At 65.0% G+C, this 55,577-nt stretch carries 55 protein-coding genes and 1 pseudogene (2 of these 56 cut by a window edge); 11 read left to right on the top strand and 45 right to left on the bottom strand.

Annotation, left to right across the window (positions count from 1 at the left end; translation table 11 throughout):
- The 6 genes from F812_RS26095 to F812_RS0113145 form a co-directional block, all read right to left on the bottom strand.
- Nucleotides 1-367 carry the 5' portion of a RelA/SpoT domain-containing protein gene (locus tag F812_RS26095; protein ID WP_083929186.1) on the bottom strand. 902 nt of this gene lie to the left of the window's left edge, so only the first 367 of its 1,269 coding nucleotides appear in the window; it begins with the start codon at nt 365-367; the stop codon falls past the left edge of the window.
- 10 nt (nt 368-377) lie between these two features.
- Entirely contained in the window at nt 378-2,333 is a 1,956-nt protein-coding gene (thrS, locus tag F812_RS0113165) for a threonine--tRNA ligase (RefSeq protein WP_020086452.1), read from the bottom strand.
- A gap of 166 nt (nt 2,334-2,499) precedes the next feature.
- Nucleotides 2,500-2,820 (bottom strand): hypothetical protein, encoded by a 321-nt coding sequence (locus tag F812_RS0113160; protein WP_020086451.1) that lies wholly within the window; start codon nt 2,818-2,820, stop codon nt 2,500-2,502.
- Between the two features lie 108 nt (nt 2,821-2,928).
- Nucleotides 2,929-4,299, bottom strand: a complete 1,371-nt coding sequence (locus F812_RS25535) for a tetratricopeptide repeat protein (RefSeq protein WP_020086450.1) — start codon at nt 4,297-4,299, stop codon at nt 2,929-2,931.
- A 105-nt stretch (nt 4,300-4,404) separates the two neighbouring features.
- Nucleotides 4,405-4,713 carry a membrane protein insertion efficiency factor YidD gene (gene yidD / locus F812_RS23835; RefSeq protein ID WP_020086449.1) on the bottom strand — a complete coding sequence of 103 codons (309 nt, stop codon included), beginning with the start codon at nt 4,711-4,713 and terminating at the stop codon, nt 4,405-4,407.
- Nucleotides 4,714-4,719: 6 nt separating this feature from the next.
- The gene (locus F812_RS0113145; protein WP_020086448.1) at nt 4,720-5,208 is read right to left on the bottom strand and encodes an iron-sulfur cluster assembly scaffold protein; all 489 of its coding nucleotides are present in this window, start codon (nt 5,206-5,208) and stop codon (nt 4,720-4,722) included.
- A 159-nt stretch (nt 5,209-5,367) separates the two neighbouring features.
- Here F812_RS0113145 and hisI point away from each other — a divergent pair, with 159 nt between their 5' ends.
- Both hisI and F812_RS0113135 read left to right on the top strand, forming a co-directional pair.
- The gene (hisI, locus tag F812_RS0113140) at nt 5,368-5,793 is read left to right on the top strand and encodes a phosphoribosyl-AMP cyclohydrolase (RefSeq protein WP_020086447.1); all 426 of its coding nucleotides are present in this window, start codon (nt 5,368-5,370) and stop codon (nt 5,791-5,793) included.
- Nucleotides 5,794-6,055: 262 nt separating this feature from the next.
- On the top strand, nt 6,056-7,024 hold the full coding sequence (locus tag F812_RS0113135) for a patatin-like phospholipase family protein (protein WP_020086446.1): 969 nt from the start codon (nt 6,056-6,058) through the stop codon (nt 7,022-7,024).
- Between the two features lie 109 nt (nt 7,025-7,133).
- Here F812_RS0113135 and F812_RS0113130 read toward each other — a convergent pair whose 3' ends face one another.
- Nucleotides 7,134-7,565, bottom strand: coding sequence for a CBS domain-containing protein (locus F812_RS0113130; protein WP_020086445.1), 432 nt, complete (start codon nt 7,563-7,565; stop codon nt 7,134-7,136).
- A 183-nt stretch (nt 7,566-7,748) separates the two neighbouring features.
- On the bottom strand, nt 7,749-8,492 hold the full coding sequence (locus F812_RS0113125; protein ID WP_020086444.1) for a rhomboid family intramembrane serine protease: 744 nt from the start codon (nt 8,490-8,492) through the stop codon (nt 7,749-7,751).
- Between the two features lie 248 nt (nt 8,493-8,740).
- On the opposite strand from F812_RS0113125, the gene F812_RS23830 reads away from it, so the two are divergent.
- The 3 genes from F812_RS23830 to F812_RS0113110 all read left to right on the top strand — a co-directional run bounded on the left by F812_RS23830 (nt 8,741) and on the right by F812_RS0113110 (nt 11,131).
- Nucleotides 8,741-9,424, top strand: coding sequence for a PAS domain-containing protein (locus F812_RS23830; RefSeq protein WP_198011194.1), 684 nt, complete (start codon nt 8,741-8,743; stop codon nt 9,422-9,424).
- Nucleotides 9,425-9,718: 294 nt separating this feature from the next.
- Nucleotides 9,719-10,348 (top strand): PilZ domain-containing protein, encoded by a 630-nt coding sequence (locus F812_RS0113115; RefSeq protein ID WP_020086442.1) that lies wholly within the window; start codon nt 9,719-9,721, stop codon nt 10,346-10,348.
- A 138-nt stretch (nt 10,349-10,486) separates the two neighbouring features.
- Nucleotides 10,487-11,131, top strand: a complete 645-nt coding sequence (locus F812_RS0113110) for a transglutaminase-like cysteine peptidase (protein WP_156827404.1) — start codon at nt 10,487-10,489, stop codon at nt 11,129-11,131.
- A gap of 180 nt (nt 11,132-11,311) precedes the next feature.
- Here the strand turns inward: F812_RS0113110 and F812_RS0113105 are convergent, their stop codons facing one another.
- The 3 genes from F812_RS0113105 to cysE are packed head-to-tail and all read right to left on the bottom strand — an operon-like array spanning nt 11,312 to nt 12,958.
- Complete coding sequence (locus F812_RS0113105; RefSeq protein WP_020086440.1) at nt 11,312-11,839, bottom strand: gamma carbonic anhydrase family protein; 528 nt, start codon at nt 11,837-11,839, stop codon at nt 11,312-11,314.
- Nucleotides 11,840-11,842: 3 nt separating this feature from the next.
- Complete coding sequence (locus F812_RS0113100) at nt 11,843-12,058, bottom strand: DUF3126 family protein (protein ID WP_020086439.1); 216 nt, start codon at nt 12,056-12,058, stop codon at nt 11,843-11,845.
- An 18-nt stretch (nt 12,059-12,076) separates the two neighbouring features.
- On the bottom strand, nt 12,077-12,958 hold the full coding sequence (cysE, locus tag F812_RS0113095; RefSeq protein ID WP_020086438.1) for a serine O-acetyltransferase: 882 nt from the start codon (nt 12,956-12,958) through the stop codon (nt 12,077-12,079).
- Between the two features lie 387 nt (nt 12,959-13,345).
- Here cysE and F812_RS0113090 point away from each other — a divergent pair, with 387 nt between their 5' ends.
- Nucleotides 13,346-14,146, top strand: coding sequence for an enoyl-CoA hydratase (locus F812_RS0113090; RefSeq protein ID WP_020086437.1), 801 nt, complete (start codon nt 13,346-13,348; stop codon nt 14,144-14,146).
- A 568-nt stretch (nt 14,147-14,714) separates the two neighbouring features.
- On the opposite strand, the gene F812_RS0113080 is transcribed toward F812_RS0113090, so the two are convergent.
- From F812_RS0113080 to F812_RS0113055, 6 genes and pseudogenes are all read right to left on the bottom strand, one after another.
- Nucleotides 14,715-15,062 carry a hypothetical protein gene (locus F812_RS0113080; RefSeq protein ID WP_020086436.1) on the bottom strand — a complete coding sequence of 116 codons (348 nt, stop codon included), beginning with the start codon at nt 15,060-15,062 and terminating at the stop codon, nt 14,715-14,717.
- Between the two features lie 225 nt (nt 15,063-15,287).
- Nucleotides 15,288-15,647 (bottom strand): hypothetical protein, encoded by a 360-nt coding sequence (locus F812_RS0113075; protein WP_020086435.1) that lies wholly within the window; start codon nt 15,645-15,647, stop codon nt 15,288-15,290.
- Nucleotides 15,648-15,700: 53 nt separating this feature from the next.
- A complete protein-coding gene (metH, locus tag F812_RS0113070; protein WP_425337465.1) occupies nt 15,701-18,433 on the bottom strand; it encodes a methionine synthase in 2,733 nt (910 codons plus the stop codon).
- Nucleotides 18,434-18,484: 51 nt separating this feature from the next.
- A pseudogene (locus tag F812_RS0113065) lies at nt 18,485-19,554 on the bottom strand (homocysteine S-methyltransferase family protein); the annotation flags it as partial.
- A gap of 45 nt (nt 19,555-19,599) precedes the next feature.
- Nucleotides 19,600-20,529 (bottom strand): methylenetetrahydrofolate reductase [NAD(P)H], encoded by a 930-nt coding sequence (metF, locus tag F812_RS0113060; protein ID WP_020086432.1) that lies wholly within the window; start codon nt 20,527-20,529, stop codon nt 19,600-19,602.
- Nucleotides 20,526-21,539: an ArsR/SmtB family transcription factor gene (locus F812_RS0113055; protein ID WP_040498435.1), complete on the bottom strand. Its 1,014-nt coding sequence runs from the start codon at nt 21,537-21,539 to the stop codon at nt 20,526-20,528. Before F812_RS0113055 ends, metF begins: the two co-directional genes overlap by 4 nt.
- Nucleotides 21,540-21,854: 315 nt before the next feature.
- Here F812_RS0113055 and F812_RS0113050 point away from each other — a divergent pair, with 315 nt between their 5' ends.
- From F812_RS0113050 to F812_RS27130, 4 genes are all read left to right on the top strand, one after another.
- The gene (locus F812_RS0113050; protein ID WP_020086430.1) at nt 21,855-22,397 is read left to right on the top strand and encodes a hypothetical protein; all 543 of its coding nucleotides are present in this window, start codon (nt 21,855-21,857) and stop codon (nt 22,395-22,397) included.
- Nucleotides 22,398-22,511: 114 nt separating this feature from the next.
- On the top strand, nt 22,512-23,111 hold the full coding sequence (locus F812_RS0113045) for an ABC transporter substrate-binding protein (RefSeq protein WP_020086429.1): 600 nt from the start codon (nt 22,512-22,514) through the stop codon (nt 23,109-23,111).
- A 165-nt stretch (nt 23,112-23,276) separates the two neighbouring features.
- Nucleotides 23,277-25,934, top strand: a complete 2,658-nt coding sequence (gene pepN / locus F812_RS0113040; protein WP_020086428.1) for an aminopeptidase N — start codon at nt 23,277-23,279, stop codon at nt 25,932-25,934.
- Nucleotides 25,935-26,159: 225 nt separating this feature from the next.
- Nucleotides 26,160-27,233, top strand: a complete 1,074-nt coding sequence (locus tag F812_RS27130) for a sensor histidine kinase (RefSeq protein WP_020086427.1) — start codon at nt 26,160-26,162, stop codon at nt 27,231-27,233.
- 89 nt (nt 27,234-27,322) lie between these two features.
- Here F812_RS27130 and F812_RS0113030 read toward each other — a convergent pair whose 3' ends face one another.
- From F812_RS0113030 to F812_RS0113000, 7 genes are all read right to left on the bottom strand, one after another.
- On the bottom strand, nt 27,323-27,868 hold the full coding sequence (locus F812_RS0113030; RefSeq protein ID WP_020086426.1) for a periplasmic heavy metal sensor: 546 nt from the start codon (nt 27,866-27,868) through the stop codon (nt 27,323-27,325).
- Nucleotides 27,865-28,377, bottom strand: a complete 513-nt coding sequence (locus tag F812_RS25525) for a hypothetical protein (RefSeq protein ID WP_020086425.1) — start codon at nt 28,375-28,377, stop codon at nt 27,865-27,867. Before F812_RS25525 ends, F812_RS0113030 begins: the two co-directional genes overlap by 4 nt.
- 24 nt (nt 28,378-28,401) lie before the next feature.
- Entirely contained in the window at nt 28,402-29,007 is a 606-nt protein-coding gene (locus F812_RS0113020) for a sigma-70 family RNA polymerase sigma factor (RefSeq protein ID WP_020086424.1), read from the bottom strand.
- Between the two features lie 131 nt (nt 29,008-29,138).
- Entirely contained in the window at nt 29,139-32,087 is a 2,949-nt protein-coding gene (locus F812_RS0113015) for a bifunctional [glutamine synthetase] adenylyltransferase/[glutamine synthetase]-adenylyl-L-tyrosine phosphorylase (RefSeq protein ID WP_020086423.1), read from the bottom strand.
- A gap of 35 nt (nt 32,088-32,122) precedes the next feature.
- The gene (locus F812_RS0113010) at nt 32,123-33,565 is read right to left on the bottom strand and encodes a sensor histidine kinase (protein WP_020086422.1); all 1,443 of its coding nucleotides are present in this window, start codon (nt 33,563-33,565) and stop codon (nt 32,123-32,125) included.
- Nucleotides 33,549-34,229 (bottom strand): response regulator transcription factor, encoded by a 681-nt coding sequence (locus tag F812_RS0113005; RefSeq protein WP_020086421.1) that lies wholly within the window; start codon nt 34,227-34,229, stop codon nt 33,549-33,551. The genes F812_RS0113010 and F812_RS0113005 overlap by 17 nt, the downstream gene beginning before the upstream one ends.
- Before the next feature lie 125 nt (nt 34,230-34,354).
- Nucleotides 34,355-35,881 carry a Do family serine endopeptidase gene (locus F812_RS0113000; RefSeq protein WP_020086420.1) on the bottom strand — a complete coding sequence of 509 codons (1,527 nt, stop codon included), beginning with the start codon at nt 35,879-35,881 and terminating at the stop codon, nt 34,355-34,357.
- A 301-nt stretch (nt 35,882-36,182) separates the two neighbouring features.
- Here F812_RS0113000 and F812_RS25520 point away from each other — a divergent pair, with 301 nt between their 5' ends.
- Nucleotides 36,183-37,283: a peptidoglycan-binding protein gene (locus F812_RS25520; RefSeq protein ID WP_198011193.1), complete on the top strand. Its 1,101-nt coding sequence runs from the start codon at nt 36,183-36,185 to the stop codon at nt 37,281-37,283.
- Here the strand turns inward: F812_RS25520 and F812_RS0112990 are convergent.
- The 21 genes from F812_RS0112990 to F812_RS0112890 all read right to left on the bottom strand — a co-directional run.
- Nucleotides 37,280-37,810, bottom strand: coding sequence for a cytochrome c-type biogenesis protein (locus F812_RS0112990; protein WP_020086418.1), 531 nt, complete (start codon nt 37,808-37,810; stop codon nt 37,280-37,282). The genes F812_RS25520 and F812_RS0112990 overlap by 4 nt on opposite strands.
- Nucleotides 37,811-37,818: 8 nt before the next feature.
- Nucleotides 37,819-39,804 carry a heme lyase CcmF/NrfE family subunit gene (locus tag F812_RS0112985; RefSeq protein ID WP_020086417.1) on the bottom strand — a complete coding sequence of 662 codons (1,986 nt, stop codon included), beginning with the start codon at nt 39,802-39,804 and terminating at the stop codon, nt 37,819-37,821.
- Between the two features lie 33 nt (nt 39,805-39,837).
- Complete coding sequence (gene ccmE / locus F812_RS0112980; protein ID WP_026868107.1) at nt 39,838-40,308, bottom strand: cytochrome c maturation protein CcmE; 471 nt, start codon at nt 40,306-40,308, stop codon at nt 39,838-39,840.
- Nucleotides 40,305-41,516 (bottom strand): c-type cytochrome biogenesis protein CcmI, encoded by a 1,212-nt coding sequence (ccmI, locus tag F812_RS0112975; RefSeq protein WP_020086415.1) that lies wholly within the window; start codon nt 41,514-41,516, stop codon nt 40,305-40,307. Before ccmI ends, ccmE begins: the two co-directional genes overlap by 4 nt.
- A 255-nt stretch (nt 41,517-41,771) precedes the next feature.
- Nucleotides 41,772-42,242 (bottom strand): glycine zipper 2TM domain-containing protein, encoded by a 471-nt coding sequence (locus tag F812_RS0112970; RefSeq protein WP_026868106.1) that lies wholly within the window; start codon nt 42,240-42,242, stop codon nt 41,772-41,774.
- Nucleotides 42,243-42,414: 172 nt separating this feature from the next.
- Nucleotides 42,415-43,788, bottom strand: a complete 1,374-nt coding sequence (locus F812_RS0112965) for an ATP-binding protein (RefSeq protein WP_020086413.1) — start codon at nt 43,786-43,788, stop codon at nt 42,415-42,417.
- Nucleotides 43,778-44,452 (bottom strand): response regulator transcription factor, encoded by a 675-nt coding sequence (locus F812_RS0112960; RefSeq protein ID WP_020086412.1) that lies wholly within the window; start codon nt 44,450-44,452, stop codon nt 43,778-43,780. Before F812_RS0112960 ends, F812_RS0112965 begins: the two co-directional genes overlap by 11 nt.
- A 113-nt stretch (nt 44,453-44,565) precedes the next feature.
- Nucleotides 44,566-45,903: a TIGR02594 family protein gene (locus tag F812_RS0112955; protein ID WP_020086411.1), complete on the bottom strand. Its 1,338-nt coding sequence runs from the start codon at nt 45,901-45,903 to the stop codon at nt 44,566-44,568.
- A gap of 19 nt (nt 45,904-45,922) precedes the next feature.
- Nucleotides 45,923-49,879 carry a baseplate multidomain protein megatron gene (locus F812_RS0112950; protein ID WP_020086410.1) on the bottom strand — a complete coding sequence of 1,319 codons (3,957 nt, stop codon included), beginning with the start codon at nt 49,877-49,879 and terminating at the stop codon, nt 45,923-45,925.
- Entirely contained in the window at nt 49,879-50,337 is a 459-nt protein-coding gene (locus tag F812_RS0112945; protein ID WP_020086409.1) for an NlpC/P60 family protein, read from the bottom strand. The genes F812_RS0112950 and F812_RS0112945 overlap by 1 nt, the downstream gene beginning before the upstream one ends.
- A 9-nt stretch (nt 50,338-50,346) precedes the next feature.
- Complete coding sequence (locus tag F812_RS0112940) at nt 50,347-51,219, bottom strand: DUF2163 domain-containing protein (RefSeq protein WP_020086408.1); 873 nt, start codon at nt 51,217-51,219, stop codon at nt 50,347-50,349.
- Nucleotides 51,216-51,848, bottom strand: coding sequence for a DUF2460 domain-containing protein (locus tag F812_RS0112935; protein ID WP_020086407.1), 633 nt, complete (start codon nt 51,846-51,848; stop codon nt 51,216-51,218). The genes F812_RS0112940 and F812_RS0112935 overlap by 4 nt, the downstream gene beginning before the upstream one ends.
- Nucleotides 51,849-51,942: 94 nt before the next feature.
- Nucleotides 51,943-52,533: a phage tail tape measure protein gene (locus F812_RS0112930; protein WP_020086406.1), complete on the bottom strand. Its 591-nt coding sequence runs from the start codon at nt 52,531-52,533 to the stop codon at nt 51,943-51,945.
- A 13-nt stretch (nt 52,534-52,546) separates the two neighbouring features.
- Nucleotides 52,547-52,714 carry a phage tail assembly chaperone gene (locus F812_RS26090; RefSeq protein WP_020086405.1) on the bottom strand — a complete coding sequence of 56 codons (168 nt, stop codon included), beginning with the start codon at nt 52,712-52,714 and terminating at the stop codon, nt 52,547-52,549.
- A complete protein-coding gene (locus F812_RS0112920) occupies nt 52,714-53,085 on the bottom strand; it encodes a gene transfer agent family protein (RefSeq protein ID WP_020086404.1) in 372 nt (123 codons plus the stop codon). Before F812_RS0112920 ends, F812_RS26090 begins: the two co-directional genes overlap by 1 nt.
- 15 nt (nt 53,086-53,100) lie before the next feature.
- Nucleotides 53,101-53,514: a phage major tail protein, TP901-1 family gene (locus tag F812_RS0112915; RefSeq protein WP_020086403.1), complete on the bottom strand. Its 414-nt coding sequence runs from the start codon at nt 53,512-53,514 to the stop codon at nt 53,101-53,103.
- Nucleotides 53,515-53,576: 62 nt separating this feature from the next.
- Nucleotides 53,577-53,987 carry a DUF3168 domain-containing protein gene (locus tag F812_RS0112910; RefSeq protein ID WP_020086402.1) on the bottom strand — a complete coding sequence of 137 codons (411 nt, stop codon included), beginning with the start codon at nt 53,985-53,987 and terminating at the stop codon, nt 53,577-53,579.
- A 3-nt stretch (nt 53,988-53,990) separates the two neighbouring features.
- Complete coding sequence (locus F812_RS0112905) at nt 53,991-54,170, bottom strand: hypothetical protein (RefSeq protein WP_020086401.1); 180 nt, start codon at nt 54,168-54,170, stop codon at nt 53,991-53,993.
- The gene (locus tag F812_RS0112900) at nt 54,167-54,493 is read right to left on the bottom strand and encodes a phage head closure protein (protein ID WP_020086400.1); all 327 of its coding nucleotides are present in this window, start codon (nt 54,491-54,493) and stop codon (nt 54,167-54,169) included. The genes F812_RS0112905 and F812_RS0112900 overlap by 4 nt, the downstream gene beginning before the upstream one ends.
- Entirely contained in the window at nt 54,490-55,065 is a 576-nt protein-coding gene (locus F812_RS0112895) for a head-tail connector protein (RefSeq protein WP_020086399.1), read from the bottom strand. Before F812_RS0112895 ends, F812_RS0112900 begins: the two co-directional genes overlap by 4 nt.
- A 281-nt stretch (nt 55,066-55,346) precedes the next feature.
- Nucleotides 55,347-55,577, bottom strand: the final stretch of a protein-coding gene (locus tag F812_RS0112890) for a phage major capsid protein (RefSeq protein WP_020086398.1). Its footprint extends 1,029 nt past the window's final position; 231 of the gene's 1,260 nt are visible here — the last part of the coding sequence; its start codon lies off the right edge, out of view — the gene reads right to left on this strand; the stop codon is at nt 55,347-55,349.

Below are 55,577 nucleotides of genomic sequence, written 5' to 3'. Positions count from 1 at the left end.
TCAAATACTCAGTTTCTGCAATCTTCTTTTCTATGAAGTCTTTTAATTCATCTACCTGCCGATTTGATCGCACAATTATACGGCAACCACCAATATCTTGAAGCTGGGTAAGGCGAGCACTCAAGCGCCGAAGCTTTCTTAATATCTGGGGCTTTCTCTTGAGGCGTTGAGCGATGTAGTAATGCTCTCCATTGTTCGTCAGCCAAAACTGGATTTGACTAGTTAGCTCCGTTAGTTTTGGTAGAAATGTTTTTCTGTAAGTATCGAATACATCTTCCAACTCTAAATATTCTTCGGTCAGCGGATCGGGCGGGGTTGAGAGCAGCCGCCCCGCCTTGTCTATTCGAGCTTTTGACGGACCGCCCATACGCTTACACCTACCGCAAATCGGGCGGGGTCGCTTCCGTTGCGAGAGACGCAATAGCTTCGTCCAAGCTCACCACCGTCTGGTCCTGTGAGCCCAGGCGGCGGATGGAGACTTTCTTCTCCTCCGCCTCGCGCTTGCCGACGACGAGGATCACCGGAACCTTGGCGAGCGAGTGCTCGCGGACCTTGTAGTTGATCTTCTCGTTCCTGAGATCGCTTTCGACGCGCAAGCCCGCGGCCTTCAGCTTCTCGACCACCTCCAGCGCATAGTCGTTCGCATCCGAGACGATCGGCGCGACGACGATCTGGAGGGGAGCGAGCCACAGCGGGAAGTGCCCGGCGAAGTTCTCGATCAGGATGCCCGTGAAGCGCTCCAGCGAGCCGAACATCGCGCGGTGGATCATCACCGGCGTCTTCTTCTCGGAATGCTCGTCGATGTAGAACGCGCCGAGACGGCCCGCGAGGTTGAAGTCCACCTGCGTGGTGCCGCACTGCCAGTCGCGGCCGATGGCGTCCTTCAGCACGTATTCGAGCTTCGGTCCGTAGAACGCGCCCTCGCCCGGCTGCAGCGCCGTCTTCACGCGTCCGTTCGAGCGCTTCGTCACCTCGTCGAGCACATCCTGCAGCGCCTTCTCGGCCTTGTCCCACAGCTCATCCGCGCCGACACGCTTTTCAGGCCGCGTCGAGAGCTTGATGAAGATGTCCTCGAAGCCGAAGTCGTTATAGATCGAGAGCATCAGATCGTTGATCTTGAGGCACTCCTCCATGATCTGATCTTCGGTGATGAAGATATGCGCGTCGTCCTGCGTGAAGTGGCGCACGCGCAGCATGCCGTGCAGCGCGCCTGACGGCTCGTAGCGGTGCACCTTGCCGAACTCGGCGATCTTCAGGGGCAGGTCGCGATAGCTCTTGAGCCCGTGCTTGTAGATCTGCACGTGGCCCGGGCAGTTCATGGGCTTGCAGCAGAACACGCGCTCGTCCGGCAGCACCGTCGTGAACATGTTCTCGCCGTAGTTCTCCCAGTGGCCGGAAAGCTCCCAGAAGTGCTTCTCCATCATGTCGGGAGAGTTCACCTCCTGATAGCCCTCGCGGTCGAGGCGGCGGCGCATGTATCCGATCAGCGTTTGGAACAGCGTCCAGCCCTTCGGGTGCCAGAAGACGGAGCCCGGCGCCTCTTCCTGGAAATGGAAGAGATCCATCTCGCGGCCAAGCTTTCTGTGATCGCGCTTCTCGGCTTCCTCGAGGCGATGCAGATAGTCCTTGAGCTCGTCCTCCGTCGCGAAGGCCGTGCCGTAGATGCGCTGAAGCTGCGGGTTGTTGCTGTCGCCGCGCCAATAGGCGCCCGCGAACTTCATGAGCTTGAAGGCCTTGCCGATCTGGCCCGTGGACGTCATGTGCGGGCCACGGCAGAGATCGAGCCATTTGCCCTGCTTGTAGATCTTGAGATCCTCGCCGGCCGGAATGGCGTCCACCAGCTCGATCTTGAACACCTCGCCCTTGTCGCGGAAGAACTGCTTGGCCTTCTCGCGGCTCCAGAACTCCTTCGTAAAGGGCGCGTTCTTCGCGATGATCTCCGCCATCTTCTTTTCGATCTTCGGAATGTCTTCCGGCTCGAAAGGCTGCTGCTTGGCGAAATCGTAGAAGAAGCCGTTCTCGATGACGGGGCCGATCGTCACCTGCGTGCCGGGCCACAGCGCCTGGACCGCTTCGGCCATCACGTGCGCGGTGTCGTGCCGGATCAGCTCCAGGGCTTCCGGGTCCGTGCGCGAGACGAACTTGATCGTCGCGTCCGATTTGATGGGATCGGCAAGATCCGAGAGCACTCCGTCGAGGCTCATCGCGACCGTGCGCTTTGCGAGAGAGGGCGAGATCGACTTGGCGACCTCGAGCCCCGTGATGCCGGCGGCGACCTTGCGGGACGCGCCATCGGGAAACGTCAGCGTAATCTCAGGCTTAGAGTCTTGCATCGATCAGCTCCTCTCACTCGCGGCATACCGATCCGCGTAAGATTATGGAGCCGCTTCAATCGTCGGAAACGGGCGGGAAGTCAAGATGGGCAGTAGGCAGTAGGCAGTAGGCAGTAGGCAGTAGGCAGTAGGCAGTAGGCAGTAGGGCTAAGCGGGTTGCGCTGCCTCAGAAATCGAAAAAGCTGAAGATCGCTGCGAAAAACGCGGCGATGGCGGCGAAAATCCCGAGCACAATGTTCGCAATCGTCTCGAAGATGGCTTCGAACGTGTCGGAGACGGAGGCGCCGGCCAGGATGATCAGGGTGCCGCCCGTGCCGACCAGGGCGGCCGTCACGGCGCTGAAGACGGTGTACCAGAGGATGCCCGTCAACAGCAGGCCGATGAGGATTGTTGCGGCGACGCGGCGGAGGAGACCGCTGCTTTTGGCGGGCGGCTCGGCGGATGCCGGTGCGGGATCGGGCGCGGGGCCAGAGTTGGGCGCGATCATTCGAGATCTCCATCATCCGTGCCGACGGACGGACTTTTGACGCTCGCATTCTACGGGCCTTGCGCGGCGCGCGCTGTTCCGGATGGGACAGTGCCCGCGCGAGAGCCGTCAGTTCACGCCTAGCTTGGCGAGGCCAGCCTTGCTTTCGGCGTTACCGGGATCGATGGCGAGGGCGGCGCGGAAGTCGCTAATCGCGGCCTCGCGGTTGCCGAGAGCGGCGTGAATATGGGCGCGCGTGTCCCACACGTAGGCCTGCTTGGAGAGCAGGCGCACGGCGGCATCGGCATCGGAGAGCGCCTTGTCGGAGCGCCCTGTGCGATAGTAGGTCCAGGCGCGGTTGTTGAAGGCTTCGCCGTTCGAAGTGTCGAGGCGAATGGCTTCCGAGTAGTCGGAGATCGCCTTGTCCCAATTGCCTTTGTCGTAGTGGACCGTTCCGCGCAGGCTGTAGGCGGCGGGCGTCGGTTTCAGCGTAATCGCCGCGGACAACGCTTCGAGCGCCTTGTCGAGCTCCCGGCGCTCGCGGAGCGCCTTGCCGTTGAAGACGTGGAGCTCGGCGAGCTCCTCGCCTTTCGCGAGGCCGCTGTCGATCACGGTCTTGCAGGCCACGACGGCGGCGTCGGCGCTTCCTTCGCGGCAGGCTTTCCACGCCTGCGGCAGCATCCGCTTCGCGGTCAACACATCGGCGGGGTCCGGTGCGTGCGCGGGCAGTAGCTCGAGGCTCCCGCCCGAGGGCTTTTGCGGCTTCGCCTCCGGCTGTGTCGCGGCGCCTGCGGGTGGCGCGGGCGTGAGCACCGTGACCTCTTGCGTGCCCTTCGGCTTCGGCGCACCCGTGTTTCCACCCAGGAGCGTCAGCCCCGTCACGACACCCAGCGCGACAAGGAGCGCACCACCCGCGAGCACCATGGGCTTGCGAGCTTTCGCTGCCTTGCCCACCGGCGGGCGGGCGGGTGGCTCCGGCCGCTCGCTGGCGACGCGATAGGTGGACGGCGTCTCCGCCTCGATCGCCTCGCCCTCGACACTGATGTCCTGAAACTTGAGCTTGAGCTTGCTCGCCACCGCCTCGCGCACCGAGCGGGAGATGCAGACGCCGCCCGGAATGGCGAGCGAGACGAGATGGGCTGCACCCGACAGCGTCTCGGGCGAGACTTCCGGCGTGCCGTCCACGCGGCCACTCACCTCGCCGATGGTAATCGCGATGCGATACTCCAGACGTTCGGCGAGCGAGAGGGCTTTGTTACGGGCGCGTAGCGTCTCCTGAGCCTCTACGGCTGCGCGCACGGCTTCAACTGCGCTCTGAAACTCGACGAGGAGCGCTTCGCCGACCGCGGGAAGCACTTGCCCGCCGCCACGCGTCGCGATCTCCTCGATCACGGCGCGGTGGTCTTCGAGGCGCTTCAACGCAACCCCTTCGTCCGCGGCAAGAGCGCGGCTCATGCCGGCCACGTCGGCCATCAGGACGGCTGCGATCTTGCGCTTCACCGCTTATCTGCTCCCTGGCGGGCCATTTGGCGGCCCGCGCGAAATCCATGGCTCCGGTCCTACCACGGGGGGACGCGGCGTCCGAACCCCGGGTTTTCATTACAGCTAAGATTTCGGAGTTAAATTTTGACCGCAGCAGGTGCGGCTCCAGCGTCCGTAGCGCCAGGGGGCAAAGGGGTGGGACACGGCGCGGATATCAGGCGGAGGATCATATCCGGCGCTGCCCCAGGGGTGGCAGCGCGACAGGCGCGAGAGGGTCAGCCAGAAGCCGCGCCACGGGCCGTTCGTCTCGATGGCATCGAGCGCGTATTCGGAGCAGGTGGGCAGGTGGCGGCACTCGAGGCCCATCAGCGGCTTCAGCGTCCAGCGGTAGACGTGAACCGGCGCCTTCAGGATGGCCTTACCCCAGCTCATCGGACCTCAGCCCCGCCCTGCGGGCGCCTCCGGAGCGGCGGCCTCCAAACTCACGTCACCGCGCCCGGCCTTGGCCTGGTCGAGCGCGCGCTCGACCGCCTCGAACACGAGCAGGGTGGACGCGTGCCGATGGGGGTAGTCCTTCACAGGGGCCAGCAGCCCGAGGTCCGCCCAGCGCCCGCCGGGGCGCGGCCCGCCCTCCTTCAGCATCCGGCGCATGGTGGCGGCGACGGCGCGAAACTCGTCGGCCGGCGTGCCTACAATCTCGCGGCCGACAATGGCGGCGGAAGCCTGTCCCAGCAGACACGCCTTCACAGTCTGGCCGAAATCCGTGATCCGGTCTCCGTCGAGCTTCAGCTCGACCTCGATGGTGGAGCCGCACAACTTGGAATGGGCACGCGCCGAGGCATCGGGGCTGGCGATATGCTCGGTGCGCGGGATCTCCGCAGCCAGCTCGAATATCCTCTGGTTGTAGATGTCATCGAGATCCGCCATGGGTGCGTTCTGCTTCTCCAAGTGGTGGCTGGGCGTGAGCTTGGCGGCAGATGCTCCGCTTCCGCTTTCGACCGGGCGCAATCACTTCTATATAGGGCCTCTGGCACGGGCATTCGAGTTGCATCGGCGCGACACCCCGTCCCGAGCTTTGGGCCATCCATGACCGATACCTCATCTCCCTCCTTTGCCGCACGCGGATCCACGGCGGATATCGAGCAAGGCTCGGTTTTCCAGCCGAAGTTCGACAAGGACGGCCTGATCGCGGCCATCGTGACGGACGCAGCCTCGGGCGCGGTGCTGATGTTCGCGTGGATGAACGCGGAAGCTCTCAAGCTTTCGCTCGAGACCGGGATTGCCCATTTCTGGAGCCGCTCTCGCCAGCGCCTGTGGCGGAAGGGCGAGGAAAGCGGGAATACGCTCGCCATACAGGAAGCCCGGGTCGATTGCGACCAGGATGCCGTCTGGCTCAAGGTCTCGGTCGGCGGAGAGGGCGTGACCTGCCACACGGGGGCCCGCTCCTGCTTCTACCGCACGCTTTCGGCTACCCCCGGGGCGCCGGCCAAGCTCACACGGTCGAACGTCTAGCCCCTTCCCTCTCCGGCCCCAATTCCGCCCGTTCCTGAACGGGTGCGAAACCAATTTGCGCGCTCCCGCGTTGAATTCGAGCTGCACCGCAGCAACGAATTCTCAAATCGGATCACATCGTTGGTAGGGGGGCTTTAATCGGAATCTGCTAGCCTCCAATTAAGGGTTGAGGGGATCCGGCTTCGCTACGCGACGGGTCTCATGGGACGTCGCACCGGCCACAATCTCAAGAACCGAGAGGGCCGGAGGAGTGGAGACCGCCATGGCAACCGCCGGCGCAGGCAAACTCAAGATCGGTCTTGCTCTCGGAGGAGGCGCGGCGAGAGGTTGGGCGCATATCGGGGTTCTCCGGGCGCTGCGCAAAGCCGGTATCGTTCCCGACATCATAGCAGGCACGTCCATCGGAGCCGTCGTCGGCGCGTGTGACGTGACCGGCCATCTCGACGAACTCGAAAATTTCGCGCGCGAACTGACGACGCGCAGGCGCGTTCTCGGCTATCTCGATTTCAATCTTTCCGGCACTGGCCTCATCACGGGCCATCGGCTTGGCGAGCGCCTTCACAAGCATCTCGGCGACATCAAGATCGAGGATCTTCCGCGCCGCTTCACAGCCGTCGCGACAGAGATCGGCACTGGCCACGAGGTCTGGCTTTCCCGCGGCACTCTGGTCGATGCCGTGCGAGCTTCCTACGCGCTTCCCGGCGTGTTCCGCCCGGTGAAGGTGGACGGGCGCTGGCTGTTCGACGGCGCGCTCGTCAATCCCATTCCGGTCTCGGTGTGCCGTGCGCTCGGCGCGCGCTATGTGATCGCGGTGAACCTCAACATCGACATCTCGAACCGGGGCACCATCTCGAACGTCAATCAAATGCCTGGCACGGATCTCGAAATGGAAGAGACGCCACCCGTGACCGGCAGCAACGGCATCGCAGTGCGCCGCCTTCTGCAACGGCAGATCCTCGGCAAGGGCGATGACGTCCCCGGCATCTCGACTGTCATGGTCGATGCCTTCAACATCGTGCAGGATCGCATCGCGCGCTCGCGTCTTGCCGGCGATCCGCCGGACGCCATGATCAGCCCGCGGCTGCACGGCATCGGCCTGTTCGATTTCCATCGCGCGGACGAGCTCATCGCACGCGGCGAAGCGGCTGCCAAGCGCGAGGTCGACGATCTTTCGCGCGAGCTCGACACGCGCCACATCCCGCATGGGCAAGCTCAATTGCCGATGTCGTAGACTTTCCGAGGCGCGCAGGAATTCGAGACCAAAAAAAGAAAACGGCGCGCCATCCAAAGCGCGCCGCTTCTTTTTTGCCGAGCAGCTTCGAAAGCCGCCGACGTCTCGTTCAACCCGTCGCGAGATAGTTGCGCATGGCCGAAACTTCCATTTCGACTTCCGCAACATGGAATTTCACGACATCGCCGATCGAGACGATGCCAACGAGGGCTTCATCCTCGATCACGGGGAGATGGCGGAAACGGCCCTTGGTCATGATCTCCATGAGCTCGTCGAGCTCACTGGTCTCCTGACAGCAGATCACGTTGCGCGTCATGACCTCCGAAACCATCAGGCTCAGGGCCGGCGCGCCGCGCTCGGAAATGGCACGGATGATATCGCGTTCGGAAATGATGCCGGCGACGTGTCCATTCTCGCCGACAACAACAATTGCGCCGATCTTTTTCGGACCGAGCTTCTTCGCGACGTCGAGCAGCGTCGCGTTCGGCCTTACGGTCGAGACCGCTCTTCCTTTCAACTTCAGTATCGATGCGACGTTCATGAACGTATCCTCCCGCTCGCCGTCGAATGATGCCGCGCTCTTACGAAAGCTCCTCCGCCTCCGCACCCGCCCGTAACCAGCTCGATCCTTAGCGAGCGTCTTTTATCCTCGGGTCTATTGGCCGAGTCTGGAAACAAACCCGGCAATCAAGAGTGATCCAAACTCTCTCAGCACGCAAGAGTTTCAATCATCATTTGGTTGCCGTTGATCTTCGGCCCGGGAGACATCGTCGAAAAGACCATAAGTAAAAAGCCCTAGTAGGTAGCCGCCGAGATGGGCTTCCCAAGCAATTTCCGCCGAATTTTGTGCGCCGCCGAAGCCGATTATCGTGAGCACGCTTATGAGCACCAGAATTGCGCTGGTGACCAGGATGCGCCGATCACGCAAAGCTTCGGCGAGCGACATGAGAGGGATTGAGCGCGGTGCCTCACGCAAACGGCGAAAGCCTCCGGAATCAATGGCAGGAAAGAGAAACCTCAAAGTGCCGCCCATGAGGCCGGATATGGCGCCGGACGCGCCGATCATCGGCTGAACGAGCTCGCTGTTGGCGAGATAGAACGCAAACGCGCCCGCGAGACCACACACCGTAAAGAACAGCAGAAAGCGCACCGTACCGGTACGTTCGGCTATTGCACCGCCGAAGGCCAGCAGCCACGCGGAATTGAGCGCGAGGTGAACCCAGTCGCCGTGCATTAACATGTGCGTAAACGGCGAGGTGAATACGGCCAGCTCGCCGCCGGGCAGCTCGGGCGCGAGCGGACCGTAGCGTGCGGGAATGAAAGCGGCCGCGAGCACGACCCACAAATCGTCATCGGCCGACAAGAAGCTGCGCCCCACGTGCACCAGCACGAGTACGGCCAGAACGGCGACCACGACCTTCGGAACATTGAAGACCGGCTCTTGCTGGGACGGCACCGTTGGGATCACGCGAGGCTCCTCGGTTGGGCGGGCGGCGATATTCGAACATCTTTCATTTTAACGATACGCCGATCTCCAATCCTCAGCCGAACCAGAACGCCGCACGTCCTTCCGTGCATATGGCACGAAAGCTGCTCTTGTCGACTGCAAGGCTCGTTTCGACACCCTTCCCTTCACTCCGAGCCCCACCCCCCTCTCGAGAGCAACCGCTCTTGAAACCGGCGCAGCAGAGCCCTGCCGCGCCGCAGGAGAATTGCGTGCTGAGCAGTATCGATATGAAACATCCGGCCACCCAAGCCCTCTATGCCTACTGGAACGAGGTGAGACGCGATCGCCGGGCTCCCCGGCGGCTGGAAATCCAGCCGGCGCGGATCGGGGATTTCCTGCTCGATACCTTCATCCTGGAACGGGCCGAGCGGAACGTCTTCCGTTTCCGGCTGGCTGGAACACGGGTGGCGTCCCGCTTCGGCATGGATGTCAGATCCCGCGATTTCCTGTCCTGCTGGACCGAGGGCGATCGCTCGCTGCTCGAGCACCACCTCTCCGAGATTACGGACCTCGGCCGCGTCGGGCTGTTCACCGGTGAGCTCGGCGCTCCGTCCGGCCAGGATTTCCGGGCGGCGGAAGCACCGATGTTCGAGTTGCTCGTGCTTCCGCTGGTCCATACGGGCCAGTCGATCGATCGGCTGCTGTGCATGCTCGTTCCCTTGGAGGAGCCGGCGGCGTCCTTCCGGTCCTCCCCACTCAGCATGCGGCTGCTGGCCGGGGAGAGCATCTGGCCGTCCGCCGAGCACAGGGACGCATTCGCTTACGCCGACCGTCAGCTTCCTCTGCACCCCCACGTCCGCACGGCGCGCATCGTGCGCCAAGGCCGCCGGCAATTCCGGGTCTACGAAGGCGGGCGCGACGAGGCGGCCGACGCAATGGCAAAGCGCCCCTAAAAGGCCGGCGGATCAGGGATCGCCTGGGCCGTCCGGAACGCGCCCTTCGTGCCGCCCAGGCCGTGTGACATCCAAAATTCTCAAATCTGAAACTTTGGCGCGCCCACCCGCGTTCACATCGGGCGTTCCTATTGTGCCTACCCGTGGCACTCCCCGCCGTGCGGGTTTGGATCATCAGTTAGTCGTTCATTAAGTGTGTTGTTCCAATATGGGACTCCATTGGCCGCAAGCGGTTGTAATGCCCGCTTCGGGGTCGCGGAGGTCGTTTCTCTCGTTTCTGCTTGGAACTCGTCCATGTCGCCCAGTTCAGCCAGCACAGTCAGAGCCTCGATCCGGTTCGATACGCGGATCGTTCCCGATCGCCGCCGCCACAAGCGCTATGCGCTCGCGCTGCTCGGGCGTTTCATGCGGGCGAACAAGCAGGAGTTTCCTTGCAGGCTCAACGATATCTCGGTGGGTGGCGCCGCCATCATGGCGCCCGTCGAGGTTGAGATCGGCGAACGCATCGTCGTCTACTTCGACGAAATCGGCGGTCTGGAAGGCGTTGTTGTGCGCACTTTCGAAGGCGGTTTTGCAATCGCCCTCAAAGCCACCCAGCACAAACGCGAAAAGCTCGCAGCGCAGATCACCTGGCTCGTCAACAAGGACGAGCTCGGCGGAACCTTCGGCCGCCGGCACAAACGCTTCGAAGTGGTCAACAAAACGTCAACGCTCCGACTGTCGGACGGCCAGTCGGTGGACTGCCGCGTGCTCGACGTTTCGCTGTCCGGCGCCTCGATCCAGACGGATGCGCGTCCGCCGATCGGCGACGAAGTCATCTTCGGAAAATTGCGCTGCAGGGTGATGCGCTATCACGACCGCGGGATCGGCGTGCAGTTCCTCGACATCCCAGATCCCGAGGCTTTGCGGCGATATTTCGGCTGAGCGAGGGCCCGAACGGTGTCCCCCGCGGAACTACACTTTAGCTCAAATTTTGCTCGATTTCTGACGGCGTACTTCAGAGGACCACGACCTTTCTCGATTACTGTGGTCGGCGTGAGAGGGATAGTAGGGGTAGTGAGTATGAAGCGTTTGGTTGTTTGCATAGCAGGTGCCCTCACGGGGATCTTGGGATCGGCGAGCGCCATGGCGGAGCACTCGATCTCCCGGACCGTCAGCACGGCCTCTCCCTTCATGAGGGTGTACGGGCCTTCCCAGCCTCCTTATGGATTTGTCCGCTTCTGCGACAGCAATCCTCAAGCTTGCGCTCCGCAGCGCATCGAGGATGTGCGCTTCCAACCGACGCCCGAGCGCTTGAGCGAGCTCGACGAGGTGAACCGCTGGGCGAACCACGTCATCGCGCCGGCGACGGATCAGGAGATCTACGGCGTCAGCGAATTCTGGACCTACCCGACCGATCGCGGCGATTGCGAGGACTATGCGCTGCTCAAGCAGAAGATCCTGCTCGATCGCGGCTGGCCCAAGAGCTCTCTTCTGCTCACCGTCGTGCGCGACGAGAAGGGCGAGGGTCATGCCGTTCTCACCGCGCGCACCGCGCAGGGTGACTTCGTGCTCGACAACAAGGTCGACGACGTCCGCCTGTGGAACGCGTCAGGCTACTACTTCATCATGCGCCAGTCGTATCTCGATCCGCGCGTATGGGTGTCGCTCGATGCGAACGACCGCGCCGCTCCCGAGGCAATCGCCGGTGTGCGTGAAGGCAACTAGCCGAGCGCACACTCGACCACCACGTTTCACTACCCCACTGCCTGTTTGACTTCCGAGCCCGGGTATCCCTGCCCTGCCCCCAACCGGGCTCACCTTGAGCCGGACGCGATCCCCCCTCGTGTCCGGCTCGAATTTTTTTGAAGGGGCTCTCGCTCTCCCGCTCGGCCGGAAAGCGCATCGCTACATCGGGCGGAAACCGGCGGCGTAGCGCTTCCAGTTCTTGACGTAACGCCCCGCCGCCCCGCCGAAGCGGGCGACATCCTCGTCCGTCAACTGGCGCACGATCTTTCCAGGAGAGCCCAGCACCATGGAGCGGGGCGGGATCACCTTGCCCTCGGCAATCAGCGTGTTGGCGCCGATCAGGCACTCCTCGCCGATCTTGGCGCCGTTGAGAATGATCGAGCCGATGCCGATCAGGCTTCCGCGACCGATGGTGCAGCCGTGCAGCATCACCATGTGGCCGATGGTGCAGTCCTCTCCGATCTCCAGCGGATAGCCGGGGTCGGTGTGCAGCACGCATCCGTCCTGCACGTTGGAGCGTGCGCCCACGCGGATCAGCTCGTTGTCGCCGCGCAGGACCGCGCCGAACCAGACGCTTGCGTCCGTCTCGATCGCGACCTTTCCTAGAACGATGGCGTTGGGGGCCACCCAATAGCTGCCGTCGGCGGGCGTCGTGACACGCGCGCCATCGAGCTCATAAAGGGCCATGTCTCAAGCTTCCTCGAGATCCATCTCGAGGATGGCCATCTGGAACTGGTAGGAGACCTCACCGTCCTCCTCCTCGCGGAACAGCACGGCGATGAAGTCGTCGCCGACGTAGACCTCGGCGGAATCGTCCTTCTTGGGACGCGCGCGCACCGTGAGATTCTTGGTGCCGAACGTCTTCTTCAGATAGGCCTCGAGGCGGCCCAGCTCATCCTTCTTCACTTCCTGCTCCTTTGTTCGTCAAAGCATGGCGTAGTCGTCTGGCCCCATCAGCGAATCCACGGGGACGAAAGTCTGATCCATCGTGCGGCCAGGCTCGGCGGTGCCTGCGGGGCCGACGACCCGCGCGGGCACGCCCGCGACGGTGACGTGCGGGGGCACATCCGCCAGCACCACGCTGCCGGCCGCGATGCGCGAGCAGTTGCCCACGTGAATGTTGCCCAGCACCTTGGCACCCGCGCCGATCAGCACGCACGAGCCAATCTTGGGATGGCGATCTCCGGTCTGCTTTCCGCTGCCGCCGAGCGTCACGGCGTGGAGCAGCGAGCAGTCGTCGCCCACGGTCGCCGTTTCGCCGATCACGACGCCGGTCGCATGATCGAACATCAGTCCCTTGCCGAGACGGGCAGCGGGGTGAATGTCGACCGCGAACATGCGGGACGACTGGCTTTGCATGTAGAGCGCGAAATCGCGCCGGCCCTGGCGCCACAGCTCATGAGCGAAGCGGTAGGTCACGAGCGCATGGAAGCCTTTGAAATAGAGGAAGGGCTCAAGATAGCGTGTGCAAGCGGGATCGCGATCGAAGACGGCGGCAAGGTCGGCGCGAAATGCCTGACCGAGCGCTGGCTGTGAGGCGAGCACGTCGCGGAAGATCTGAACGATGAGGGGCGCGTCCACGTCGGCATGTCCGAGGCGCTGCGCAATCCGATGGCAGATCGCCTCCTCCAGGTTGTCGTGGCTGGCGACGGTCGCATAGATGAAGCCGGTGAGAGCGGGCTCTGCAGCCATGGCCGCCTCGGCCTCGCTGCGCAGTGAGGCCCAGATCGGGTCTTCGGCCGCGCGGTTGGGGGCCGTGCGCCGTTCGGTCTTGCCGGCAAGGGAAGAGTGCTTGGCGCCGCTCATGTCCGTTGTTCCTCAGCCCGCGGGCCTACGATGAGAGTTACGGATCCCGCCTCGGAGAGATCGCCAACCGGCTGATCCGTATCGCAGAGTACGCCTCGCACCTCATTATAGATCGGCGAGGTGGATCCGTAAGATAGATCGTGTCTGCTCGAAATCCTGGCTAGGGCGTATCGGCGCCGGCCCGGCCCGTCAATCTAAACCTCGGGCCAACGCGGCCTCCGGCCGCACCGCCCCCAGAGCGTGCCCGGGCCGCCCAGGTTGCAGGAGCCCGCGATGCCAGAGTTCCAGGCAGGCAGGGCGGCACGCCGCGTTGCGCTGGCCCGCCGCACGATCGCAAGATAGAAAGCGGCGCTCGGCTTTCCGCGGGCACCGAAGAGGACCTAACGCATGACAGAGACGCCCGCCTCCCCGCCCGACCTCACGCTCGAGATCGACGGACCGATCGCCTGGATCGTGGCGAACAACCCGGACCGGATGAACGCCTACACGGCCGACATGTGGGCGAAAATTCCCGTCCACGTGAGGGCGGCCGAGGCATCTCCGGATGTGCGCGTCATCATCCTGCGGGGCAGCGGCACGCGCGCGTTCTGCGCGGGAGCAGACATCTCGGAGTTCGAAAGCGCGCGGACCGGCGATCGTGCGGCCGAGTACGATCGGCTGAACCACGAGGCGTTCTCGGCGCTGCTCTCGGCGCACAAGCCCATCATCGCGATGATCCATGGCTTCTGCCTCGGCGGCGGGCTCGGCATCGCGGCGTGCGCCGATCTGAGGCTTGCCGATCACAAGGCGCAGTTCGCCATCCCCGCCGCCAAGCTTGGGCTCGGCTACAATCCCCGCTGGGTACCGCCCCTGCTCGCGCTGGCGCCCGCGGCGTTCATCAAGGAAATGCTGTTCACGGGACGGCGGTTTTCGGCGGCGGAAGCCGAGCGCATCGGCCTCGTCAACCGGCTGGTCGAGACCGACACGCTCGAAATTTCCGTGCGCTCCCTCGCGAGCGAGATCGCGAGCAACGCGCCGCTCACGGTGCGCGCGGCCAAGCTCACGATCGACGAACTGGTGCGCCATCCCGAGAACCCCGACACCCGCGAGCTCGACGCCGCCGTGCAAGCGTGCTTCGAAAGTGCGGACTATGTGGAGGGCCGGCGCGCATTCCTGGAGAAGCGCAAACCCGCATTCGCCGGCCGCTGATCTCTCGCGCGCCCTATTCCCGCGCTCGTAAAAAACTTTCTTCCGCGCTGCCGCTCGCAACGCAGCACGGCGGAACGCGCCCGTAACAAGGGCAAAATATTCGCGCGGCGCACAGGCGCCGCTCGTTTCCATGATGCATTGCACGATTGTTTTTACTTGGCAGGGAACGAATTTGCCCAATACTCCATTTGTCTCGACGGGATCCCTGCCCCGGCGGGATGCCCTATCAGGGCTAATGATGCTCCTGTTGTTTGTAATGCGTATGCACGAAAGCACCCCCCAGCCGGTCTCGTGCCGGCAGAGCTAGAACGGCCGGCGCGGCCCGCTCTTCGAGAGCAAGCCAAGCCGGGAGGAGGCAACGATGAACATTGCGATGCGACTGAACGTGCTCGCTGCACTGATGTCTTTCGGCTTCATCGCTGCAATCGTGGTCGGAATGGTCTGAGCGCTCTCCGGCCGCCTGATCGCGATTCAGCTCCCCGCCGTCCTTCAAAGGCGGACACCTAAAAAAGGCGCGAGACCCGAAGCGACAATCGCCCGGGTCTCGCGCCTTCAATATTTCTAAGGGCTACTTCTTGAGGTGATAGCCCAGGATAGCGGCGGCGAGCACGGCGTATTCCGCCTTCACGCGTCCCCACGGAACCTCAGAGAGCAGCGGAAGCTGCGGACCCCACGTCCACAGCACGGCCGCGATGAGGCCGAGGCCCAGCGCCCAAGACAGCGTGTGGCTCGACGGCGCGCCGACATCCTTCAGGATTTGAGCCGCAATGACGCCGATAAGGAACACGACGATGGCGGCGACGACAGCGAAGATGAAGAGACGGAACTCTCCGAACTTGATGAAGCCCATGAGAGCGGTGCTGCCAAACCAGCCGATCACGATCTGGAGCAGCAGAAGCACGAGACGTCCAAGCATGTGAGTTCTCCCCCAGTTAGCTGCCGGCCGAATTCCCCCTCGGGCCGCACATCCGGCCCACGCGCCACACGCGACACCGATAGAAACCGGGTGATCGCGGCTTTGCCGACACGGCACATGCCCAAGCATTTAGAGCATGATTCCTACGTCGGATTCGCAGCATCCGACGCCGTCTGCTCTACCATGAAGATCCGCATTGGGAAACAAAGCATTGGAAACGCCGGCTCACGCGGCGTGACGGGCAGTCGTGAAGAAATATCCCGCGATCGCCGCGGCAACCGGAGCGAACGTAAAGAGATGACTGGCCAGCTCCGACTGACCGGCTGACGGCGCGACGAACATGATCGCAGCCGCCGCCGCGATAATCGCGAACGATACGGAGGCGATGAGCGAGAGAACGGACGGCGGCGCGATGGTCTTAGTGATGCGCGAGCCGATGAACGCGCCGATCAGCACGATGACCGCGCCGACGGCCGCTACGATGTAATAGTAGGCCGGACCGTATGTGACGAAGAAACCAACCAGGTTAGGCGCGGCAATCCATGCCGCTGCAGCCTGAGCCACGGCCAGATTCACGAACGGCATCGCCTTTTCCCCCTCGCCTCGAAACGCGGCGGGCTAGAGGCCCGCCGTGCCGATCATGCCACGTTTTTCCGCTCCGAGACAGCATCGTAGTTGAGCACCGGCGCGAGCCAGCGCTCGGCCTCCGACACCGCCCAGCCCTTGCGGCGCGCGTAATCCTCGACCTGATCGCGCTCCACCTTGCCCACGCCGAAATAGTGGCTTTGGGGATGAGAGAAGTAGATGCCGGAGACGGCGGCACCCGGCCACATGGCGTAGCTCTCGGTGAGCTCGATGCCGGTCTCGGCTTCGACGTTCATGAGGTCCCACAGCGTCCGCTTCTCGGTGTGATCCGGCTGGGCCGGATAGCCGGGCGCGGGACGGATGCCCTTGTATTTCTCCAGGATCAGCTCGTCGTTCGAGAGCTTCTCGTCGCGAGCGTAGCCCCACAGCTCGCGCCGCACCTTGGCGTGCATGGCTTCTGCGAAGGCTTCGGCGAGGCGGTCCGCAAGCGCCTTGGCGATGATGCGGCTGTAATCGTCGGTTGCCTTGATATGGGTCCGGATCGCCTCTTCCTCGCCGATGCCCGCCGTGACTGCGAAACCGCCGACGTAATCGGCAAGCCCCGTCTCTTTGGGGGCAACGAAGTCGGCAAGCGCGGTGTGGGCGCGATCGCGCGAGGGATCACGCGCAATCTGCTGACGCAGCGTGAACAGTTTCGTGCGCTCCGTGCTGCGTGTCTCGTCGGTATAGAGCGCGATGTCGTCACCGACGCTGTTGGCGGGCCAGAAGCCGACAACGGCGTTGGCGGTGAACCACTTCTCCGCCACGATGCGATCGAGCAGAGCGCGCGCGTCCGCGAAGAGCTTCCGCGCCTCGGTCCCGACCTTGTTGTCATCGAGGATCGCAGGGTAGCGGCCCGTCAACTCCCACGCCTGGAAGAAGGGCGTCCAATCGATGTAGGGGGCGAGGCTTCCGAGATCGAAATTCTTGAACGTGCGCGTGCCGAGGAAAGAGGGCTTCGGCGGCGTGTAGCTCGCCCAATCGATGGCGTACTTGTTGGCGCGGGCCGCGGCAATGGTGATGCGCTGCTTCTTGGCCTCGTTGGCGAGATGGGCTTCGCGCACCTTGACGTACTCGGCCTTGATGCCATCGACGTAGGGCTTGCTTTCGGTCTCCGAAAGCAAGTTCGAAACCACGCCCACGGCGCGGCTCGCATCGAGCACATAGATCGCCTGCCCCTTGTTGTAGTTGGGGCTGATCTTTACGGCCGTGTGCACGCGGCTCGTGGTGGCGCCGCCGATGAGCAGAGGCACCGAGAAGCCCTCCCGCTCCATCTCCGCCGCGACGAAGCACATCTCGTCGAGCGACGGCGTGATGAGGCCCGAGAGGCCGATGATGTCCGCCTTCTCCTTCTTGGCGGTCTCCAGGATCTTGGCGGCCGGCACCATCACGCCGAGGTCGATCACCTCGTAGTTGTTGCACTGGAGCACGACGCCGACGATGTTCTTGCCGATGTCGTGGACGTCGCCCTTCACCGTCGCCATCACGACCTTACCGGCAGACGGCAACTGATCCGTACCGGAGAGGCGCTTCTCCTCTTCCAGGTACGGCTGCAGATAGGCTACCGCCTGCTTCATCACGCGCGCACTCTTGACGACTTGCGGCAGGAACATCTTGCCCGCGCCGAACAGGTCGCCCACGACGTTCATGCCGGCCATCAGCGGGCCCTCGATCACGTGGAGCGGCTTGTCGGCCTGCTGGCGGGCCTCCTCCGTGTCGGCCTCAATGAAATCGGTGATGCCGTGCACGAGCGAGTGCGTGAGACGCTCCTGCACAGTGCCGTTGCGCCAGGTGAGATCCTTCTCCTTGCCTTTCGCGCCGCCGCCTTCTCCCTTGAAACGGGGAGCGGCCTCGAGCAGGCGGTCCGTGGCGTCGGGGCGGCGGTTGAGGATCACGTCCTCGGACAGCTCGCGCAGCTCGGCCGGGATGTCGTCATAGAGGGCGAGCTGGCCCGCGTTGACGATGCCCATGTCCATGCCCGCCTTGATGGCGTGGTAGAGGAAGACCGCGTGCATGGCCTCGCGCACGGGCTCGTTGCCGCGGAAGGCGAACGACAGGTTGGAGACACCGCCCGAGATGTGCGTCAGCGGCATCTTCTCTTTGATCTGGCGCGCGGCCTCGATGAAGGCGATGCCGTATCCGTTGTGCTCCTCGATGCCGGTCGCCACCGCGAAGATATTGGGATCGAAGATGATGTCTTCCGGCAAGAAGCCGACCTTCTCCGTGAGCAGCTTGTAAGCCCGCTCGCAGATCGAAACCTTGCGCTCGATGGTGTCCGCCTGCCCCTGCTCGTCGAACGCCATCACGACGACGGCCGCGCCGTAACGCTGCACCTTGCGGGCCTGATCGAGGAACTGCGCTTCGCCCTCCTTGAGGGAGATCGAGTTGACGATCGCCTTGCCCTGCACGCACTTGAGGCCCGCCTCGATGACGCTCCACTTGGAGCTGTCGATCATGATCGGCACGCGGGCGATGTCCGGCTCGGAGGCGATGAGGTTGAGGAACGTGCTCATCGCCTTCTCGGAATCGAGCAGGCCCTCATCCATGTTGACGTCGAGGATCATGGCGCCAGCCTCGACCTGCTGGCGCGCGACCGCGAGCGCGGCCGGGTAGTCGTTCGCCTCGATCAGCTTACGAAACTTCGCCGAGCCGGTGACGTTTGTTCTCTCGCCGACGTTGATGAAGGACTGCGCTGCGCTTGCGGTGGTCATTCTTTTCTTTCTCGCTTCTCCGCGCTCCCCCGCCAAAGAAGGAAAGCGGCATTTTTTATTCAGTGCGTTTCATCTCGCGCCGGGGAACGCGGACCTTACCCATGCACGAAGGGCTCGAGGCCGGAGAGGCGCATCTTGGGCGCGATCTCGGGAATCTTACGCGGCGGAAACTTCGCGACGTGCTCGGCGATGTGGCTGATGTGATCGGGCGTCGATCCGCAGCACCCGCCGATGATGTTGATGAGCCCGTCCTCGGCCCACGGCTCAGTTGCACAGGCCATGTCCTCGGGCGTCTCATCGTAACCGCCCATCGCATTCGGCAATCCTGCGTTGGGATAGGCCGAGATGCGCACGTCAGCCACGTGCGAAAGCTCCGCGAGATAGGGGCGCATCAGCTCCGCGCCCAGCGCGCAGTTGAGGCCGATCGAGAACGGCTTCAGGTGGCGCATGGAATACCAGAAGGCTTCGGCGGTCTGTCCTGAAAGCGTGCGGCCCGAGCGGTCTGTGATGGTGCCCGAGATCATGATCGGCAGCGTCACGCCCATCTCGTCGAAGGCTTCGAGAGTGGCAAGGCCCGCAGCCTTCGCGTTCAGCGTGTCGAAGATCGTTTCGATCAGAATGATGTCGCTTCCGCCTTCGATCAGCGCGCGCACCTGCTCCTTGTAGGCGTCGCGCAGCTCGTCGAACGTGACGTTGCGGAAACCCGGATTGTTCACATCGGGTGAGATCGACGCGGTTCTGTTGGTCGGGCCGACGGCACCTGCGACGAAGCGAGGCTTGTCCGGCGTGAGCTTCGTGTATTTGTCGGCAGCCGCGCGGGCAAGCTTGGCCGCCGCGACGTTGATCTCATAAGAGAGGTGCTCCATGCCATAGTCCGCCATGGAGATGCGCTGCGCGTTGAACGTATTGGTCTCGATGATGTCGGCGCCGGCCGCGAGATACTGCTCGTGGATGTCCTGGATGATCTTCGGCTGCGTGAGCACCAGAAGGTCGTTGTTGCCTTTGACGTCGCGCTCCCAGTCCTTGAAACGCTCGCCGCGGTAGCCGGCCTCGTCCAGCTTGTGGCGCTGGATCATGGTGCCCATGGCTCCGTCGATGATCAGGATGCGCTCTGAGGCGGCCTTTTCGAGGGCTTTGGCGCTTTCGATTGTCTTCATGGTCTCAACTCGAGTTCGTGTTCGATTGACGAAAGGCGGATCGGGTCAGGCTTGCGCCTTGCGCTGCTCCAATGGCGCCACCTTGAGCGGCCTGAGGCCGAGCAAATGGCAGATGGCGTAGACGAGATCGGCACGGTTCAGCGTGTAGAAGTGGAAGGTCTTGATGCCCTGATCCACGAGGTCCATCACCTGCTCGGTTGCGACGGCAGCCGCGACGAGGTGGGTGGTCGCCGGATCCTCGTCCAAGCCTTCGAAGCGGCGCGCGAGCCAGGCCGGCACGCTGGCGCCTGTCCTGATCGCAAAACCCGCGACCTGGCGGAAGTTGTGGATCGGAACGATGCCGGGCGTGATCGGAACCCAGATGCCTGCGGCCCGGGCGCGCTCGAGAAAGCGCAGGTAATGCGTATTGTCGAACCCGAACTGCGTGATGATGCGATCGGCGCCCGCGTCTACCTTGGCCTTCAGGTTGTCGATGTCGGCCTGGAGCGAGGGGCTTTCGGGGTGCTTCTCGGGATAGCCACCCACGGAAATCTCGAAGTTGGCGATCTTCTTGAGACCGGCGACGAGATCGGCCGCATTCACGTAGCCGCCCGGGGTCGGCGTGTAGCGCTGGCCGACGCCGCCAGCCGGATCGCCGCGCAAAGCCACGATATGGCGGACACCCGCATCCCAATAGGCGCGGGCGACGGCATCCACCTCCTCGCGCGTAGCATCGACGCAGGTGAGATGGGCGGCCGGACGCAGCGCCGTCTCCTTGATGATGCGCGCGACGGTGGCGTGCGTGCGCTCGCGCGTCGAGCCGCCCGCGCCGTAGGTGACCGATACGAACTCCGGACACAGCGGCGCCAGACGGTTGATGGCGGCCCACAGGGTCTCCTCCATCTTCTCCGTCTTGGGCGGGAAGAACTCGAACGAGACTTCGATCTCGCCAGCGCCGAGCAGACGGCTTTTTCTTTCGTTGGCTGGGGGCGTCATGAGCCGATCCGTTCCAGTTTTTGAGGTTTAGATTCCGCTGCGACCGCTTCGGGCCTGCGCGCGAGCCAAAGCGAGACGGTGAGCTGCTGGCGATCGTCGCCTTGCTCGGGCTCGAGGTTGCGCACCTCGATGCCGGCGAGGCCCTGCTCGGCAAGCCAAGCAGTGACCTGCTCCTGCTCGAAGCCGAGACGCTCGTGGGCGTGCTCCTCGCGCAGGCTTTCGATGCCGTGCGGGGCGAAGTCGACGATCAGAAGGCGCCCGCCGGGCGCCAGAATGCGGGCCGCCTCGCGAATGGCGTGCGCGGGCTCCGACAGGTAGTGCAGCACCTGATGGATGACGACGCCGTCCGCCACGCCGTCGGGCAAAGAGAGGTCGTAGATATCGCCGTGGCGGACTTCCGCACGCGAGAGGCCCGACGTGTTGAGCTTGCTGCTCGCGTAGGCGAGCATGGACTTGTTGACGTCGAGGCCGATCCCGCGCTCGTAGCGATCCGCGAACACCTCGAGCATACGGCCCGTTCCGGTTCCGAGATCGACGAAGAGCTTGAACGGCGGGCCAGCGAGCGCCGACGTAATGGCCGCTTCCACGGCTGCATCCGACACATAGAGGGCGCGGATACGGTCCCAGTCGGCCGCGTGCTCCTGGAAGTAGGTTTGGGCAGCAGCCTCACGCTCGCGCTTCAGGGAGTCGGCGCGCTCGCTGTCGCGGCGGAGGACGGGATCGCGCGTATCGACGGTGTCGAGGATGCGCCGGACGAGGCGGCCGCCCTCGGAGCGCTCGGAGACGTGGAAGTAGACCCAGCTTCCCTCGCGGAAGCGTTCGATCAGCCCGGCCTCCGCCAGAAGCTTCAAATGCCGGCTGATCCGGGGCTGGCTCTGCCCCAGGATCTGCGTCAGGTCCTTGACGTTAAGCTCGCCCGCGGCCAGCAGCAGCAGGATGCGCAGACGCGTCGCCTCGGCTGCCGCCTTGAGCGCGGTGACCAACTCTTGCGTATCGAGCGTCCCTGTCATCGCTTCCGCCATCTGTTTCGCGGAAACATATAAAGATATGTTTATATGTCAAGATCGATTTCGGCGCCTGGGAGCTGGATCTTGCTCCAAAACTGCACACAGAGAGGGGCCTATCAAGATTTCAGTAACCATGTCGTAAGGGGTTCGCCCTATGGTTGCGCTCTCGACGACTTTTGGAATCCTGGGGGGCGGGACTTCATGCACGGCGCGGCATCCGACACATCCATTTCTTCTGTTTCCCAATCCTCTCCGCCCGCTCCTCTCCTTCCTCTCACATTCGAGCAGTCCGCCGAGGGGTCTGGACGGTTCGTGCTGATGGCGGTCTTGTGCCCCATTCTGATCGCGCTGCTCACGCCGTTCTGGCTCGTGCTCGCAAAGCTCGCATCCGATCCTGCGGCGCGCGCGGTGCTTGTTGCGCGGCCCATGCTGGCGCTTCACCTCGGCCTCGCCCTCGTCGCGCTCGGCTGGATTTTCGGCTGGCCCCTGCTGTTCCTTGCGAGAGGCTCATTCCGGCGGCGCCTGATCAGCATCGAGAACGGCTTCGTAACGGCCTCGGAGCGCGGGCTTTTTGGCATTCGCTCCTGGATCGAGCCGGTCTCGGCGTATGCCGGCGTCACAAATCGGGTGCGCTCCTCGCTGTCGGGTGTCCGCCACGAGTTGGTCCTCGTGCACGCAAGCCCTTCGAAATCCGTGATTTTGTACGCCTCGCCCCGGATTTCGCAGGAGGCGGTCGATTCCGTGTCCGGGCAGCTCAAACTTGCCGAAATTCCGTCGCGGGAGGCCGCTAGCTTCGCGCCATTGCACGGGTTCTTCCATCTCTCAGAGCCTCGGCCTCAACTTGCAGCGGCCCAAATCTAGGGTTGCCAAGGCTTTGACTAGATCGCGTGCACGTGCTGAATGAGGGGAAAGTGGTCGGTCGAGCCCCACGGAGGGTATTTCGGCCATGCCCGATATAGCGGGAGCTAGGTTTCGATGACGACGGTTCGCCAGCGCTTGCCCCTGGGGCAGAGCGCATTCAACCTCCGGGCAGCAGCTCTCTCGGTTGCGTTGCTGATAGCAGGCACGCTCACGGCCGCAGCGGAATCGCCGGCGGCTTACATGCAGCGCGTGGCCAACCAGCTCGTCGCGGCCTCGCGTACCGGTTCCGAAGCCGACTTCGCCACCACCATACGCAGCCACGCTGACGTGCCCACCATCGGCCTCACCGCGCTCGGCTCCTACGCCCAGACGCTGCCCAAGGCCGATCGCCCGGCCTACTACAACGGCATGATCAGCTTCATCGCCCGCTATGCCGCCAAGGAGGCGCCGAAGTATCCGGTGGCCAAGGCGATCATGGTCGGACAGACCAAGGAGACCGCGGCCGGGATCTACGTCGACAGCCGCGTGACGCTGAAGAGCGGAGAGACCTATGACGTACGCTGGCGCCTCGTGCGCCGTGGCGGCGTGTTCAAGGTCCGCGACGCCGAGATCATCGGCTTCGAGATGACGTCGTTCCTGAACACCCTGTTCCAGAACTTCATCTCGGAGAACGGCGGCAACCCCAAGACGCTGGTGATTGCGCTCAACCGGTGAGGAGACGCGCGCGCGTTCGTCTCTCGGCATCGTTCTTCGGCTTGGCATCACTCTTCAACTTGGCATCCCAGGGCAAAGTCGGGCTAAGCTCCAACGCTAGGCGATGATTCCGGCGTTGCGGCCCCTGGTCCGCGTTCCGCCGGCCTTTGCTGTCCCGGAGATGCCATGAAGATCGACACCCCTCGCCCCCGCCGTCTCAAGGACTATCGTCCGCCAGCCTATCTCGTCGATCACGTGGATCTCGACTTCGCGCTCGACCCCGAGCGGACCGAGGTGAAGGCGCGCCTCCAGATCCGGCGCAACCCTGCAGCCGACACACCTGCGGGCAAGCCGCTGGTGCTCGACGGGGAGCAGCTCGAGCTCGGGACGATCGCCATCGACGGCAAGCCGCTTTCACCCGCCGAGTACGCGCTCGACGAGACCTCGCTCACCATTCCCAAGGTGCCGAGCCGTCCGTTCTCTCTCGAGCTGCAAACCTTCATCAACCCGGAGGCAAACAAGGCGCTGCAGGGCCTCTATCGCTCGCGCGGCGTGTTCTGCACCCAGTGCGAGGCCGAGGGCTTCCGGCGCATCACCTTCTTCCCCGACCGGCCGGACGTGCTCTCCACCTACACCTGCCGCATCGAGGCCGATACGGAGCTTGCACCGATCCTTCTCGCGAACGGCAATCCTGTCGATCGCGGCAAGCTCGCGCGCGGGGCGCGCCATTTCGCGGTGTGGCAGGATCCGCACCCCAAGCCCTCTTACCTGTTCGCCCTGGTCGGCGGTGACCTCGGGCACATCGCCTCGACCTTCAAGACGCAGTCGGGCCGTAAGGTCGATCTCAAGATCTACGTCGAGCACGGGAAGGAAGCGCGCGCGGAATGGGCGATGGATTCGCTCAAGCGCTCCATGCGGTGGGACGAGACGCGCTTCGGGCGCGAGTACGATCTCGACGTGTTCAACATCGTCGCCGTGTCGGACTTCAACATGGGCGCGATGGAGAACAAGGGGCTCAACATCTTCAACGACCGGCTGATCCTCGCTTCGCCCGAGACCGCAACGGACGCAAACTTCGAATCCATCGAGAGCGTCGTCGCCCACGAGTACTTCCACAACTGGACCGGCAACCGCATCACCTGCCGCGACTGGTTCCAGCTCTGCCTCAAGGAAGGGCTCACGGTCTACCGCGACCAGGAGTTCTCGGCCGACGAGCGCTCGGCCACGGTGCAGCGCATCCTCGACGTGCGGCTTCTGCGTGCCGCGCAGTTCACCGAGGATGCGGGCCCGCTCGCGCATCCGGTGCGGCCCGAGTCCTACATCGAGATCAACAACTTCTACACGGCCACCGTCTACGAGAAGGGCGCCGAGCTAGTGCGGATGATCGAGACCATTCTGGGGCGCGAGGATTTCCGCCGCGGCATGGATCTCTACTTCGAGCGCCACGACGGCGAAGCCGCCACCATCGAGGATTTTCTCTCCTCGTTCGAGGACGCGTCAGGGCGCGACCTTTCCCACTTCAAGCTCTGGTACTCCCAGGCCGGCACACCGGAGCTCGTGTGCTCGCTCTCTTACGACAAGGCGAAGCGCAAGGCCGATCTCAAGATCGAGCAGGTGCTGCCTCCGACACCGGGCGAGAGCAAGAAAAAGCCGCTGCACATCCCGGTTCGCATCGGGCTCATCGGCGCCAACGGCGACGAGATCCCGCTCAAGCTCGATACGGGCGAGACCATCGACGACGGCGTGCTTCACCTCACGCGGCGCGCGCAGACGTTCCGGTTCGACGAGGTGCCCTCCGCGCCTGTGCCTTCGATCCTGCGTGGCTTCTCGGCGCCGGTGAACGTCACGATGAACCTGTCCGATCGTGATCTCGAATTCCTGATGGCGCACGATCGCGACCTGTTCAACAGGTGGCAGGCTGCAAACACCTACGCGACGCGAACGCTCATCGACATGGTGAAGTCGCTGCGCAAAGGCGAGAAGCCTGCGGCCCGCGCGACCGGATTCGTCAAGGCGCTCGGCATCGCTGTGGGCCTCTCGGATCATGAGCCCGCCTATCGCGCCGAGCTGCTCAAGCTGCCGAGCCAAGCGGACATCGCGCGCGTCATCGGGCGCAACGTGGATCCGGGCTTGATCTTCCGCGCGCATCGCCAGCTCGCCAAGCTCACCGGCTCGACGATCGGCTCGCTGCTCGAAGACATCTACAAGGAGATGAAGCCCGAGAAGACGTTCTCGCCCAGTGCGCAGAGCGCAGGGCGGCGCGCGTTGCGCAATGCGGCGCTCACGTTGCTCACGGCGCGCGGTACGGCCGACGACGAGGGCCGGCTCGCGGATCATTTCTTCAAGGCCGGCAACATGACCGACGAGCAGCACGCGCTCATGCTGCTGGCTTCGGGCTCTCATCCGCTGCGTGAGAAAGCGCTCGCACGCTTCTACGACCGCTGGAAGGGCGACCATCTGGTGATCGACACATGGTTCGCCGCCCAGGCGCAGCACACGCTCCGTCCGGCGATCAGCCACGTGAAGGCGCTGACCCGTCATCCCCTCTTCAGTCTGACGGCGCCCAACAAGGTGCGCGCCCTGATCGGCACCTTCGCGATGCAGAACCAAGTGCAGTTCCATAGGCCCGATGGCGCAGGCTACGACTTCGTGGCGAAACAGGTGCTCGCGATCGACCGTTTCAACCCCTCGATCGCCGCGCGGATGCTGGCCGCTTTCCGAACCTGGCACGCCCTCGAAACCGGCCGCCGGGGCCTTGCGCGCCAAGCTCTTCAAGGGGTTGCGCGTACTCCCAATCTCTCCCGGGACGTGTTCGAGATCGTGTCCAAGATGCTCGATCAGTAACACCTCTGAAAACTCTGATTGCGCTCATTTAATCTCCCTCGACAGGGGACTCGCGAATCGGTGAACTAGGCTGGTGATTCGCCGGCGTACCGGCAGATTCCCCGATTGCGCAAAGCACGAAAATTCGCACTGGAGACTAGGATGGCTGGGACCTTGTCCGCCTGTCCACGAGACGAGTCTGTCCTTCGGGATGCCGCCCTTTCCGAGGGGCACGCAGCCCCCGTAATGGCGGCTTTGATTCGTAGCGTGACCGGACCAGGTCTCGTGCGTCTGCTTCAGGCGATGGCCCTTCTTCAGGCCGGTGCGCTTGCCATGGCTGTTGTGCATCCCATTCCAGTATCCACGCTCACGATCCTGCTTACCGGTCTAGCCGTTACACTTGCCGTTCTTTCACTGCCCCGCCTGGCGGCCGCGCCCACGGCCGATGCCGGCGGTACACAGCACGTCTCCCAATCAGCCGATCTCTCTCCCTCGGTTCTGGGCAGCGGGGCCTCGCCCTCCCCGCTGCCCTTCATGGGGGAGCGCATCGCGCTCGATCCGAATTCCTTCGAACTCTCGGGCCTTGCCCGCGCAGCCGCGCGGCTCAGCCAGATGTCTGCGGCACGCGGTCATCCCTGGGGTGATCTGATCGCCCGCGTCAGCCACGAGTTGCGCACGCCCCTCAACGCCGTCATCGGCTTTTCCGACGTGATGCAGTCCGAGTTGCTTGGACCCGTCGGCCATCCGCGCTACCGCGAATATGCGCGCCACATCCGCGACTGCGGCCGCGACCTCCTGAAATCCGCCGAGGACACCCTCGCCATCACCTGCCTGCTCGATCACGATCCGAGTGCCGGGCTCGACACCGGCGTCGACCTTCGTGCCATGGTGCAGGATGCCTGGGCCTTCCACTCCGATCTCAGCAACGGTCTCGTGCTCGAAGCCGAGATTCCTGATGGCCTGGAAGTTCTGGTGGACAGCCGGCCGATGCGCCAAATCCTGATCAATCTCTTTGCAGAGGCGGTTCGCCGCTCCGATGCACGTGGGGTGGTGGGCCTCGTCGCGACGGTGGACGGCGATCTCGCCCAGATCGAGATTTTCCTGCGTGGCCGCCCGGATGAGGTGAGCGTTCAGCAGGCGTCGCTGCCGATCTGCCTCGCCCGCGCGCTCCTCGAGCTGCATGGCGCTGCTCTCGTCGAGGTCGACGATCCGTTCTCGACGTGGCGTGCGCTCACGGTTCTGCGCTGCGCGGCCCAGAACGATTTCTTCCGTCTGCCAGGCCTTCAGCCCGTAGAGCAGGCCGCCGCACATCTCTGCTGACGGCAGCGAGCGCTGCCGAAAGCGCGCCGGACTTTCAAGCTCTCGTACGGAAAGTTCCTCCGCGAGCGCCGAGCTTCGATTGCGCGGCGCTACTCAGGCGGAGGCGGCGCTTCTTTCTCGTCCTTTTTGGCATCCTTGCCGCGGCGGAAGGGCTCGCTCTTCTTACGCCACCAGTCGGCCAGCATACGGCGTTCCTCGGTGGTCAGTGTGCCGGCATGTCCGAGGAACACCTGCACGGCGGCCTGACGCAGCGCGCGCTCCTTCTCGGCGACCGTAGCGATGGCCGTTTCCAGGGCCGCGCGATCGAACGGCTCGGCGGCGAGCTTATCGGCCGCGTCGCGGCGTGCGACGCCGATGTCGTCCATCAGCGGGCGCAGCGTAACGCGATCTTCCTTGAGCTGCTTGCGGATCTCCTTGCGCCGCTCGGGAGGAAGAACGCGCGTAAGCCCCATCAGGCCGAAGTCCTCTCCGCGTCCCTGTCCATGGCGCGGCGGATGGTTCTTGAACCCATACATGGTGCCGCCCACGATGCCGAGGATCAGCAGGTTGAGCGCCAGCGAGGCGATCAACGCGATCTTCAAGCGCCGCGATCCCGTGCCCGCAGACCCCGCTCCCGACTGAGAGACGTCGCTCACAATGTATCCTCCTCAAACAGGCTGATCGCGTCGCTGTCGAGCGCAATCTGGCCGGGGTCGATCTCGTAAGACGTGCTGGCCACCAGCGGCTCCACCGCGGTGTCGAAGGTGCCGGAAAGCCCGAAGAAACCGCCGAGCACGAGCGAAGCCGCGAGCAATGCGGCTGCCGGCCATTGCGCTTCGTGCGTTGGGGCGGGACGGCGTTCGAACACCGACCACCGCGAGCGGGCAGGCGCGCGCGCGGCCGCCGGCGTCTCGGCCTCGGCTGCGGCGAGAATGCGATCCGCAAGAGCGCGCGTATCGAACGCAGGCTCGGGCGCGAGATCGAGCAGCCGGTCCAGCGCTTCGGCCTGGCGCAGGCGCTCCCGCGCCTCAGGGCTCTCGGCGAGCAGTCCGGCAAAATTCCTGCGCACCGGCGCGGGCCAGCGCGTGCGGTCGCTCCCAAAGCGCTCGAGGACGTCCTCGAAAGCGTCGAGGCTCGCTCCTCCTGTCGTGATCTTCTCGGTCATAGCCGTTGTCCCAGGCTCGAAACTTCAACTCTCGCTTTGCAGCAAACTTTTCCAATCTTTCTCCAGGCTGGCGCGCAGCGCGCGGCGCGCACGCGCCAGGAGCGACTCCACCGCCTCGTCTGAAACGCCGAGCACCTCTCCCACCTCGGACTGGCTCAAGCCTTCGTGGTGGAACAGCGTCAGCGCGCGCCGTTGCCGTTCGGGGAGCGCATTCATGGCCTCGCCGACACGCTTGGCGAGATCCTGCTCCTCAAGGCCCACCTGCTGGCTCGGCTCCTCGGCCACTTCCGGCACCTCGTCTGTCACCACGGTCCGCCTCGACGACCGGATGCGGTCGAGGCACAGGTTCGACGTTACGCGCCTCAGCCAGGGGCGGAGCCCATGGGGACCGAGCTCGAGGGTTTCTCCAGCACGCCAGAGCCTCAATAGGGCTTCCTGGGCGATGTCGTCCGCCTCCGCCTCGTCCTTCAACATGCGCCGGGCGAGCGTCACGATCGAAGCGAGGTGGCGATCCACGAGAATACGGAAAGCCTGACGGTCCTGGCGAGCCACGCGCGTCAGCAGCACGCGGTCCTCGGGCGCATCCGGCCACGGCCCCGTCCGTACATTCGCTCCCGGTGTCGTCCCCATCGGTCCTTGTGGCCCCGACCTCAGTTTCACACCGTCGCGTCTCGTATGTCCGCTGGGTCGTAGCACCGACACCCGCTCCGCAGATGGTTTCATCAGCGAAAACGGGGGGAACCGGCGGATTCCGTCGCGACTTATGCAATCAGCTCGGAAAACTGTACCTCAACCCCGGCCAATGTCTCTCGCAACTGGCGCTCGAGTGCCGTGAGATCGGGCGCGTCACCGGCCCGCGCCAGCAGCGCCTTGAGGCCGACAGGTGCGGTCCCGGGGTCGAAAGCTTCCTCAATACAAAGCCTTAGCACTTGGGTGAGGTTGTGAATGAGGCGCGTGGCTGCAATGAGGCTGTCGGCCTTGGCGGCCGGGATGAGGTTCGCCGCCGCGAGCTTCTGGTAGGCGGCCAGCGTGTTCTGATCCAGCACCTCGGGGTGGTCCGCCCCGTGGATGAGTTGCAGATGCTGAGCGATGAACTCGAGGTCCACAAGCCCGCCCCTCACCTGCTTCAGGTCCCAGATGTTGTCGGTTCCCTTCTCCGCGGCGATGCGCGCGCGCATGTCGATCACGTCCTTCGCGATCACGGCCCGGTCGCGCCGCCGCATGAGGGTGTCGCGGATGGCCGCCTCCACCTTCCGGCATAGCTCGGGGGGCCCCGTGATGACGCGGGCCCGGGTGAGCGCCAGGTGCTCCCAGGTCCACGCCTCGGTCGCCTGATATTCGCGGAACGTCGAGAACTGGGCGGCGACCGGCCCCTTCTGCCCGGACGGCCGGAGACGCATGTCCACCTCGTAGAGCGTGCCTTCCGCCGTGGGCGCGGAGAGATGCGAGATGAGGCGCTGCGTGTAGCGGGAATAGTATTGGCTCGGCGCCAAGGGCTTGGCGCCGTCGGACTGGATGGCCGAGGGGTCGAAGTCATAGATCACAATGAGATCGAGATCGGAGGAGGCCGTCATCTCGCGTCCGCCGAGCTTGCCCATCGCGACGACCACGGCACCGCCGCCGGGAACGTGTCCGTGCGCCCGCTCCAGCTCCTTCTCCACGTCCTCCGCCAGCGCCGCGATCAGCCGCTCGGCCAGAAGTGCGTAAGCGTTGCCCGCCTCGCTCGCGTTGATGGAGCCCGAGAGCACCTTTACGCCGATGAGAAAAGCCTGCTCGCTGCCCACCACGCGGGCGCGGTCGAGCACATCCTGGGCGTCGCGCGCGGTGGCGAGCTCCGCGGCGATCAGCCGGTCGAGCTCATCCGCATCGGGAAGCTTGGCGAACGTCCTGGGATCGATCACTGCGTCGAGCAGACGGCGGCGGCGGGACAGGATGCGTGAGAGGCGCGGCGCGGTGCCCATGATGTCGGCCACCAGCCGCATCAGCGCAGGATTGGCCTTGAGCAGCGAGAAGAGCTGCACGCCACCCGGCAGCTCGGCCAGGAACCTGTCGAACGCAGCGATCGCGCGATCGGGATCGGCGGTGGCAGCAAAGGCTTTGACGAGTACCGGCTGCACCTCCGTCAGAAGCTCGCGCGCACGCGGCGAGCGGACTGCCGGATAGCGCCCGTGATGCCAGCCGCGAATTGCGGCGAGCACGTCTCCCGGCCGCGCATACCCCATCTTCGAGAGGGCCGCGACCGTACCCGGATCGTCGGTCTCGCCGGCGAACACGAGGTTCTCGCCGCCCGAGCTCAGCTCCGGCATCCCCTCGAACAGGCGCGCGTAGTGGCCCTGCACCCGCTCCAACACGGACAGCAGCTCGTTCGAGAACTCCGCAAGGCTCGCATATCCCGCAAACCGCGCGAAGCTTTCGAGACGCGCGTCGTCCTTCGGCACCTCTTGCGTCTGCTCGTCTGCAACCATCTGCAAGCGGTGCTCGATCCAGCGAAGATAGAGGTAGGCCTCCGTCAGCTCATCGGCGATCGCCTTCTCTATCCACCCGTTGTCGACGAGCACGCGTAACGCTTCGAGCGTGCGGCGCGTGCGCAGATTGCGCTGGCGCCCACCCGCGATGAGCTGCTGGGTCTGCACGAAGAACTCGATCTCGCGAATACCGCCGGGACCGAGCTTGATGTTATGGCCCGCAACGCCGATGCCGCCGAAGCCGCGAAACGCATGGATCTGCCGCTTCATCGCGTGGATGTCGGCAATGGCCGCGAAGTCCAGATTACGACGCCAGATGAAGGGGGCTAGTTCCGCCAGGAAGCCCTCTCCTGCTTCGATGTCTCCGGCGACGGCTCGCGCCTTGATCAGCGCGGCACGCTCCCAGTTCTGCCCGAAGCTCTCGTAGTAGAGAGCGGCCGCATCGGTCGAGAGCGCGATCTGCGTCGCGCCCGCATCGGGCCTCAGCCTCAGGTCGGTCCGGAACACGTAGCCAGCCGCCGTGCGCTCGTCGATCAGCCGCACGAGGTCGCGCGTCAGACGCACGAAGAACGTCGACGGCTCCACGCCTTCCTTCAAGCGCGCCCGCTGGCGCTCGTAGAAGATGATGAGATCGATGTCGCTCGAATAGTTGAGCTCGTGGGCGCCGTATTTGCCTACTCCGAGCACCATGTAGCCCGACGTCACATCCGGGGTCTGCTTGTCGTCGGAGATCCAGTCGCCCTTGGCGACAGCCTGGCGGAAGAGAAAGCGCACAGCGCCCTGCAATGCAGCGTCGGCGGTTTCGGAGAGAACGCGCGTCACCTCCATCACGCTCCACACGCCTGCGAGATCGCAGAGGGCGGTGAGCAGCGCCACCTCGGACTTGTAGGTCCGCAATGCGGTCATAGCCTCCGGCATCGCATCGAGCGTCAGAAGCCGCTCGGCAAGTCCGGCTGACAAGGAGGCGAAATGCTGCTCCGGATTGGAGCGGAGGATTCTCTCCAAACGCTCGGGACTGCGCGCGATCTCCGTGCGGAGGTAGGACGAGCCCGCGACGATCCCGGCCATCCACGGACGGACCGGCTCGCTTTCGAGCAAGGCGACAAGGTTTGCGAGCGCTTCGTCCCGCCGCCAGTCTTGCAGCAGAGGATCGAGGCTGGCGCCGCCCGCGGGGTCCTGGGGGCGCCGTTTCGACGTACCGAGGCGCTCCAGCAAAGTGCCTTTGGCTGCGCTGTCGCCTGCCATGCCTTCTCCCCCGCTTCTTCCCGCGAACTCGGGGATCAGACCGCCCCCTGCTCGCTTTTTATCAGTTTGTCCCTCTCCTGGGACACCACCGGCAGGGTTACCACGACCCGCAGGCCCGGATCATTATCTTCGAGACGGACAGCACCGTTATGCAGGCGCGCGACGGCCGCCACCAGGCTCAGACCAAGGCCGGTCCCCGGCTGCGTCCGGCTTTTTTCCAGCCGCACGAAGCGCCTGAGCGCCCGGTCGCGGTCCTTGGCCTCGATACCGGGTCCCCGGTCGGCGACGGAGATCTCGGCCAGTCCGCCGCTTTTACCCGCCTTGACCTCGACAATGGCGGGCACCAGACCCTGAGCGGCGCGGGCGGAATACTTGATTGCGTTGTCGGCGAGATTGGCGACAGCCTGACCCACGAGCTGGCGGTTGGCGCGGATCATGATGCCGTCCTCCGCTTGGATCGTGAGGGCGAGGCCCGCCTCCTCGGCCACCGGCTCGTAAAGCTCGGCCACGTCGCGCACGAGGCGCCCCAGGTCGAACACCTCCGCACTCTCCTCGACCACGCCTGCCTCCAGCCGGGCGATGAGCAGCAGAGCGTTGAAGGTCTTGATCAGATCGTCGGCCTTCTCGATCGTGGATTCGAGGCCTTCGCGGTAAGCCTCTCCGCCGCGCCCATCGCGAAGGGCAGCTTCCGCGCTGTTGCGCAGGCGGTTGAGCGGCGTCTTGAGATCGTGCGCAATGTTGTCGGACACCTCACGCAGGCCGTTCATGAGCTGCTCGATGCGGTCGAGCATGCCGTTCAGGCTCTGGGAAAGCTCGTCCAACTCGTCGCTGTTGCCGGCAACGGGAATGCGTCGCGACAGATCGCCGGCCATGATGGAGCGCGTCGTCGCGTTGATCACCTCGATCCTGCGCAGCACGGACCGCCCGACAGCAAGCCCCGCGACGATCGCGGCGAGAGCAAGCGCTCCGAAGCCCCAGAGGAACGTGCGTTTGATGCGCGCCGCAAGGGCGAGCTGATCGCCGATGTCGCGGCCGACGAAGAGGCGCAAGCCGGAACCGGCCGCCACGGGAATGACGACTCCCAAGCGCTCGACGCCTGGCGCATCCCCGTCGCGCGCATAGTTCACGACGCCGCCGCTGGGGCGCTCGGGGATCGGCGGCAGGCTGCGGAGATTTCCCGCGAGCTTGGCGCCGGATGCGTCCGACAGGAAATAGAGGCTGGTGCTTTCGGGGAAGCTGCGAAGCCGGATGCGCTCGGCGAGCGCGTGGGGATCGTTGGCGGCAGCTTCGCGCGCAAGCTCGGCCGCCTCGCTGCGCAGCTCCTCGACGACATGCTCCGTCAGAAGCGTGTTGGTCTGCCAGAACAGTGTGCCGACGATGAGCGCGGAGACGACCATGAAAGCAGCCGCGCTCGCCGCCGCAAGCCGGAACGCCTGCGTCGACATCGTTCTGACGACGATGTCAGAGAGCGCCGTCACGGACCATGTATCCCGCGCCGCGGACGGTGTGCAGCAATGGCCTGTCGAAGCCCTTGTCGATCTTGGATCTCAGCCGGGAGACGTGAACGTCGATGACGTTGGTTTGCGGGTCGAAGTGATAGTCCCACACGTTCTCGAGCAGCATGGTGCGCGTCACCACCTGGCCTGCATTCTTCATGAGGTATTCGAGCAGGCGATATTCGCGCGGCTGAAGCTGGATCGGCTCACCCGCGCGCGTCACGCGGTGGGACAGGCGATCGAGCACGAGGTCGCCGACGGCGTAGCGCGTCTCCTGCTCCTCGGGTACGGCGCGCCGGCCCAGGGCCTCGATGCGCGCGAGCAGCTCGGTGTAGGCATACGGCTTCGTGAGATAGTCGTCGCCACCGGCGCGGAGGCCCTTCACGCGATCGTCCACATCGCCCAGCGCGGAGAGAATCAGGACCGGCGTACGGCAACCTTCCGTGCGCAGCGTCTTCACCACCGTGAGGCCATCGAGGCGCGGCAGCATTCGGTCGACGATCAGGATGTCGTAGGTTCCGCCCTGCGCCATCTCGAGGCCGGCCTCGCCGTCGCCCGCGACATCGGCCGAATGCCCGCTCTCCTTCAGCGACTTCTGCAGGAAATGCGCTGTTTCGCGGTCATCCTCGATCACCAGCACGCGCATTGGCCGCCTCGCTTCCCTTGGCGCGCGCCGTCCCGCGCCCGCATTCTCTCTTGTCAGATACATCGAGGCGGCCCGGTTCCTCAAGAGCCGGGCCGCCTCACTTTGCGTTAGCCTTGATCGGCGGTTCAGCCTTTCTTGAGCTGGATCGGCACGATGCGCCGCTGATCCGCCGACTTGATGTAGAGCATCACCGCCTTGCGGCCGAGTTCCTTGGCCTTCTTCACGCCGTCGGCCACATCCGACGGACCGGACACGGTCGAGCCGCCGACCTCGAGGATGATGTCACCCGCCTTGATGCCCTTCTCGGCGGCATCCGACTCGGGATCGACCTCGGTGACAGCCACACCCTCGGTGCCGCTGCGCGGGGGAGCGAGCGTCAGGCCGAGCTGGTCGAGCTCGGTGCCCGACAGATCGTCCGCAGACTTACCCTGCTCGAGCTTGGCGATCTCGTCTGCCGAGCCCGGGAACTTGCCGAGGCGCACCTTGACGGTCTCCTCCTTGTTGGAGCGCCAGACCTTCACGTCGACGGTGGTGTCGGGTGCGTAGTCGGCGATCTTGCGGGCAAGATCACGGCTATCGGAGATCTTGTCGCTGTTGACCTGGAGGATCGCATCCTGGACCTTGAGGCCGGACGAGGAAGCGGGACCGTTGGGCGTCACCTCGCTCACGAGCGCACCCTTGGCTTCCGTGAGGCCAATGGCGGCTGCGGTGTCTTCATCGACGTTCTGGATCTTCACGCCGAGCCAGCCGCGGCTCACCGTGCCGCTCTTCTTGAGCTGAGCGATCACGTCCAGAGCCGTGCGAGCAGGCACAGCGAAGGCGATGCCGACGTTGCCGCCCGAGGGGCTGAAGATCGCGGTGTTCACACCGATAACCTCGCCGTTGAGGTTGAAGGTCGGGCCACCAGAGTTGCCCTTGTTCACCGCGGCGTCGATCTGGATGAAGTCATAGGGACCCGAGCCGATGTCGCGGCCGAGTGCCGACACGATGCCGGCCGTCACGGTGCCGCCGAGGCCAAACGGGTTACCGACGGCAAGCGCCCAGTCGCCGACGCGGCCCGGCTTGTCCGTGAACTTGACGAACGGGAACGTCTTCGTCGACTTGAGCTTGAGGAGCGCGATATCGGTGCGCGGATCGGTGCCGACGAGCTCGGCGTCCATCTTCTCCTGATCGTCGAAGCTCACCTGGATCTTGGTCGCGCCGTCGACGACATGGTTATTGGTCACCACGTAGCCATCAGCCGAGATGACGAAGCCCGAGCCCTGCGCCTGCGTGGGGCGCTGCTGCTGGGGCATGTTACGGAACTCCTTCGGCAGGTTCTTGAAGAACTCGTAGAAGGGGCTGTCCTCGGGAATGTCGGGGAAGCCTTCGGGCATACCCTTGCCGCCCTTGGCAACCTTGGTGCCGCCAGCCACGACCGAGATCGAGACCACCGACGGCTTCACCTTCTCGATGATGTCGGCGAAGCTCAGCGGCGCGCGGCCGAAGGGCGTCTCGACGCTGGGTGCGTCGGGCGCGAGCTGCGCCAAGGCGGGCGTCGTCGCCAGGCTGCCCAACAGGATAGCCGTAGACGCCAACGCGCCGACGGTTGCGTGCGCAAACCGGCGTCCGGTGCCATAAGACTTTGGCCCGCTCTTTGCTCCGGACATCATGTCACCGGAAATAACCATTCAAGTCCTCCGCTTGGAAAGCGCTGAAGTTAGTGTCCATGGCAGAGGTAGTCCCTTCGGCCTTACGGCTGCCTTTCGGGTACGTTAAGAGTTGGTAATGAGGCAAATTTCCCCGCTTTTCGCCGTGAGCACTGCCCACCCGACGCGCCCGAGCAGCGCGCTCTCGGGGGTGCGTATGGGGCTCTTCATCGCGGGGATCGCATACGGCTTCGCAGGTGCGTCAACCGCTTCAGCCGGGCCGCTTTTTCGTTTCGAGACACCGCGGGCGAGCGCCCTCCATCGGGTGGCAGTTTTTGGGACGGACGATCGTGTTGCTCTTCCCGCCGCACGGTCGGGGCTCAGATCATCGATCGGGCTGCTCTACGAAGGCCGCTCCCACTCCGTGTGCACCGCATTCTGTGTGGGCGAGGATGTCGTCGCGACGGCCGGGCACTGCCTGTTCCGCACCGCGGACGAACGTCCGCTTCGTCTCCAGGGCTTCGAGTTCCGCCTGCAGCCGCTCAACGGCCCCGGCGCAAGCTCGCGCATCGCGGGATCGGAGCGCGGCGCCGAAGCCCAGCACGTCGCGGCCGGCTCGCTCAAACTTCGGGTCAATCCGCCGATCGATGCGGCGAGCGACTGGGCGCTGCTGCGCATGCGGGAGCCGATCTGCAAGGGCCACGCCCTCCCCATCAGCCGGCAGCCCGAGAGCGAGCTGGTGAAGCTGTCCGCGGCCCAGCGCGTCTACCAGGTGAGCTACCATCGCGATTTCGGAAACTGGGAGCTGGCCTACGGCGCACCGTGCGCCATTCGCCGCTCGTTCAACGGGGCGGACTGGACCGCAATCTCGAAGGACTTCGTTGATGCGGGTCACGTCATCCTGCATACGTGCGACACCGGCGGCGCGTCGTCGGGCTCGCCGCTCCTCATCGACGGACCAGCGGGTCCCGAGGTGGTCGGCATCAATGTGGGCACCTACCTGCAGGCCAAGGTTCTGACGCAGCGTGGCGAGGTCGTACATCGGTACAAGTCGGAAATGGTGGCTAATACCGCCGTCGCCGCGTCCGCGTTCCGCGGAACACTGGAAGCGCTGGTGCGCGCCGAGATCCTAGCCGAAAAGCGAGACCTCAAGGAGCTGCAGCGGCTGCTCGCCCAGGAAGGCTACGACAGCGGCACACGCGACGGGGTCTACGGGGGGAAGCTCAACGCGGCCATTCGCGCGTTCGAGCGCGCCGAGGGGCGTGGTGAGACGGGGCTTGCGACGGCCGCGCTTCTCAAGCGTCTTGCCGCGCTCGATGCGCAACGGCGCGGGCGCGGACCGGTTGGGCTGCCGCCTTCCGATGTCGAGACGGGCAGCGTGGGATCGCACAACGTGACGGGCGGCACGGCGCGGCTGCCGCGCTAGGACGTCTTCGGCTCGTCGCTCTTCAGCAGCGCATCGAGCGCCGCCTGCTCCTCCGGCGTGAGCTTCGCCACCGGCTCTCTGCCCGACGTGGCCGCCGCCGCTTCCCGCGGGACGCGGAACGAATTGCGCAGGATGACGACTGCGCCCAGAAGCACGAGGAGAGGCATGAGCCAGAGCAGCACCGTCTCGGCCGAGAAGGGCGGCTTCAACAGCACGAACTCGCCGTAGCGCGCGACGACGAAATCGCGGACCTGAGCGTCCGTGTCGCCGGCCTGAAGGCGCTCCCGCACGAGGACGCGAAGATCGTGGGCGAGCGGGGCGTCGGAATCGTCGATCGACTGGTTCTGACAGACGAGGCACCTGAGGCCCGTCGAAATATCGCGGGCGCGCGCTTCGAGCGCCTTGTCCGGCAGCATCTCCTGCGGTGTCACCGCGCGAGCCGGAGCAACCGGCGTTGCGACCGCTCCTGCCAGGAGAAGACATCCGAGCAGAGCCACAAGCGCCGAGCGTTTCGATCTCGCAGTCATGGCCATCCTCACTCGGCGGGCACGCCGACAGGCGCGCGGCTGGAGCGCCGCTGGGGCGCTCCCACGCGCAGGCGCCGGTCCGACAGGGACACCGCGCCACCGAAGAACATAATCAGCGCGCCGATCCAGATGAAGCGCACGAGCGGGTGGAAGTAGAGCCGGACCGCGAACGCGCCATCGGGCTGCTGGTCACCGATCACCGCGTAGAGGTCACCGCGCCACGAAGGATGGATACCCGCTTCGGACGTGGGCTGAGGCGGGGCGTCGTAGAGGCGCTTCGAAGGCTCGAGGCGCGTGACGGGGCTGCCGCCGCGCGTGACGTCGAATACGCCGAGCGTCTCCGTGTAGTTCGGTCCCTTGGACGGTGCGGCGCCGCGGAACGCAAGCTCGTAGCCCGCGATCTCGGTGCGATCGCCCGGACGCATCAGCAGGATGGCTTCGCTCTTGTAGGCGCTGGTTCCGACGATCCCGCATACCATCAGGCCGACGCCGAAGTGCGCGAGCATCGTGCCGACGGCGGCGCGCGGAAGATTGACGAGGCGGCGGAAGGATTCCGAGAGCGGCGCCTTGCCGAGCTTGATGCGGAAGGCCGTCTCCGAAAGTGCGCCAGCCATCACCCATACGCCGATCGCAAACCCGAACGGCGCGAGCCAAGGCCCGCGCTCGGTCGCGGCGAACGAGACTACGATCACGATGAGAGCGAGCACGCCGGCGACGATCAGGCGTTCCATGGCGGCCGCGAGGTCCGCGCGCTTCCAGGCGAGCAGCGGGCCGAGGGGAAGCGCGAGCAGCAGCGGGAACATCAGCGGCACGAACGTCATGTTGAAGTAAGGCGGGCCGACCGAAATCTTGGCACCCGTGAGCGACTCGAGCGCGAGCGGATAGAGCGTGCCGACGAACACCGTCGCGCATGCCGTCGTCAGCAGCACGTTGTTGAGCACAAGGCTGCCTTCGCGCGAGATCGGAGAAAAGATTCCGCCCTGCGAGAGATCACGCGCACGATAAGCAAACAGTGTCAGTCCGCCGCCTGTGAACAGCAGCATGATGGAGAGAACGAACACGCCGCGCCCAGGATCCACCGCGAAGGCGTGCACCGACGAGAGCACGCCCGAGCGGACGAGGAAGGTGCCCATCAGCGAGAGCGAGAAGGTGAGAATGGCGAGCAGGATGGTCCACACCTTGAGCGCCTCGCGCTTCTCCATCACGAGGGCGGAGTGCAGCAGCGCGGTGCCCGCGAGCCAGGGCATGAAAGAAGCGTTCTCGACCGGATCCCAGAACCACCAGCCGCCCCAGCCCAGCTCATAGTAGGCCCACCACGATCCCATCGCGATGCCGATGGTGAGACACATCCAGGCGAGCAGAGTCCACGGACGCACCCAGCGCGCCCACGCGGCATCCGTGCGGCCCTCGATCAGGGCCGCGATCGCAAACGAGAAGGCGAGCGAGAAGCCAACGTAGCCCATGTAGAGGAAGGGCGGATGGAACGCGAGGGCCGGGTCCTGGAGGATCGGGTTCAGGCCGCGCCCATCCAACGGCGCAGGATCAAGCCGTTCGAACGGATTGGAGGTGATGAGGATGAACAAGAGAAACGCCAAAGCGATGGAGCTCTGCACGGAGAGCACATTCGCCCTCAAAGTCGCCGGCAGGTTGTTTCCGAACAGCGCGACCGCAGCGCCGAACACCGCGAGGATCAGAACCCACAGCAGCATGGAGCCTTCGTGGTTCCCCCACACTCCGGAGATGCGATAGATCAGCGGCTTCGACGAGTGGGAGTTCGCCGCCACGTTGGCGACGGAGAAGTCCGACGTCACGTAAGCGTGCGTAAGGGCCAGAAACGCGATCAGAATGAGGCCGACCTGGCTCAATGCGGCGGGCTCGCCGAAAGCCATCAGCCGCGCGTCACGCTTGGCTGCGCCCCAGGCCGGAATGAAAGTCTGGGCTGCCGCCACCAGCAGCGCCAGGATCAACGCGAAGTGTCCAATCTCGATGATCACGTGATCCTCGCTCCCATGTCCTGCGCTCTGGGTCTACTGGGTTCCCGTCTCACCGCCGGGATGGGTTGCGCCCTTGCCGAGTTGCACGCCCTTCTCCTGAAGTGCCTTGGCGACCTCCGGAGGCATGTATGTCTCGTCGTGCTTGGCGAGCACGGTATCGGCCACGAAGTGTCCGTCCGCGCCCAGCACGCCTTCGGCCACGACGCCCTGCCCTTCGCGGAACAGGTCCGGCAGGATTCCCTCGTAGGTCACCGGAACGCTCTGGAAGGTGTCCGTCACGTCGAAGCCGACGCGCGTACCCGTGCCGCGCTCGACGGAGCCGTCTTTGACCAGGCCGCCGAGACGAAAGCGGACGCCGGGCGCGATCTTGTGCTCGGCAACATCGCTCGGCGTGTGAAAGAACACGATCGACTGGCGGAATGCGAAGAGCATCAGGATGGCGGCGATCGAAAGGATGCCGACGCCAAGCCCGATCAATACTCCTCGCCGTTGTTTGCGTGTCATTTCGGACTTTCCGGCTTTTTGCCCTGGAGCCCGAGGTTCTGCTCGGACTTGTCGATCTCGTCGAGAGAGGCGCGGTCGCCGGCGAAATTCTCGCGGGCGCTCGCGAGCGCGGCAAGCGCGTCACTCTCGCGCCCTAGCACCTTATAGGCCCGCGCGAGCCTGATCCATCCTTCGAGATCCTTACCATTGTCCTTGAGGCGGTCAGCCAGCCGGTTGACCATGCTCAAGACGAATGCATCCCGGTCAGCGGGAGACATGGCCGAGACGTCGGGCATTTCACCGCTGGCCGCGGGGGGCGGCGCCGAGGGCGCAGCCTGCGCTGCAGGTGCTTCTTCGGGGATCTTCTCCCCTTTTAGCTTCCTGTTCACGAGATCGAGCCGTTCGGAAACCGCAGAGCGCCATGTGGCGTCGGCCGGTGCCTTGTCGAGGATGTCGCGATACTCCGCCGCTGCACCAGCGAGATCGCCGTCCTGCTCCTTGGCGAGCGTGAGCCACACGCGGACCTCGATGCGGGCGGGATCGAGCTCGAGCACGCGCAACGCCGCCTTGCGCACCGGCTCGGTGACGATGCCGTTCTCAGCGAGGAGCGTCGCCTCCGCGAACCCGAGAAGACGGCGCACGGTCTCGCCTTCCAGGCGATTGGCTTCCGCGAAGGCATGAGCCGCGTCGGCATAGCGGCCGAGACGCAGATAGATCGGTGCGATCACATCCCAGCCCCTGCCATCCTCGGGATGGTCGCGGAGACGCTGCTCGACTTGGGCGATGAGATTGACGATGGAGCTTGCGCCGTCTCCGCCCGTCCCGGCGGCGGTCTGCCTCTCGGAGAAGGGATGATCGGGAAGATGCGGGGAGCCGCTCAAAAGATAGAGGCCGATCCCCACGACCGGGAGCAAAGCCGTGATCGCGACGTAGATGCGGCGCGCCCGGTTGACGCTCGCGGTATCGTCGGCACTTTCGGCGGTCTCGCTCGCCTCGCCACTTGCGCGCTTGATGAGGCGCCGCGCCACCTCGGCGCGTGCGCTTTCGATCTCGCTGTCGACGACGAGGCCGCGATCACGCTCCGCATCCAGCTCGCGCAATTGATCGCGATAGACGGCAAGGTCCGCTGCCGCCGGCTCGACCACCGCGACTTGCGTCTGACGCAGCGGTCTCAGCAGCAGAGCGACCACTGACGCCGTCAATATCGCGAAGCAAACCCAAAGAAGCATCGAAAACCTTAGAAGCCTTCTAGTCCTAAGTCCCCCGGTTCAATAGGGGTGAGGAGTCAGGCTGACAAGAGGCCGACAGCGTATTGGGGTTATTTAAAGGTCGCAGGTCGTTGTTCAGGAGCAATCCCAGGCGCCGGACGGCCTTTCTGCTGCGCTGCGGAAGGCGGAAACAAGGGGGCGGGCACTCAGTTCAGCACCCTGCGCCCCAACTCCCTCGGGACTCACGCCTCAGGAACCGCGGACAGGTCACCGGCCTTAGCCCACGTTGCTCCAGGTGCCATCCGGATTGCGGCAAGCCGTTCCGCGCATGGACTGCGGGCGGCCGTCGATGAAGATCTTATGGGTGTAGTCGCGGCAATCCACCGCGCCACGCTTGTAGGGACGGCTGGGGACGACCTCGCCATAACGGCCGTTGTCCGGATTGCGCCACTGGCGCGAAACGCCCGACTGGCCACGCTCGAGCGCTTCATACTCTGCGTCCTGCGCGAGGCGGCGGTCCTGGGCGTCCATCGAGCGGCCGATCTCGCTGCCGACGATGCCGCCGACCACGGCGCCAATGGCCGTAGCTGCGATATTGCCGGTGCCCTTTCCGACCTGATTTCCGAGGATGCCGCCTGCAACGGCGCCAACAACCATGCCGGTATCGGCTTTGCTCGGACCTTCAGGTCCGCAGCCGGCGAGCCCGATCGACACCATCAGAAGCGCAGAAGCGCAAAGTGTGCGCATGAAGATCCCCGTATTGCCCGAGAGCACATCTCGTCCAAGAGCATTTGCTGGCCCACCCACTTGCCCAAGCAATGCCCAGAATGTGACTCGTCTTCAAGCACATCCAACGTACCGTTTCCACCGGGATTCAGGCGAAAATTCGGCGTTAGCCACTGGAAATTGGAGCGCCAGGTCAGGCAGACGGGAGATCCACCTCCACGCGCAGCCCGCCCAGGGGCGAGCGCGCCAAAGTCAGGCTTCCCCGGTAGGATTGCACGAGATCCGTGACAATCGAGAGACCAAGTCCCGATCCCGGCTTCGTTTCATCCAGCCGGACCCCGCGCTTGCCGATGCGGGCGCGCTGCTCGTCCGAAAGGCCCGGGCCGTCGTCGTCGATGCGGATGGCCAAACGGCCGGGGGATTTACGCCCGCCGGTTGCACTCACGGCGACGTTCACCCTGCTCTTCGCCCACTTGCACGCATTGTCACAGACGTTGCCCAGAATCTCCTCCAGATCCTGCCGCTCGCCCGCGAAGCGCGCGTCCGGCGCGCACTCCACGTGGATGGCGATGCTGCGCTCGCGATGGATGCGCTCCAAGGCACGTTGCAGCGGCTCCAGCACATCCTGAACGGGCGTCGCGCGCCCGATCACGCCAACGCGCGCCGCCACCCGTGCGCGGTCCAGATAGTGATTGACCTGATCGCGCATGATCTCCGCCTGCTCGGCGATCTTTGCGCCCAGTGCCCCTTTGTCCTCGCGCGCCTCGTTTGTAATCACGGCGAGCGGTGTCTTAAGCGCATGAGCGAGATTGCCGACCTGCGTGCGGGCACGGTCGATGATCTCCTGATTGGAGGCGATCAGCGCATTGAGCTCGTCCTGCAGAGGCTCGATCTCGGCCGGCAGCTCTCCCTCGAGCTTTTCGGCACTGCCGGAGCGAACCTCCGCGAGGCCCTGCTCGATACGGCGCAAGGGCAGCAGGCCGAAGCGAACCTGAAACAGCGTCACGGTCACGAGGCCGACGCCCGTCAGGAACAGCGCGATGGTGAGGCGGGTGAGAAAATTCGCGACACGGCTTTCGAGCCAGTCGACGGGGCCGGCCACGATGATGGAATAGCGGGGCGTCTGCTCCCGCGAGTCGGGACTGTCGATCACCTCGACCATGCGAAGCCGCTCGCCCGCCGGACCAGTGGATCCCATCCAGCGCGCGCCGTTCGCGTCCGGCTTGATCTCGCGGAGGATCGGCAGCTCGAGCTTGGCGTCGCCGAGGGACGCAGAAGCGAGGCTCGGCGCGATGCCGTCCTCCACCGGCTTGATCTGCCAGTACCAGCCCGAGTGAAAATCCTCGAACAACGGCTCGTAGCGATTGGCGGGCGCGATCGGCGCCTTTTCGCCACCCATGCTGTCGACGGCGATGGAGTTCACGAGCTTTTCGAGACGGGCATCGAACGAGGCCTGCACGTCGTCGCGATAGAGCCGGTAGATTATGACGCCCGCGATCGGCAGGACGAGAAGGGTCCACGCCGCCGACGTTGCAAACAGGCGGAAGGCGAGCGACTTAAGTTTCATCGGCGGCGCCGCGGCTCATGCGATAGCCGAGGCCGCGTACCGTCTCGATCACGTCGGCCGGGATCTTCTTGCGCAGCCGCCCGATGAACACCTCGATGGTGTTCGAGTCCCTGTCGAAGTCCTGCTCGTAGAGATGCTCGACGAGCTCGGTGCGGGAGACCACACGGCCGCTGTGGTGCATCAGGTACGCAAGGAGGCGGTACTCGTGGGAGGTGAGCTTCACCTGCTGGCCATCGCAGGTGACGCGCGCCGTCTTGGTGTCGAGGCGAACGGGTCCGCACTCGATCTCGCTCTTGGCGTGACCCGAGGCGCGGCGCACCTGCGCGCGAACACGCGCCAGCAACTCCTCCATATGGAAAGGCTTGGCCAGATAATCGTCGGCCCCGGCGTCCATGCCGGAGACCTTGTCGCTCCAGCGATCGCGCGCCGTCAGGATAATGACAGGCATATTGCGGTTCGCGCGGCGCCACTGCTCGAGGATGGAGATGCCGTCCATCTTCGGCAGACCGAGATCGAGGATCACGACATCGTAAGGCTCGGTGTCGCCGAGGAAGTATCCCTCCTCGCCATCGAAGGCGGCATCCACGGCATAGCCCGCGCCGGTAAGCGCGGTGTTGAGCTGCCGGTTGAGATCTTTGTCGTCCTCTACGACGAGTATGCGCACGGGGGCTCTCAGTGTTGGTTAAGGTCGGACAGTGCGGGCGACTATAGTCGCCCGCGCCTGCCGAGCCTAGAGCACCGAGCGGAACGGCAAAAGTGTGATCGCGGCCGGCCTCCTCAGCCCTTGGCCTTGAAAAGCGCCTTGCCAATCGGCTGGGTTGCCCGTACCCGGCCAAAAATAGTCATGATCGTTCCGACCAAGGTGCCGACTGCTTGGATGGCGCCGACCACCTGCTGCCCGGCGTTCTGGACGAGATCTCCCGAGATGTCGATGCCTGTGACCGGAGCCAGCGCAGGCACGACTGTCGAAAGGATGGTCACGATGGTGCCCCAGATGGTGATGGAATGGCCCCACCATTTTCCGTTGGCCTGGGTCGAGGACGTGGCTGTCATGTCTGGATCTCCTTCGCTGTTGGGGGATGGGATGGTGTCGATCTCGGATCCGAGCGTTCGCGCGAGCTTCAGAGTTGCATCGACGCGCCGCAGCCACCCACGGCCGAAGCGCCAGAAGTGCGGCAGTGCGCGGTAGCGGCGCTCGCGGATGGCGGCGTAGGACGCGAGCGCTTCTGCGACGGAGGCCGCGGCAACGGCGGCTCTCGTCTCCGGTCCGATCTCGCCGTCGACGCTCGCGCCCACGGCTTCCTGCAAAACGCGGATGGCCGCGCCCACACCGTGGTTCACGGCAGCGTCGAAATGCATGAGCGCGAGCGGCCCGGGCAGCTCGGCGCAGTGGGCGAGATCCCAATAGCGGCGACGGTAGATTTCGCTCACGGTCTCGCGGTCGATGGCCTTGAGATCGCGGATGAGGGCCTCACGATTGGCCGTCGTGATGGCCACCTTGCGCCACGCCGCGAAGACGCCGAGCGTGATACCGTGGTTCGTAGGCCCGCCAGGGTCATGAGGATCGTCTGTAAATCCGCCCTCCATTGCGAGGACATGGATCAGTGCGCGATCGAAGACGGGCGCCAGCCCTTCGCGCTCTGCGGGCCTGACGCTGCTTTCCGCGTCTTTCTGCGGCGCGTCTTTCTGCAATGCGGGCCAGCGTACTGCGAGCAACCGGCTCTTGGGATAGCGGGTGACGGATACGGCGTTGCCCTGATTTCCACCGAGCAATACGACCGCGTCCTCGGTCTCACCGAGCCAGAAGCCGACGTGTCCCTCGGACGCATTCGATCCACGCGAGAAGACTGCAATGGCGCCCGTGCGGGGCTTTTCGAGCGCCGCACCCCACTTCAAATAGGAGCGGGCGAGCAACGACCGCGTCGATCGGATCCCCACGCGTTCGAGGCATGCGCCGCAGAACGCCGCGCACCATGCGATCTCGTCGCGCGCGATATCCGGGTGCCCCGCGTCGCGAAAGAACGCGAGAATGCGCGCGTTCTCCTTCGTGCCCGCGCGCTCGGATTGGCCGAACTCGCGCCAGGCTTCCTCGAGCCAGCGTGCTTCTTCCATCATGTCCTCGATGCTTTGGGGGTCAGACGACCGCGGCTTTCGGCGTCCCGCGTCCGCGCGTCGCGCTCATCTGGTAGACGGCGACGGAGAGCGCACTCTGCGCTGCTCCGAAATCCGCCACCTGCTCGGCTGTGGAATAGACACAGCTCTGCGCTGTCGCCGTGATCGTGCGCTTCACGGTCGACCCGCTCAGCACGTCGATCTCATAGCGCTCGCTCTCCTCGGCGAGCGGAACCTCGGCGGCATCCCAGCTGTCGCCCCCGACGCGGGTGCGACGCTTCCACGAGATCGTGATGTCTCCGCCGCCCGTGCGTGCGCCCCGTACGTGCGCGGGCGAGAGCGGCATCAGGCCCCGTCCCGTGAACGTGTGGATCTCAGTGGCGTAGGACCGATCCGCGATGTCGCGATTGGCGGGGCCGAACCTCCAATAGAGCGGCGCACCAATCTCACCGGCCGTCAGATCTACGCGCGCGATCTCGCCGCCCAGCAGCACGAATGTCGCCCCGGCAGGCAGTGCGTTCCGCATCTCGCGCTCGGTGCCGCCCTGCCCTCGCAGCAGGTTCGAAAGCTCGTAGGTCGCCTCTCCCACCAGCGTGGCCGTCTCGAACTGCAAGACCTCCCAGCCTCCGGCTTCGTTGCGGATGGCAGCTGCGTTGCGGCCCGCGAGCATCTGCAGCCGGGTGACGGACGCCAGCTCGCCGCTCGACAGGCGCACGCTGAGGCGCGCCCCGCGATCGACGACAGCGATCGGACCGGAGGGCAGCGGGTGCAGTGTCTCACCCATGATCGCCGGCGCGCTTGCGAGCGCGCGAAGAGCGTATCCGGCGTCCTCGGGAGAAGAAAAGAGCGCTACGCCGCCCGGCCACGGGCTCTGAAAAGCTGCCGCATATCCCGCTTCCGCCGGCTCATCGCCGCGCAAAAGCGGCAGATCCAGAAACTCGACGTGCGGCACACCGTCGAAAACCGTTTCGCCTCCGCCGATATCACGGGGACGCGCGGCGGCGCCCGCATAGATCTCCGGGTCGATGCTGCGCCCCTCGATCTCACGAACGCCCCGCTCGCCGATCTCGGTGACGCGTACCAGCATCGTGGTTCCGTCCTTCACGACGGACACTATGTCTCCGGGTTCGATACCGATGGCGCTCGGCGGGAGCTTGAAGAGCGCTCGCTCGCGCGAGGCCCAGGTCTCGAACAGCCAGGCGTCCGCGATCTGCGACGCGCTTTCGTGCTCGAGCACAATCGGCAGCTCGGCCCGCGCGACTCGACCACTCGCGCCCGTCAGCCGCCGCGCCTCGGAGACCGCCTGGCGATAGTCGCCGGTCGCCGCAATGTGGCTCACCTTCGCGGAAGCGGGAAGGTCGGTCTCCTGCGAGCGCGTGAGCGTCAACAGTGCATCCCCCGCCCGCTCCTCCACCAGCTCGCTCTCCGTCACGGAGAGAACCGGCGGCTCGGCGCCGCGATGGCGGAACAGGATGCGCCCCTCGCTCTCCAGGCTGTCGAAGAAGTACGCGAGCTCCAGCGGCTGCAGCGCATCACGCGGCGACATCAACCGGTCGATGACATAGCCGGGAACCACGCCCGCGAGACGGCTCGCATCATGACCCGTGATGCCGTAATCCGCGAGGATCGCGTCGACCAGCTCCGGCAGCGGCGCCACCGAGAAGCGGCCGTTCAGCCAATGGCCGAAGCGCCAGTTATCGCCGTCTCCCCACACGTCCGTGTTGTAGGGGAATGCCGGAAACGGGCGCGCATCCCAGCAGTACACGTGGATACGCGAGAGATCGACCATGCGCTGGCCGGTCACGGCCGAGACCGGGTTCTGCCCGCTCACATAGCCTTCGCTCGCAGGATCGAACGTATCGATGAGCGCTTTCAGGAAGCGGCGCTGTATAAGGTCATCCCGCGCGCCACGCGAGAAATATGGAAACGCGGATTCCGCGCTCTTCGGATCGACGAACACGTTGGGCTGGTTTGCCCCCTTATCGACGGCGGGACAGCCGATCTCCATGAACCAGAAGGGCTTTGATTGCGGCACCCAGGCCGTCGGGGATCCGCTCGGCACACCTCCCGGGCGATTGAAATGCTGGTTCTGCCACCACGACTTGATATCCTTGTAACGGAATACCCAGGGCGCACCGTGGCCGTCGGTCAAGGGCGAGCGGATCTGAGCCTCGCGATCGGCGTCGCTCGCATAGTACCAGTCGAACCCTTCACCGCCTTGCACATTGGCGCGCAGGTAGTCCTCGTCGTAGATCGAGCGTGTGCCTGCAACGTAGTCGAGGTGGCTCGTTCCATCGCGCCAATCGGACAAGGGCCAATAGAGATCGATGCCGATGGCGTCGATCGCGGAAGAGGCCCACAAGGGATCGAGGTGAAAGTAGACGTCACCCGATCCATCGCCCGGCTGGTGGCCGAAATATTCTGACCAATCGGCGGCGTAGAGCACCTTCGTCCCGGATCCCAGGACGCTCTTCACATCGGCCGCCAAAGCCACGAGGGCAGCGACGAATGGATAGGTGGAGGCCGCGCTCCGCACCTGCGTAAGCCCGCGCAGCTCCGTGCCGATCACAAACGCATCGACCCCGCCCGCGGCCTTGGCGAGGAAGGCGTGGTGCAGAACCATCCGGCGGAAGGACCATTCGGCGGGTCCGGAATAGACGACACTCCCGCCGGAGATGGAGAAGTGGGCTGTCGACGCCGTTCCAACGAATGAGGCGATCTGGCTCGCGGCCGTCGCGGTTTTGTCGGGCGTGCCCGGCCGCCCCGGCGCCGGGCTGCACGTGATGCGTCCGCGCCAGGGATAGGACGGCTGTGACGCGGCGGCGCTGTGGGGATCGGGTAAGGCGTTGCCGTCCGGCACGTCCATGAGAATGAAGGGCGTCAGCACCACGCTCATGCCGCGCGCCTTGAGATCCTGAATGGCGCCGATCACCGACGCGTCGGATGGCGTTCCTCCATAGGCCGGGCGCTCGTCCTTGGTGCTGACGAGATGCGCGGCGTTGCGCGCGAGTCCAGCCACGCTCCATGTCATGGGCGTCGTGGCCTTGGCGGCCGTCTCGACGCCCGGCTTGATCTCGCAGTATCCAGCGCGGAGGTCGGTTCCGAACCAGCTCACGACCAGCGAAACGGAGGTCGCGTTCGGCAGCGTCGCCTGGAGCTGGTCGACGGCCACGGACCAATCCGTCCCGCCCTGCCTGGTGTGGACGTTCTCGGCCTCCGACACGCCGCGGCCGAGCTGCTTGCTCACCGTGTTGGGGGCGTACACGAACTCGCCCGAGCCCGGAATGAGGACAATCCCCTTGATCTCCTCTCCGAAGGGCTCGACCGCGCGGTGCACCTCGAAGGAGAGCTGGGGAATGCGGTTGCCGTAGTCCGCCAGCGCCATATCCTCGAACACGATGTAGGCAATACCCCGATAGGCCGGCGCGAGACCCGCGCCCTCGATGGCGACGATGGTCGGGTCGGGGAGCTGTGCTTCCGTTCCCAGGTAAACGCGATGGCGGACCTGCGCGAGGTCTAGCTCAGCGCCATCCACCCAGACGCGCCCGATGCCATTGATGGGCCCCTCGGCGAGCGCGACGGCGAAGCTCGCGGAGTAGCGGTATTCCACCGTCTGCGTGACGGGCGTGCTGGGGGCGGCCCCTTTCGAACTCCCTCCGGAGCGCGAGGTGATGACGCGCTCGCGAATTTCATCCGCCCAGATGATCTGTCCGCCGAGGCGCGCGCGGCCATAGAGGCGCGGAATGGGTGCGCCTTCGGTGGACGCGGTGATGTGCAGGTCGGAAAGGCGGGGTCCCTCGACCGTGCGGCGCTGCCCGGAGCTTCCGAACAGCGCATTGTCGATATAGGAGCCCGCGAACGCGCCGATCTGGCTGCCGATAGCGGCGCCGGACAGCGTGAGTCCGAGCATGGAGACGCCGGTCGGCAAAAGCGCGCTACCTGCAGCGGCTCCTGCAACGGCGAGGGCAAGCGTGGCCATCAGCGAAAGGTCCCTGGAAACGAGAAGACGGCGGCGAGACGGCGGCGCCACCAGCCGCCGAACGGAATCTCGGCAACAAGCCGGTCCTCGGTCGCGTGGATCATGGTTTGAGGCGTCGCCAGCAGGGCTGCATGCTTGGCGACGGCGCCCGGTCTCATTCGAAAAATGAGAATGTCGCCCGGTTTTGGATGCGCTGTGTCACCCAGCACGAGATGGCGGGTCGCCGCGCCGATCAGCGTTTCCTCCCCGCTCACCTCGCCCCAATCGCGCGAGTATCCAGGCGGCTCTTCCGCATCGCGCCCGTAAAGGTCCCGCCACACGCCGCGGACGAGCCCCAGACAATCGGCGCCTACGCCTTTCAAACTTGCCTGATGGTGATAGGGCGTGCCGATCCACGCACGTGCTGCGGCCACCACCGCCTCCGCGCTGTGACGGGCGGATACCTGTTCCTGCGTCATGCCCGCACCTCAGCGCGATTTGGAGCCGGGGCGGCTTACCGACGTCAGGAAATCGTTCCCCGGCATATGCGGAAAGCCGCGAAAGTTGGCGACGTTGGAAAATTTGCTGCGGCAGGTGGCGACGCGCTTGTCGCATCCTGCGGTGATCGTGAAAGTCTGTCCGGGGATCAAAGGAAGCCGCGCGGCGCTCCACAACTCGATCGTCACAACCTCTCCCGCCTTTACGTGCTGCTTCACTTCCACGGATTGGCCCGAAGCGGCGCCGGACGTGAAGGTGACGAGGCCGTGCGTGAACCAGGACGAGGCGAACGCAGTAAGACCGCTCGCCGTAAAGCGCCTCGGGCTCGCGATGCCCGAGAGCGCGCCGTTGCCGCGAAAGGCGGGATCGGCGAGCGCGATCTTGCAACGCGCATCGCCCAGATCGGCATCGCAGGCGTATTGAAACAGGCGCCCTTTTGTCTCCTGAAGCGCGTGCGCCAAACCCCGCACTTCCGCCGCGAACGCGATCCCGCTGCGCTTCACCTCGCCGAGATTTCCGCTGCGCATCAGCACTCGCTGATCCGGATCCATCCAATTCACGCGAAAGATCTCGACGGCCGCGTTGTCATAGATCCCCGCTGCCAGATCGGCTTCCGAAAGCCGATCCGACGTCATGGCGCTCGTCACCTCGAGATTGTCGACGCTGAGGCCCACGCTGTCGCGGATCTCGCTCGCGGTCATTCCGGCGGCAGCCTCAAACACGGTGCCGTCGAAGGCGAGATCATGGTCGTGATCGGTGAAGCCCAGGCGCCCTCCGTCGCGGCGCGTCAGGCGCCAGCACCAGCAGAGCGTCGTTGCGCCCGAGGCGACATGGGCTGCGAGCCCACTCGAAAGCTGCTTCATAGGCGGATCTCGACGATCGGGATATTGGGGATGGCGCCGCTTCGAAAGCCCGACAGATTGACCTCGAGCTTGTCGGTATCGAAGCGGACCGGAACATCGAACTCGAAGCCCGCGCTGACGACCGCGCCCGGTGCGGGTGGCGTGGCGAGCGTCACCACGCCGGTCGTCACATCGACGGTAAAGTGCGTGCCTGGCGTTCTCGCCGCGCCATCGACGGCAACCAGAACGCTTCCTGCCACCGGCTTCCTGATCTCGCGCGTCAAGGGCGCGTAGCCGCCGCCATAGGTCTTGCTCAACTGGAAGCTCGTGGCCGTTCCGTCTCCGAGCCCGATGGCCTGATCGACGGCGGCCGGCGCGCTGCCCGGGGCGCCGGATTTCCAGTCCGCGTGATCGCGCCAGCGGAACCCGTGAAAGCGTCCGCGCCGTTCCTCGAAGAACGCGATAACATCGTAGAGCGCGTCGATGGATTGCACGCCGTAGCCTGCGTTGTAGCTCCGGCGCGAGGCGGCCCATCGGCTGTTGCGCTCCTCGTAGCCGGAGCCCAGCACGACGACATCCGTGCGCCGCTCGGGACCGCCTTGCGCGCCGCGTGAGATGGCGGTCGGGAAGCGGATTTCATGGAAGGACATGGGAACTCCCGTGGACTAGGCAGCGGGCAGCCGGCAACTGGCAGCAGCACTGAGGCTCGAAATCACGGCTGCCTCTTGCCCGCTGCCTGCTGCCTCAGAGATTGCGTTGGCCGAGAGAGACCGCGCGCGCCAGCATGGCCGCGATCTGCGTCTCCGAACGCCGGAAGCTCTCGGCATCCTGCGCGGTGACGTTGAACGTCACGCTGGTTCCCGCCCCGCCGCGCGCCGCGATGCCGAGACGCCCATCCGGTCCGCGCGAGAGCGGCATGATCGCCTCGGCTCCTCTCTCGCCTGCGATGCCCAGGCGGCCGCCAGCGAGCGGAAACGAGATCGGGCTCTGGATCACCCCTCCGGAGGCGAACGGCACAGGCATGCCCTGCCGAACGACCCCGCCTTTCGCGAATCCTATTCCGCCCGACATCAACCCCGACACGAGATTGCCGAAGCCCTGCTCGAGCGGCTTCAACGCGGCCTTGAGCACGATATCCGAAAGACGCAACGCCAAGGTGCGCAGCACGTCACCGACATTCCGCCCTTTGATGGCGATGCTGTCGAAGGCGCCGACGAGCGCATTCGAGAACTGGCGTCCGAGGCTCGCGGCGTTGCGCAACTCCGCCGAAAGCGCCGACGTGTCGGCGTTGACGGCGACAGTCCAGGTCTCGACCGGCGACGTGAAATCCACCATGGCGACAGCTCCTTTATTTATCGGGATAGCGTTGGGCCAGCTCCGCGAGATCCCTGCGCGATAACGGACGCTCGGAGTGGGCGGAGCCGAAACGACCACGCACGGCGGCGTCCAGCTCGGCGAGCGTCAGGCTCCAGAACGCGCGGGGCTCGAGGCCGAGCAGGCCAAAGCCGATCGCCATCACCTCGTCCCAGGGAAAGGGCCGGGTGCTCCCGCGTCTCCCTCCCCATCGCTCCCGCCGCCCTTTGCGGCGAACGTTGCGGAGAGAAGCCGCGCCACGATATCGACGTAGCCGGCGGCACCTCCTTCGGCACGCATGGCGGCGACGGCCTGGTCGCTGACGTCGAACCCGGCGCCTCTGAGGCCCGCCCCGATGATGCGCTGGCAATCGCGCGCGGAGATGCGGCCCTTCTCGAAGCGCGTCGCGAGCGCCAACATGTCCTCGTCGCCGAAGGCCGCCTCCAGATTGGCGAGCGCGCCGAGCGTGAGGCAGAGCCGATAGGGCTTTCCGTCGAGGACTGCATCGATCTCGCCTCGGTGTCTGTTGGCCATCTCGTTGCCTCCTCTTTACTCAGCAGTGAACGTCAGAGCGCCTGCGGACTCGAGTGCCAGCTCGAACGACACCTCGCCGTCGTGGCGCCCCGTCAGCTCGAACGACGTGATCTGGAAAGCTCCCTCGACGATGCCGAAATCAGGCACCACCACCTGCCAGTCGCGGATCGTGCCGTCGAAGACATAGCTGCGGATGAGCTCGTCGGACGCTGAATCCTTGAAGATGCCCGAGCCGGAAAGTCGCGCGTGGCGCACCCCCGCGCCCGCCAGCAGCTCCCGCCATTGCCCGGCACTCTCCTGATGCGTGATGTCCACCGTCTCGGCGTTGAACGCGACCGCGCGGGAGCGCAGCCCCGCAACCGTGGTGAAGCTTCCTGCTCCGGTGCTGTCCACCTTGAGGAGAAGGTCCTTGCCTTTCTGTGCAGCCATAGCTTTGCTCTCATTATCTAACCCGCGCGAATGCGGACGTGGAGTTGCTCGGGAAATGCTCTCTACGGAATGGGCTCGACCACGGCGCGAAAGCGCGCCGTTCCGCGATGTGTTTCTCCATCGGCTTCCCGGGCGGTATCCGAGGTCTCGTGCCGCAAATTCACCAGCCGGAAGGCGTCGAGCGACAAAGGGGCGTCATGGAGCGCCGCGCGGATTGCTTCGAGAATGCGATGCACCTCGCGCTCGCCGCCGTGCTTGGACCAGACGCGCAGCGTGAATACGTGCTCGCTCGCGGTTTCGGTCCCCGCGCTCCAGTCCCGGACCGCGCTCGGACCGAAGGTGACGTAGGGGAACGCGGCGCCGCGCGGCGCCTCGTCGTAAACCCACGCACCTCCGAGCAGCGCAGCGAGGCCGGTGTCCGCGACGAGTGCGCCGTAGACTGCTTTCTGAAGCTCCCAGGCTGGGCTTGCCATCTCTTACCTCCGGCGGTTCGTCTTAGACGGCTCCGTCCCGCTTTCCTCTGCCGTCGGCTGCGCATCACGCGTCCCGGCGGCGATGCGCACCGCAAGACGCTCGATCGCGCGACGGCGGATCTCGTTCACGAGCGTGTCGGCACGTGCGAACGCGGCCCCGATCAGGCGGACCGAGACCTTCACGGCACATGCTCCTCGACGAGGCACCTCATAAATCTGTGCCGCTCGCCAACGTCGATGACCGCGCGGATCTCGAAGATGCGCGTGCCGAGCGCGAAACGCATTTCCGGCACGACGCCCGCACGATGGCGGATCCAGATCTCGTGGCTCACGCGTGCGCTCATGCGATCTGCCTCGAAGCTCTCTGTGCCCGAAGCCGGCTTCAGTGCGCCCCACACCTCCGCCACCAGAGACCAGACACGCGTCGCGCCTCCGCCGCCGTCGGCCGTTGCCACGGGTGCCTGCAGCGACAGCCTGTGGCGCATTTCGCCGATCGACGCGGTCACAGCCGCACCTCGCGATAGGGCCTCAGCAGCTCGGAGACGGCGGGCGGAATGGCGGCAGCAGCCGATCCGATCTCGAGCGGATCGCGATGCTCGTACCAATGGGCGACGAGCAGAAGGATGGCGTGGCGGATCGGCCGGGGCACATCCTCCGCCACGTCGCCGAGACCTGCGCCGAATACGATCTCGATGCCGTTGACCGGAAGACCCGGTATCGTCCGCCGCCCTTCGCGCACGATGAGACGCGGGCGCAGCGCGTGGCCGTCGAGAAGGTAGTCCTCGGGCGCAATCGTCGTAGGCGTCCCATCGCCCGCCCGCACCGTGATCGACGTGATCGCCGATATGGGGCGAAGGGGAAAGCGGAGCTCGCCGCTTTCCGGCCAGCGATCCAAAGTCATGCGCCAGCTTTGCGCGATCAATGCCAGGCCCAGCGCTGCTTCGACATGCAGACGCGAGGTGACGATCAGGCTCGCCACCAGAAGATCCTCGGCGTTACCGTCGAGACGCAGGTGGGCCTTCGCCTCGGAGACCGAAATCGGCTCCAACGCGGGCCCGCTCATCAGAGCGAGGGTCATTGCTGTGATCTTTCGTTGTTTGTGCCCCAACGAGCGAAGCCGCCGGTGGGGGGACCCGGCGGCTTCGCTCTCGACCGGCGGGCAGGGAGGAGAACCCGCCGGACTCTCATTGCGCTGGCGCGAGGCCGTCGCTCACTCCACATTTGGAGACGTATGTGGGCACCGGCCTTCGCCGGTGCGACGTCGAGTGTAGATAGTCCGCTCCCGCGCAACGAACGTCATCCCGGCGGAGGCCGGGACCCAGACAGGCTTCGGCGCATACGCCAGCGGGCAGCGGCGCCTTACTCCTCGAATTTGAGGAGCTTGATGGCATTGAAGTCCTGCACGCCGCCGCCGACACGCTTGGTCGTGTAGAAGAGCACGTAGGGCTTCGACGAGTAGGGATCTCGCAGCACGCGGATGCCGACGCGATCCACGATCAGGTAGCCGCGGCGGAAATCGCCGAACGCCACGGAGAAGCTGTCGGTCGCTATCGCCGGCATGTCCTCGCTCTCGACGACCGGATAGCCCAT

Origin of the sequence: Hyphomicrobium zavarzinii ATCC 27496, assembly GCF_000383415.1 — a bacterium.
Classification (GTDB): Bacteria; Pseudomonadota; Alphaproteobacteria; order Rhizobiales; family Hyphomicrobiaceae; genus Hyphomicrobium_C; species Hyphomicrobium_C zavarzinii.
This window is presented reverse-complemented; position numbering and strand designations above follow the sequence as displayed.

What these genes read in the sequence shown, in the direction of transcription:
- thrS (WP_020086452.1), bottom strand. Translation starts at nt 2,333, where the DNA reads ATGCAAGACTCTAAGCCTGAGATTACGCTGACGTTTCCCGATGGCGCG.
- F812_RS25525 (WP_020086425.1), bottom strand. Translation starts at nt 28,377, where the DNA reads ATGACCGAGAAGATCACGACAGGAGGAGCGAGCCTCGACGCTTTCGAG.
- F812_RS0113090 (WP_020086437.1), top strand. Translation starts at nt 13,346, where the DNA reads ATGACAGAGACGCCCGCCTCCCCGCCCGACCTCACGCTCGAGATCGAC.
- F812_RS0112970 (WP_026868106.1), bottom strand. Translation starts at nt 42,242, where the DNA reads ATGCGCACACTTTGCGCTTCTGCGCTTCTGATGGTGTCGATCGGGCTC.
- F812_RS0113115 (WP_020086442.1), top strand. Translation starts at nt 9,719, where the DNA reads ATGTCGCCCAGTTCAGCCAGCACAGTCAGAGCCTCGATCCGGTTCGAT.
- F812_RS0113045 (WP_020086429.1), top strand. Translation starts at nt 22,512, where the DNA reads ATGACGACGGTTCGCCAGCGCTTGCCCCTGGGGCAGAGCGCATTCAAC.
- F812_RS0112895 (WP_020086399.1), bottom strand. Translation starts at nt 55,065, where the DNA reads ATGACCCTCGCTCTGATGAGCGGGCCCGCGTTGGAGCCGATTTCGGTC.
- F812_RS0113105 (WP_020086440.1), bottom strand. Translation starts at nt 11,839, where the DNA reads ATGGCCCTTTATGAGCTCGATGGCGCGCGTGTCACGACGCCCGCCGAC.
- F812_RS0112930 (WP_020086406.1), bottom strand. Translation starts at nt 52,533, where the DNA reads ATGGTGGATTTCACGTCGCCGGTCGAGACCTGGACTGTCGCCGTCAAC.
- F812_RS0112920 (WP_020086404.1), bottom strand. Translation starts at nt 53,085, where the DNA reads ATGGCCAACAGACACCGAGGCGAGATCGATGCAGTCCTCGACGGAAAG.
- F812_RS0113015 (WP_020086423.1), bottom strand. Translation starts at nt 32,087, where the DNA reads ATGGCAGGCGACAGCGCAGCCAAAGGCACTTTGCTGGAGCGCCTCGGT.
- F812_RS0112990 (WP_020086418.1), bottom strand. Translation starts at nt 37,810, where the DNA reads ATGACTGCGAGATCGAAACGCTCGGCGCTTGTGGCTCTGCTCGGATGT.
- F812_RS0113145 (WP_020086448.1), bottom strand. Translation starts at nt 5,208, where the DNA reads ATGGCGGATCTCGATGACATCTACAACCAGAGGATATTCGAGCTGGCT.
- F812_RS0113055 (WP_040498435.1), bottom strand. Translation starts at nt 21,539, where the DNA reads ATGACAGGGACGCTCGATACGCAAGAGTTGGTCACCGCGCTCAAGGCG.
- F812_RS0113000 (WP_020086420.1), bottom strand. Translation starts at nt 35,881, where the DNA reads ATGATGTCCGGAGCAAAGAGCGGGCCAAAGTCTTATGGCACCGGACGC.
- yidD (WP_020086449.1), bottom strand. Translation starts at nt 4,713, where the DNA reads ATGAGCTGGGGTAAGGCCATCCTGAAGGCGCCGGTTCACGTCTACCGC.
- F812_RS0113160 (WP_020086451.1), bottom strand. Translation starts at nt 2,820, where the DNA reads ATGATCGCGCCCAACTCTGGCCCCGCGCCCGATCCCGCACCGGCATCC.
- F812_RS0113110 (WP_156827404.1), top strand. Translation starts at nt 10,487, where the DNA reads ATGAAGCGTTTGGTTGTTTGCATAGCAGGTGCCCTCACGGGGATCTTG.
- cysE (WP_020086438.1), bottom strand. Translation starts at nt 12,958, where the DNA reads ATGAGCGGCGCCAAGCACTCTTCCCTTGCCGGCAAGACCGAACGGCGC.
- F812_RS0112945 (WP_020086409.1), bottom strand. Translation starts at nt 50,337, where the DNA reads ATGACGCAGGAACAGGTATCCGCCCGTCACAGCGCGGAGGCGGTGGTG.
- F812_RS0113050 (WP_020086430.1), top strand. Translation starts at nt 21,855, where the DNA reads ATGGCGGTCTTGTGCCCCATTCTGATCGCGCTGCTCACGCCGTTCTGG.
- F812_RS0113135 (WP_020086446.1), top strand. Translation starts at nt 6,056, where the DNA reads ATGGCAACCGCCGGCGCAGGCAAACTCAAGATCGGTCTTGCTCTCGGA.
- F812_RS0112935 (WP_020086407.1), bottom strand. Translation starts at nt 51,848, where the DNA reads ATGTCCTTCCATGAAATCCGCTTCCCGACCGCCATCTCACGCGGCGCG.
- F812_RS0112910 (WP_020086402.1), bottom strand. Translation starts at nt 53,987, where the DNA reads ATGGCAAGCCCAGCCTGGGAGCTTCAGAAAGCAGTCTACGGCGCACTC.
- ccmI (WP_020086415.1), bottom strand. Translation starts at nt 41,516, where the DNA reads ATGCTTCTTTGGGTTTGCTTCGCGATATTGACGGCGTCAGTGGTCGCT.
- F812_RS0113075 (WP_020086435.1), bottom strand. Translation starts at nt 15,647, where the DNA reads ATGCCGTTCGTGAATCTGGCCGTGGCTCAGGCTGCAGCGGCATGGATT.
- F812_RS0112950 (WP_020086410.1), bottom strand. Translation starts at nt 49,879, where the DNA reads ATGGCCACGCTTGCCCTCGCCGTTGCAGGAGCCGCTGCAGGTAGCGCG.
- F812_RS0112940 (WP_020086408.1), bottom strand. Translation starts at nt 51,219, where the DNA reads ATGAAGCAGCTTTCGAGTGGGCTCGCAGCCCATGTCGCCTCGGGCGCA.
- hisI (WP_020086447.1), top strand. Translation starts at nt 5,368, where the DNA reads ATGACCGATACCTCATCTCCCTCCTTTGCCGCACGCGGATCCACGGCG.
- ccmE (WP_026868107.1), bottom strand. Translation starts at nt 40,308, where the DNA reads ATGACACGCAAACAACGGCGAGGAGTATTGATCGGGCTTGGCGTCGGC.
- F812_RS0112965 (WP_020086413.1), bottom strand. Translation starts at nt 43,788, where the DNA reads ATGAAACTTAAGTCGCTCGCCTTCCGCCTGTTTGCAACGTCGGCGGCG.
- metF (WP_020086432.1), bottom strand. Translation starts at nt 20,529, where the DNA reads ATGACGCCCCCAGCCAACGAAAGAAAAAGCCGTCTGCTCGGCGCTGGC.
- F812_RS26090 (WP_020086405.1), bottom strand. Translation starts at nt 52,714, where the DNA reads ATGGCGATCGGCTTTGGCCTGCTCGGCCTCGAGCCCCGCGCGTTCTGG.
- F812_RS0113005 (WP_020086421.1), bottom strand. Translation starts at nt 34,229, where the DNA reads ATGCGCGTGCTGGTGATCGAGGATGACCGCGAAACAGCGCATTTCCTG.
- F812_RS0112915 (WP_020086403.1), bottom strand. Translation starts at nt 53,514, where the DNA reads ATGGCTGCACAGAAAGGCAAGGACCTTCTCCTCAAGGTGGACAGCACC.
- F812_RS27130 (WP_020086427.1), top strand. Translation starts at nt 26,160, where the DNA reads ATGGCGGCTTTGATTCGTAGCGTGACCGGACCAGGTCTCGTGCGTCTG.
- F812_RS0113130 (WP_020086445.1), bottom strand. Translation starts at nt 7,565, where the DNA reads ATGAACGTCGCATCGATACTGAAGTTGAAAGGAAGAGCGGTCTCGACC.
- F812_RS0113020 (WP_020086424.1), bottom strand. Translation starts at nt 29,007, where the DNA reads ATGGGGACGACACCGGGAGCGAATGTACGGACGGGGCCGTGGCCGGAT.
- F812_RS0113080 (WP_020086436.1), bottom strand. Translation starts at nt 15,062, where the DNA reads ATGCTTGGACGTCTCGTGCTTCTGCTGCTCCAGATCGTGATCGGCTGG.
- F812_RS0112955 (WP_020086411.1), bottom strand. Translation starts at nt 45,903, where the DNA reads ATGATGGAAGAAGCACGCTGGCTCGAGGAAGCCTGGCGCGAGTTCGGC.
- pepN (WP_020086428.1), top strand. Translation starts at nt 23,277, where the DNA reads ATGAAGATCGACACCCCTCGCCCCCGCCGTCTCAAGGACTATCGTCCG.